Annotated in this window: 45 protein-coding genes and 1 pseudogene; 30 read left to right on the forward strand and 16 right to left on the reverse strand. The window is 72.2% G+C overall.

The annotated features are described in order from the left end of the window. The coding region (locus VMR86_08185; GenBank protein ID HTO07025.1) for an enoyl-CoA hydratase at nt 1-788 on the reverse strand (788 nt) is incomplete at its 3' end. A gap of 55 nt (nt 789-843) precedes the next feature. Here VMR86_08185 and VMR86_08190 point away from each other — a divergent pair. The 3 genes from VMR86_08190 (at nt 844) to VMR86_08200 (ending at nt 3,481) form a co-directional block, all read left to right on the forward strand. Next, nucleotides 844-1,623 (forward strand): DUF4239 domain-containing protein, encoded by a 780-nt coding sequence (locus VMR86_08190; GenBank protein HTO07026.1) that lies wholly within the window; start codon nt 844-846, stop codon nt 1,621-1,623. Between the two features lie 93 nt (nt 1,624-1,716). After that, on the forward strand, nt 1,717-2,745 hold the full coding sequence (locus VMR86_08195) for a hypothetical protein (protein HTO07027.1): 1,029 nt from the start codon (nt 1,717-1,719) through the stop codon (nt 2,743-2,745). A gap of 4 nt (nt 2,746-2,749) precedes the next feature. Next, nucleotides 2,750-3,481, forward strand: coding sequence for a methyltransferase domain-containing protein (locus tag VMR86_08200; GenBank protein HTO07028.1), 732 nt, complete (start codon nt 2,750-2,752; stop codon nt 3,479-3,481). On the opposite strand, the gene VMR86_08205 is transcribed toward VMR86_08200, so the two are convergent. Genes VMR86_08205 through VMR86_08225 form a run of 5 tightly spaced genes read right to left on the reverse strand, consistent with a single transcriptional unit; the run spans nt 3,424 to nt 10,644 of the window. Next, entirely contained in the window at nt 3,424-4,833 is a 1,410-nt protein-coding gene (locus VMR86_08205) for a 4-hydroxyphenylacetate 3-hydroxylase N-terminal domain-containing protein (GenBank protein HTO07029.1), read from the reverse strand. The genes VMR86_08200 and VMR86_08205 overlap by 58 nt on opposite strands. 25 nt (nt 4,834-4,858) lie before the next feature. Beyond that, a complete protein-coding gene (locus tag VMR86_08210; protein HTO07030.1) occupies nt 4,859-5,362 on the reverse strand; it encodes an N-acetyltransferase in 504 nt (167 codons plus the stop codon). Continuing rightward, on the reverse strand, nt 5,359-5,934 hold the full coding sequence (locus tag VMR86_08215; GenBank protein HTO07031.1) for a hypothetical protein: 576 nt from the start codon (nt 5,932-5,934) through the stop codon (nt 5,359-5,361). Before VMR86_08215 ends, VMR86_08210 begins: the two co-directional genes overlap by 4 nt. A gap of 10 nt (nt 5,935-5,944) precedes the next feature. After that, nucleotides 5,945-7,921, reverse strand: a complete 1,977-nt coding sequence (locus VMR86_08220; protein HTO07032.1) for a pyrroloquinoline quinone-dependent dehydrogenase — start codon at nt 7,919-7,921, stop codon at nt 5,945-5,947. 23 nt (nt 7,922-7,944) lie between these two features. Further along, complete coding sequence (locus tag VMR86_08225) at nt 7,945-10,644, reverse strand: PQQ-dependent sugar dehydrogenase (protein HTO07033.1); 2,700 nt, start codon at nt 10,642-10,644, stop codon at nt 7,945-7,947. A gap of 149 nt (nt 10,645-10,793) precedes the next feature. Here VMR86_08225 and VMR86_08230 point away from each other — a divergent pair, with 149 nt between their 5' ends. The 7 genes from VMR86_08230 (at nt 10,794) to VMR86_08260 (ending at nt 19,972) form a co-directional block, all read left to right on the forward strand. Then, nucleotides 10,794-12,335: a carboxylesterase/lipase family protein gene (locus VMR86_08230; GenBank protein HTO07034.1), complete on the forward strand. Its 1,542-nt coding sequence runs from the start codon at nt 10,794-10,796 to the stop codon at nt 12,333-12,335. Nucleotides 12,336-12,362: 27 nt separating this feature from the next. Then, on the forward strand, nt 12,363-13,862 hold the full coding sequence (locus tag VMR86_08235) for a carboxylesterase/lipase family protein (GenBank protein ID HTO07035.1): 1,500 nt from the start codon (nt 12,363-12,365) through the stop codon (nt 13,860-13,862). A gap of 191 nt (nt 13,863-14,053) precedes the next feature. Further along, a complete protein-coding gene (locus VMR86_08240; GenBank protein ID HTO07036.1) occupies nt 14,054-14,641 on the forward strand; it encodes a sigma-70 family RNA polymerase sigma factor in 588 nt (195 codons plus the stop codon). After that, on the forward strand, nt 14,638-15,396 hold the full coding sequence (locus tag VMR86_08245; protein ID HTO07037.1) for an anti-sigma factor: 759 nt from the start codon (nt 14,638-14,640) through the stop codon (nt 15,394-15,396). The genes VMR86_08240 and VMR86_08245 overlap by 4 nt, the downstream gene beginning before the upstream one ends. 93 nt (nt 15,397-15,489) lie before the next feature. After that, nucleotides 15,490-16,566: an SDR family oxidoreductase gene (locus tag VMR86_08250; protein HTO07038.1), complete on the forward strand. Its 1,077-nt coding sequence runs from the start codon at nt 15,490-15,492 to the stop codon at nt 16,564-16,566. Further along, nucleotides 16,566-19,004, forward strand: coding sequence for an MMPL family transporter (locus tag VMR86_08255; GenBank protein HTO07039.1), 2,439 nt, complete (start codon nt 16,566-16,568; stop codon nt 19,002-19,004). Before VMR86_08250 ends, VMR86_08255 begins: the two co-directional genes overlap by 1 nt. Continuing rightward, nucleotides 19,001-19,972: an aldo/keto reductase gene (locus VMR86_08260; GenBank protein ID HTO07040.1), complete on the forward strand. Its 972-nt coding sequence runs from the start codon at nt 19,001-19,003 to the stop codon at nt 19,970-19,972. Before VMR86_08255 ends, VMR86_08260 begins: the two co-directional genes overlap by 4 nt. A 7-nt stretch (nt 19,973-19,979) precedes the next feature. Here the strand turns inward: VMR86_08260 and VMR86_08265 are convergent, their stop codons facing one another. After that, the gene (locus VMR86_08265) at nt 19,980-20,201 is read right to left on the reverse strand and encodes a hypothetical protein (protein HTO07041.1); all 222 of its coding nucleotides are present in this window, start codon (nt 20,199-20,201) and stop codon (nt 19,980-19,982) included. Between the two features lie 23 nt (nt 20,202-20,224). Here VMR86_08265 and VMR86_08270 point away from each other — a divergent pair, with 23 nt between their 5' ends. The 12 genes from VMR86_08270 (at nt 20,225) to pdxT (ending at nt 30,784) form a co-directional block, all read left to right on the forward strand. Continuing rightward, nucleotides 20,225-21,124, forward strand: a complete 900-nt coding sequence (locus tag VMR86_08270) for a methyltransferase domain-containing protein (protein HTO07042.1) — start codon at nt 20,225-20,227, stop codon at nt 21,122-21,124. Continuing rightward, nucleotides 21,081-21,779 carry an START domain-containing protein gene (locus VMR86_08275; GenBank protein ID HTO07043.1) on the forward strand — a complete coding sequence of 233 codons (699 nt, stop codon included), beginning with the start codon at nt 21,081-21,083 and terminating at the stop codon, nt 21,777-21,779. The genes VMR86_08270 and VMR86_08275 overlap by 44 nt, the downstream gene beginning before the upstream one ends. Before the next feature lie 9 nt (nt 21,780-21,788). Further along, complete coding sequence (locus VMR86_08280) at nt 21,789-22,682, forward strand: PPK2 family polyphosphate kinase (GenBank protein HTO07044.1); 894 nt, start codon at nt 21,789-21,791, stop codon at nt 22,680-22,682. A 32-nt stretch (nt 22,683-22,714) separates the two neighbouring features. After that, complete coding sequence (gene mscL / locus VMR86_08285) at nt 22,715-23,104, forward strand: large-conductance mechanosensitive channel protein MscL (protein HTO07045.1); 390 nt, start codon at nt 22,715-22,717, stop codon at nt 23,102-23,104. A 99-nt stretch (nt 23,105-23,203) separates the two neighbouring features. After that, complete coding sequence (locus VMR86_08290; GenBank protein ID HTO07046.1) at nt 23,204-25,150, forward strand: choice-of-anchor Q domain-containing protein; 1,947 nt, start codon at nt 23,204-23,206, stop codon at nt 25,148-25,150. 15 nt (nt 25,151-25,165) lie between these two features. Continuing rightward, on the forward strand, nt 25,166-25,630 hold the full coding sequence (locus VMR86_08295; GenBank protein ID HTO07047.1) for a DUF3332 family protein: 465 nt from the start codon (nt 25,166-25,168) through the stop codon (nt 25,628-25,630). Next, nucleotides 25,627-26,430, forward strand: coding sequence for an alpha-ketoglutarate-dependent dioxygenase AlkB (locus VMR86_08300; GenBank protein HTO07048.1), 804 nt, complete (start codon nt 25,627-25,629; stop codon nt 26,428-26,430). The genes VMR86_08295 and VMR86_08300 overlap by 4 nt, the downstream gene beginning before the upstream one ends. 81 nt (nt 26,431-26,511) lie before the next feature. Then, a complete protein-coding gene (locus VMR86_08305) occupies nt 26,512-28,026 on the forward strand; it encodes a PLP-dependent aminotransferase family protein (protein HTO07049.1) in 1,515 nt (504 codons plus the stop codon). After that, nucleotides 28,019-28,891, forward strand: coding sequence for a PhzF family phenazine biosynthesis protein (locus tag VMR86_08310; GenBank protein HTO07050.1), 873 nt, complete (start codon nt 28,019-28,021; stop codon nt 28,889-28,891). Before VMR86_08305 ends, VMR86_08310 begins: the two co-directional genes overlap by 8 nt. After that, nucleotides 28,888-29,328 carry a GNAT family N-acetyltransferase gene (locus VMR86_08315; protein HTO07051.1) on the forward strand — a complete coding sequence of 147 codons (441 nt, stop codon included), beginning with the start codon at nt 28,888-28,890 and terminating at the stop codon, nt 29,326-29,328. The genes VMR86_08310 and VMR86_08315 overlap by 4 nt, the downstream gene beginning before the upstream one ends. Continuing rightward, the gene (gene pdxS, locus VMR86_08320; GenBank protein ID HTO07052.1) at nt 29,325-30,206 is read left to right on the forward strand and encodes a pyridoxal 5'-phosphate synthase lyase subunit PdxS; all 882 of its coding nucleotides are present in this window, start codon (nt 29,325-29,327) and stop codon (nt 30,204-30,206) included. Before VMR86_08315 ends, pdxS begins: the two co-directional genes overlap by 4 nt. Further along, nucleotides 30,203-30,784, forward strand: coding sequence for a pyridoxal 5'-phosphate synthase glutaminase subunit PdxT (pdxT, locus tag VMR86_08325; protein ID HTO07053.1), 582 nt, complete (start codon nt 30,203-30,205; stop codon nt 30,782-30,784). Before pdxS ends, pdxT begins: the two co-directional genes overlap by 4 nt. Here the strand turns inward: pdxT and VMR86_08330 are convergent. Together VMR86_08330 and aroB are read right to left on the reverse strand one after the other, a co-directional pair. After that, complete coding sequence (locus tag VMR86_08330) at nt 30,759-32,372, reverse strand: hypothetical protein (GenBank protein HTO07054.1); 1,614 nt, start codon at nt 32,370-32,372, stop codon at nt 30,759-30,761. The genes pdxT and VMR86_08330 overlap by 26 nt on opposite strands. 23 nt (nt 32,373-32,395) lie before the next feature. Further along, on the reverse strand, nt 32,396-33,496 hold the full coding sequence (aroB, locus tag VMR86_08335; GenBank protein HTO07055.1) for a 3-dehydroquinate synthase: 1,101 nt from the start codon (nt 33,494-33,496) through the stop codon (nt 32,396-32,398). 56 nt (nt 33,497-33,552) lie between these two features. On the opposite strand from aroB, the gene VMR86_08340 reads away from it, so the two are divergent. Continuing rightward, a complete protein-coding gene (locus tag VMR86_08340; GenBank protein ID HTO07056.1) occupies nt 33,553-34,470 on the forward strand; it encodes a hypothetical protein in 918 nt (305 codons plus the stop codon). A gap of 20 nt (nt 34,471-34,490) precedes the next feature. Continuing rightward, on the forward strand, nt 34,491-35,273 hold the full coding sequence (locus VMR86_08345; protein HTO07057.1) for a methyltransferase domain-containing protein: 783 nt from the start codon (nt 34,491-34,493) through the stop codon (nt 35,271-35,273). Here the strand turns inward: VMR86_08345 and VMR86_08350 are convergent. Next, entirely contained in the window at nt 35,245-36,642 is a 1,398-nt protein-coding gene (locus VMR86_08350; GenBank protein HTO07058.1) for a M20/M25/M40 family metallo-hydrolase, read from the reverse strand. The two genes, VMR86_08345 and VMR86_08350, sit on opposite strands and share 29 nt — an antisense overlap. A gap of 10 nt (nt 36,643-36,652) precedes the next feature. Continuing rightward, entirely contained in the window at nt 36,653-37,687 is a 1,035-nt protein-coding gene (locus VMR86_08355; GenBank protein ID HTO07059.1) for a metallophosphoesterase, read from the reverse strand. Nucleotides 37,688-37,829: 142 nt separating this feature from the next. Here VMR86_08355 and VMR86_08360 point away from each other — a divergent pair. Next, a pseudogene (locus VMR86_08360) lies at nt 37,830-38,624 on the forward strand (VacJ family lipoprotein). Nucleotides 38,625-38,665: 41 nt separating this feature from the next. On the opposite strand, the gene VMR86_08365 reads toward VMR86_08360, so the two are convergent. Continuing rightward, nucleotides 38,666-39,289 carry an ABC transporter substrate-binding protein gene (locus tag VMR86_08365; GenBank protein HTO07060.1) on the reverse strand — a complete coding sequence of 208 codons (624 nt, stop codon included), beginning with the start codon at nt 39,287-39,289 and terminating at the stop codon, nt 38,666-38,668. Between the two features lie 95 nt (nt 39,290-39,384). Here VMR86_08365 and VMR86_08370 point away from each other — a divergent pair, with 95 nt between their 5' ends. Together VMR86_08370 and VMR86_08375 are read left to right on the forward strand one after the other, a co-directional pair. Then, the gene (locus tag VMR86_08370) at nt 39,385-42,027 is read left to right on the forward strand and encodes an MMPL family transporter (GenBank protein HTO07061.1); all 2,643 of its coding nucleotides are present in this window, start codon (nt 39,385-39,387) and stop codon (nt 42,025-42,027) included. After that, entirely contained in the window at nt 42,024-42,563 is a 540-nt protein-coding gene (locus VMR86_08375; GenBank protein ID HTO07062.1) for a nucleoside 2-deoxyribosyltransferase, read from the forward strand. Before VMR86_08370 ends, VMR86_08375 begins: the two co-directional genes overlap by 4 nt. Here the strand turns inward: VMR86_08375 and VMR86_08380 are convergent. The 4 genes from VMR86_08380 to VMR86_08395 form a co-directional block, all read right to left on the reverse strand. Further along, nucleotides 42,541-43,812 (reverse strand): sigma 54-interacting transcriptional regulator, encoded by a 1,272-nt coding sequence (locus tag VMR86_08380; protein HTO07063.1) that lies wholly within the window; start codon nt 43,810-43,812, stop codon nt 42,541-42,543. The genes VMR86_08375 and VMR86_08380 overlap by 23 nt on opposite strands. A gap of 125 nt (nt 43,813-43,937) precedes the next feature. Then, complete coding sequence (locus VMR86_08385) at nt 43,938-44,456, reverse strand: hypothetical protein (GenBank protein ID HTO07064.1); 519 nt, start codon at nt 44,454-44,456, stop codon at nt 43,938-43,940. A 65-nt stretch (nt 44,457-44,521) separates the two neighbouring features. Further along, nucleotides 44,522-45,142: an alpha/beta fold hydrolase gene (locus VMR86_08390; protein HTO07065.1), complete on the reverse strand. Its 621-nt coding sequence runs from the start codon at nt 45,140-45,142 to the stop codon at nt 44,522-44,524. A gap of 32 nt (nt 45,143-45,174) precedes the next feature. Next, a complete protein-coding gene (locus VMR86_08395; protein ID HTO07066.1) occupies nt 45,175-46,395 on the reverse strand; it encodes a hypothetical protein in 1,221 nt (406 codons plus the stop codon). 33 nt (nt 46,396-46,428) lie between these two features. Here VMR86_08395 and VMR86_08400 point away from each other — a divergent pair, with 33 nt between their 5' ends. From VMR86_08400 to VMR86_08410, 3 genes are read left to right on the forward strand one after another with little or no spacing between them, the layout of a single operon-like run. Beyond that, nucleotides 46,429-46,977 carry an NUDIX hydrolase gene (locus tag VMR86_08400; GenBank protein HTO07067.1) on the forward strand — a complete coding sequence of 183 codons (549 nt, stop codon included), beginning with the start codon at nt 46,429-46,431 and terminating at the stop codon, nt 46,975-46,977. Next, complete coding sequence (locus tag VMR86_08405) at nt 46,974-47,804, forward strand: LLM class flavin-dependent oxidoreductase (GenBank protein HTO07068.1); 831 nt, start codon at nt 46,974-46,976, stop codon at nt 47,802-47,804. Before VMR86_08400 ends, VMR86_08405 begins: the two co-directional genes overlap by 4 nt. Nucleotides 47,805-47,814: 10 nt before the next feature. Beyond that, a complete protein-coding gene (locus VMR86_08410) occupies nt 47,815-48,567 on the forward strand; it encodes a rhomboid family intramembrane serine protease (protein ID HTO07069.1) in 753 nt (250 codons plus the stop codon). Nucleotides 48,568-48,686: the final 119 nt, after the last annotated feature.

The following is a 48,686-nucleotide window of genomic DNA, read 5'->3' on the forward strand; positions in this document are numbered from 1 at the left end:
GCCTTGTCCTTGCGCAGGAACGCCTCGACCCCGGCCCGGAAGTCCTCGCTGCGGCCGGTGTACATCATGGCCTCGGCCTCGAGGTCGAGCACGTCGCGCAGGTGGCCGTGCAGCGCCAGGTTGAGATGGCGCTTCATGTAGCGGTACGAGAGCGGCGGGCCGTCCGCGATCTTGCGCGCGAGCGCGTCGACCTCGGCGCGGAACGACTGCGGCGGATACACGCGGTACAAGAGACCGATGCGCAGCGCCTCGGCGGCGTCGATGCGCTCGTTCAGGAGATACATCTCGCGCGCCTTGGCCGAGCCGACGAGCTTGGTCAGGAAGTACGAGCCTCCGAAGTCGCCCGAGAAGCCGATGCGCGCGAACGCGGTGGCGAAGATCGCCGAGTCACTCGCCACGCGGATGTCGCAGGCCAGCGCCATCGAGAGCGACGCGCCCGCGGCCGCGCCGTTCACGGCGGCGAGCGTGGGCTTGGGCATGGTGTGCAACAGCCACGACGCCTCCTGGAGCCGCTTGAGTGAGTCGAACGACTCCTCGAGGGTGACCCGGCGGTTGCGCTCGGCCGGGCTGGCGCCGTCGCCGGGCGCGAGGTCGGCCCCGGCCGAGAAGGCGCGCTCGCCCGCGCCGGTGAGCACCACCACGCGCACGTCCGGGTCTTCGGCGACCGAGCGCAGCGTGGGGCCGAGCGCCTCGAGCAGCTCGGTCGTGAGCGCGTTCATCTTGTCGGGGCGGTTCATGGTGACGGTGGCGATGCCGTCCTTGGTCTCGAGCAGCAGGGTGTTCGACATGGCGCGAGTATACGTGGTCGCCTTTCGCGATTTTTTCTGAGATCGTTCTCGCGCCATGGGAACGATCCTGGGTCCGCTGCCGATGTTTGGTGCCCTGGCGCTGTTCGCCGGGGTGCTGGTCTCTCTCGAGCTCGGTCGCGCCATCGGGCGCTGGCGCCACAGCACGGACCTCGTGTCGAACGAGGGCGCAGGCGCGGTCGAGGGCGCCGTGTTCGGGCTCCTGGGGCTCCTGGTCGCATTCACGTTCTCGGGGGCGCTGCAGCGCTGGGACTCACGCCGCGCGCTCGTGGTCGAGGAGGCGAACGACATCGGCACCGCCTGGCTGCGTCTCGACCTCCTGCCCGAGGGATCGCAGCCGCCACTGCGGCAGCTCTTTCGCGACTATCTCGATGCCCGCCTCGCCACGTACGAGGTGCTCCAGGATCTGCCGGCGGCACAGCGCGAGCGGGCGCACTCGCTCGATCTGCAAGGTCAGATCTGGAGCCGGGCGGTGAGCGAGTGTCTGAAGCCCGAGGGCGAGAAGGCCCGGCTGCTGCTCCTGCCCGCGCTGAACGCGATGATCGACATCACGAACACGCGCACGGTGGCGACTCAGATGCATCCGCCGGTCGTGATCTATGCGCTCCTGGTCGCGCTCTTGCTCGCCAGCTCGCTCATGGCCGGGCTCGCCATGTCGCCCTCGCCGCGCCGCCACGTCATGCGCATGCTGTGCTTCGCCGCCGCCATGTCGGTGGGCGTGTACGTGATCCTCGACCTGGAGTTCCCGCGCCTGGGACTGATTCGCATCGACGCCATCGATCAGGTGCTGCGCGAGCTGCGCGCCAGCATGAACTAGCGCGAGAGACTCGAAGCGAGAAACTCGTATCCGCGTCTCACTTCGGGGTTCATACTCGCGGGGCGAGAGGTTGGACGGGGGAGTCCGACCGGCATGTCGCGCGCAGCCGCGCTCGTGATCGCAGCGATCGCCTTCGGTTTTCCGCTCGAGGCGCGAGCGCTGGCGGTGAGCGGGTTCGAGCCGCACGACGTCACGATCGGCACGCGACTCACGATCCGCGGCGACTTCGCGGAGCTCTTGGCCGCCAAGGCGCGGCCCATGGTGCAGGGCCGCCGGATCGATTCGCCCAAGACGGTCCAGTTCCAGGTGCTCGCCTGGTCGCGCCGCACGATCATCGCGCGCGTGAAGAGCGTGCCCTCGACCCGGTCCGACCCGGCCGCGGGCAAGATCTGGTCACTGGTGGTGCGCTGCGACCCGCTCGGCCTGGACGCCGAGGCCGACGGCCCGCTCACGACCTCGGGCCCGCTGCTCGCCTCGCTCGACGAAGGCGAAGCGGCCGCCGGGTCGCTCGTCACTCTTTACGCCATCGACCCGGGCAGCAAGGCGCCGACGGTCCTGCTCGGGCGCAACAAGGCCAAGGTGCTGCTCGACCTTCCCGCAGGCGCCAACCCCGACGACGATCCGTGGAGCGTGACCATCCGCGTGCCGCGGCTGCGCAACGGCTTCTACACCGTGCGGCTCGAGAACTCGCTCGGGCGCGCGCCCGAACGAGCGACCCTGCTCCTGTACGGCAGCGACGGCGCCGGGCTCGATCCCTACGCCAACGTGGCCGTGCAGGGACGACCGGCGCTGGTCGCGCCGGTGTGCACCTGGAGCGCGGCGGGCGACGCCATCCAGGTGTCTGCCTGCGCGGGCGACCCGTGCGCGCGCAGTCTCTCGCTCGAGCTCGTGCCCGATGGCCGCGGGAGCTGGGCGCCGGCCCGGGCCGTGCTCACGACCGCCGACCCCTGGGGCGGCGCGCCCGAGGTGCTCGAATCGGTGACTGGCGAAGCGAAGCTCTTGCCGTCGCCGGCGTCGAACCTGCTGGCCGGCGCGTTCGTCGCCGCGCTGCGGCCCGTCGCGGAGCCCGGAGCCACGCCGCTGCGGATCCGCGGCTACTTCCAGGCGGCTCCCGGGGAGTGAGGGAGTGAGCCAGACGCCCGAGTCGATCGCACGCGACTTCGACCGCATCGCGGGCCTGCCCCACGACCCCTGGGACCACAACCGGCTCTACCACGCCGTGCTGCTGCGGGAGCTCCCGGCGCGGACCGGCGAGATACTCGAGATCGGCTGCGGCACGGGCGAGCTCACGACGAAGCTCGCGCAGCGTTCGCAGCGCGTGCTGGCGCTCGACCTGTCGCCGGCCATGCTGGCGGCGGCACGGACGCGCTGCGCGGCGCAGCCGCACGTGGAGCTGCGCCTGGCCGACGCACTCACGTGCGAGCTTCCGCGCGCGGGCTTCGACGTGGTGGCCACGATCGCGACCCTGCACCACCTGCCGCTCGAGCCCATGTTCGCGCGCGTGCGCGACGCGCTGCGGCCGGGCGGCGTGTTCCTCGCGCTCGACGTGACTCTCGAGCGCTCCGCGGCCGGTGCGCTCGGGTCCGCCGTCGCTGTTCCGCTGAACCTGCTCGGCAGGCTGCGGGCGACCGGACGCCTGCGTCCGCCGCCCGAGGTGCGCGCGGCCTGGCAGGCGCACGTCGCCAGCGACCGGTTTCCGCCGCTGGCCGAGGTGCGCCGCGCCGCAGCGGCGCTCCTGCCGGGCGCGCGCCTGCGCCGGCACCTCTACTGGCGCTACTCGCTGGTCTGGCGCAAGCCGGGTCAGTCGGAGATGCCGGCCGCGCGCCGCGCCTTCGCCTTGGCGCGCTCCAGGTCGTAGGTCCGGTTCATCATCACGCGCTGCGCGGGCAGCCCGCCGCCGGCCTGCAGCGTGGTCACGAGCTGCCAGCCGCCGTAGGCGTCGGCGGTGAGATCGCGGATCAGGTTGTAGATGCGCATGCGCGCCTCGACGTCGACGTCGGGCGTGGTGTGGAGATACTTGCGCAGATACTTGCCCGCCTCGGGATGCCGCAGGTCGGCCTCCTTGGGCAGCGTGAGCACGAGCCCGCCCCCCAGGTCGTGCAGGCGCTGCACGATCGAGTGGTAGTTCGCCGCGAAGTAGTACTTGCCCACGTTCACGCCCAGCACGTTCGGGTGCACCATGCCCGAGGGCGTGGTCTCGTAGTTGCGGCACGCCCAGTCGAGTGACATGCGGATGAGCTGGGCGTAGCAGACCATCTCGGCCACCGCGGCTTGCACCTCGTCCTTGCCGCCCTTGCCCTGCTGCTCGGACACGAGCAGCGCCAGACCGACGAGCGTCTCGGCGCGCTCGGCCGCCTCGACCATGCCCAGGGTGCGCTCCCACAGGCCGAGCGAGCGCGCGAACACGCCCGCGAGCCGGAACTCACCCGCGAGAAACACGCGCTCCCAGGGCACGAACACGTCGTCGAAGATCACGAAGCCTTCGGGCATGCTGTGGTGCGCGCTCGCGGGATAGTCGAACTCGGACAGCTCGGGCGGCGCGAAGCTGCGGTTGATGATGCGCACGCCCGGCGCGTTGGCCGGGATCGAGAACGAGACCGCGTAGTCGGCCTCTTCGTGTCTCATCGACTTGGTCGGCATGACCACGAGCTCGTGCACGAGCGACGCGCCGGTGATGTGCAGCTTCGCGCCGCGCACCGTGATGCCCTTCTCGCTGCGGTCGACGATGCGCAGGTACAGGTCGGGATCGTCCTGCTGGTGCGCGCGGCGGCTGCGGTCGCCTTTGGCGTCGGTGATGACCTCGGCCGCTCGCAGGTCGTTGTCGCGCGCGTAGCGCCACAGGTTCTCGATGTTCTCGGCGTAGCGCGGATTCACCGCCGCCACCTCGTCCTTCACGGACTGGAGCGCCATGTACACGCCGGTGACTCCGCCCACGATCGACATCTGACCGGCGAGCTTCACGCGCTGCAGCAAGTCCTGCTCGCTGCGCGGGATCTGGAACACGCGGTGCGCGCGCGTGCCCTCCTCGGTCTGGTAGGTGGTGAGCTCGCGGCGCGCGGGGTCGTCGTACTCGTAGTCGCGCGCGGCCACGGCCAGCGGCACGCGGAAGCGCGGGTCCTTCGCGACGTCGTCGATGCGGTCGCCGTCCCAGTACAGGACGCGCCCGTCGCGCAAGCTCTCGACGTACTCGGCCGGTGTCTTCAGCGCCATGCGAACCTCCGGGAGGGAATTCTACTCATCCGAACTCGGGCGCGTAGCGCACGCGGCCGCGCACGCGCGCGAGCGCGCCCGGCACGAGCTCGAGCGCCATGAAGGCGTCGCGCGGCGGCGCGTCGCCGAAGGTGAGCCCGAAGCGCATGGCCGGCACGAAGCCGAAGCGCGGGTAGTAGGGCGGGTGACCCAGCACCACCAGGAACGGCGCGCCGAGCTTGCGGCAGGCCTCGATGCCCGCGCGCGCGAGGGCCGAGCCCGCGCCGTCGCGCTGGTGCGCCGGCAGCACGGCCAGCGGCGCGAGCCCGTACGGCGGCGGCGCGAGCGCGTGGTCCTCGACGCGCACGGGGCTGAACAGCACGTGGCCGACCAGCTCGTCGTCGCGCTCGGCCACGAGCGAGACGCACGCGGGCTCGCGCGCGAGCAGGCGCAGCACGATCTCCGCCTCGTCGCTCCGGCCGAAGGCGGCCGTGTGCACGGCGCGGATCGCCTCGCGGTCGCTCGCCTGCCCCGGCCGGATGGCAGTCACGCGAGCGTCGCGGTCACCACGCGCGTCGCGCGGGTCAGCTTGTGTCGGCGCGCGAACTCGGGCCGGCCGACGTCGGCGCGCGAGGCCTCCCAGGTGGCCAGGCTCGCGTAGCGGGTCAAGAGGTGGAAGCGCGCTTCGGGCGGGCGCACGTCGAGGCTCTTCCACAGCCCGATGATCTGCGCGTCGAAGCCGGCTTCGAACTCGGGCCAGGCGCGCTCGGAGAGACTCACGAACTCCTCGGAGTCGGAGTCCGCGATCTCGAAGCTGCGGAACGCGTAGACCCCCGCGATCGTCACGGGCGAGACACGCACGGGGCGCACGGTGGCGATCATGCGCTCGGCGCACAGGCCGCGCAGGCCCTCCGCGGCGGCGCGCAGCGCGCCGCTCGCCGCCGCCAGCCGGGCTTCGTCGGAGTAGGCGGTGAGCAGCACGCCCTCGTTGGCTTCGAGCCCGATCTGGCCGCGGAACATGCCGAAGAACGAGCCGCCGGCCGCCACGTGCAGCGTCGCGGCGCGCGCCTCCCACTCACCCGGGCCGACGCAGAAGCGCAGTGACTCGTAGGTCTCGTGCATGGCCGCCTCGTCAGGGCAGCGCGAACGCCAGCAACGCGTCGCCGGGCTGCGACCAGCCGTGCCCGCCCGACGCGATCACGACGTACTGCTTGCCGTCGGGACGCAGTCTATACGTCATGGGGGTCGCGTTGGCGGTGTACGGCAGGCGCTGGGTCCAGATCTCGCGCCCGGTCTTCGCGTCGAAGGCGCGGAAGAACTTGTCGGTGGTGGCGCCGATGAACACCACGCCGCCGGCGGTCGCGAGCGCGCCGCCCAGGTTGGGGGCGCCCAGATGCAGCCACATCGGCCAGGGCGCCTGGTCGCGCGTGGTGCCCAGCGTCGACTCCCAGAGTGTCTCGCCGCTGGCCAGGTCGATCTTCGAGATCACGCCCCAAGGCGGCCGGTTGCAGGGCGCGCCGAGCGGCGAGAGCAGCGGGCTGCGGCGCACGGCGTAGGGCGTGCCCTTCTGCGGATAGAGCTCGTTGGGGTAGGCCCACTTGCCCGAGTCCTTGATGCGCTCGTACTCGTCGCGCGGGATCAGCTGGATCACCGAGGGCACGCGCATCTGGTTCACGTACATGACCTGCGCCTCGGGATCGACCACCGCGCCGCCCCAGTTCGGCCCGCCGGCCGGACCGGGAAACTCGATCGAGCCGCGCAGGCTGGGCGGCGTGAAGATGCCGTCGGAGCGCAGCTGCGCGATCTGGTCGGCGCAGGCGCGCCGATCCCAGCGCGTGAAGCCCCAGGCGTCCTGGGGAGTGAGTCTCTCCGGGTGGATCGGCCGCGGGTGCGTCGGGAAGGGCTGCGTGGGCGAGAGCGACTCACCGGGCACGTCGGTCGCGGGCACGGGCCGCTCCTCGACCGGGAAGAGTGAGTCGCCGGTGCGCCGGTCGAGCAGGAACACGTGGCCCATCTTGGTGACCTGGGCGAGCGCCGGCACCACGCCGCGCGGCGTGCGCATGTCGAACAGGATCGGCTGCGCGGGCACGTCGTAGTCCCAGACGTCGTGGTGCACGGTCTGGAAGCTCCACGCGACCTCGCCGGTCTCGGCGCGCAGCGCGATCACCGAGCTGGAGTACGCGTCGAGCCCGTTGCGGTTCGCCGCCCAGTAATCGGGCGCGGCGTTGCCCGTGGGCACGAAGATCAGGCCGAGCGACGGGTCGGCCGACAGGATCGACCACACGTTCGCGGTGCCGGGCCGGTACTTCGGCGCGCCCGGCGCCGAGGCCGCCGCGAGCGCGCCGGGCGGCACCGGGTCGAAGGCCCACACGAGCTTGCCGGTCACCGCATCGAAGGCGCGCACCACGCCGCTCGGCGCGTCGCTGCGCAGGTCGTCGGCCACCAGCGCCCCCACCACGACCAGGTCGCCGATCACGAGCGGCGGCGAGGTCATGTAGTACTCCCAGGGGGCGGCCTCGCCGATGCCCTCGCGCAGCGCCACGCGTCCGCCGCTGCCGAAGTCGGCGCAGGCCTCGCCGCTGCGCGCGTCGAGCGCGATCAGCTCCGAGTCGATCGTGCCCGTGAACACGCGCGAGTGACACGGCCGGGTGTTGCCCGTGCGGTCGCCCGGCCAGTACGCCACGCCGCGACACGTTCGCGTGTAGGGCCCTTCGATCTTCCGGAGCTTGGTCTTCGGGTCGAAGGTCCACAGCTCGCGGCCGGTCTCGGGATCGAGCGCGATCACGCGGTTCTTGCCGGTGCAGAAGTACAGCGAGCCGTCGGCGACGATCGGCGTGGCGTTGAACGAGGTGCGCGTGGTGCCGTCGGAGCCGTCCGACACGTCGCCGTGGTGGTAGGTCCACGCCACGTGCAGGTCGCGCACGTTCGCGGCCGTGACCTGGGTGAGCGGCGAGAAGCGCAGGCCCCCCTTGGTGCGGCCGTAGTCGGGCCAATCGTCGGTGGGACCGGAGTAGTCGACCGGCTTCGGCCGCTCGCACGCGGAAGCCAGCGCCAGCGCGAGCGCACACAGGAGACTCGCTGCGGCGCGCGACGCTCCCCTCCCCGGCATCGCGCGAGTCTATCAGAGCGGAGTCACTGCGCGGCGCAGGCGGGTCCTTCGCAGGCCAGCGGGCAGGCGGCGCAGGTCGGGCCCGGCGGCCGAGCCGACAGGATCTTGAACACGTCGAGGTCGCCCTCGTCGATCGTCCCGGTCCCCGACTCGTCGAGGTCGTAGATCGCGCAGCTCATGTCGGCGTGCAGCCCGCAGGTCGAGCCGTCGACGGGCTTTCCGAGCGAGACGCGCAGCGACGCGGTGTCCTTGGCCGAGACGTTCGTCGAGAGGCTCTCGAACTGGCCGTCGCAGCGGTTGCCGAAGCCGTCGCCGTCGTCGTCGCGCTGGCCGCCGGTCAGCGTGGCCCACGGGTGGGTCGCGCGGAAGTCCGCGTCCACACGTGGGTTCGGGATCATCGGGCAGTTGTCGCAGGCGTCGCCCACGCCGTCCTGGTCCCAGTCTTCCTGGCCGGGGTTGGCCACGGTCGGGCAGTTGTCCTCGAGCACGTCGACGCGGTCGCCGTCGGGGTCGCGTTCGGGCGGAAGCCCGTAGTCGATCCAGGTGGAGACGAGCGACGCGCCCCCGATGTCGGGCATGAGCGCGAGCCGCGGCATCCACACGTCGGGCTCGCCCGACAGCATGCGCGCCACGAGCACGCTCCGGCTCGACTGGAACGGGTGGATGCGCACGCCGCCGGGCACGCCGAGGTCACCCTGAGTCGCGGCCACGAACAGCGTGTGGGTGGCGGCGAGCGGCGTGTCGAAGCGCAGGTCCATCCCGCCTGGCGCGGGCGCGCCCGGCGCGTGACAGCTCGCGCAGTTCACGTCGAGGTAGGTGCGCGCGCGGCGATCGATCGTGACTCCGCGTTCGCCCGGCGGGTTGAAGTGGTCGTAGCTCTCGCCGGGGCCGATCGGCTGGTCGAACAAGCCCAGGCACGCGAAGCGGTCGAGCTGGTTGGCCCCCGAGCCGTCGCTGCCCTCGCGGTTGAGCTGGCGCGTGCGCACGCCCAGCGCGCGCCCGCCGGCCTGTGTGTGACACGACGCGCACTCGGACTGCAGCGGGTAGTACCAGTCGATGGTGACCGGCCCGTAGCCCACGTCGATCTCGTAGGTGTAGGTGAGTGACCCGGTGATCAGGTAGGCCGCGGTCTGGTCCGGGATCCACCAGTAGGTGTAGCCGCGCCAGCCCGTGGTCTGGCGCACCGAGATGCGCGTCTCGACGTGGCGTGAGCCGGTCGAGGTGGGCAGGTCGAATTGCTGCACCAACGCCGTGCCGACCGGGAGGTCCCAGTCACCGGTGGGCGTGAAGCCGATCTGCGAGGTCCCCGGCAGCGCGAGCCAGCGGCGCGTGCTGGCGAAGCTGTTCCAGCCGGGCGCGTTCACCTCGTAGGCCAGCACGCCAGGCGCGGCCGAGAGCGAGGCGAAGTCGCTGAACAGCCCCGTGTCGGCCAAGGTCTGGGGCACGTTGGGGTCGAGCTCGCCGCCCGCGGAAGTGACTCGCAGGAGCTTGCCCGCGCTGCGGTCCACCAGCAGGAGCTCGCCCGCCCGGTCCTCGGCGAAGGCGGCGACGCCCGCGTGACTGGCGATCTGCTTCGGCGTGCCGCTGGCGACGTCGAGCGCCCAGACGCGGCCGTTCGCGAAGTCGGCGTACAGGTAGTGCCCGTAGAGCTCCGGCATCTGCGCGCCGCGGTAGACCGCGCCGCCCGTGACGCTCATGCCGCCGCCCGCGCCGTGCGGATAGGCGAGCACGGGCGCAGTGAGTCCCGGCGCCCCGCAGCCCGCGCCGCTGGCGTTGCTGGTGCCTTCGCACAGCTTCCAGCCGAAGTTCTGCCCGCCCGGCGAGCCGACCGAGATGCGGTCGATCTCCTCCGCGCGCGAGCTGCCCACGTCGCCCAGCCAGAGGTCGCCGGTGAGGCGGTCGAACGAGAAGCGGCGCGGGTTCTGCAGCCCGTAGGCGAAGATCTCGCCGCGCACCGGGACCATCGAGGCGAACGGGTTGTCGCCCGGCACCTGGTAGGGCAGCGGGCCGTGCACGTCGATGCGCAACAGCTTGCCCAAGAGGTTGGTCAGCGTCTGGGCGTTGTTCTGCGGGTCACTCGTGCCCCCGCCGTCGCCGCTCGCGATCCACAGCATGCCGTCGGGGCCGAAGGCGATCTGCCCGGCGCGGTGGTTGGCGAACGGCTGCTCGATCTGCAGCACGGTCTGGCCGCTGTCGGGGTCGACCGCCAGCGTGTCTCCGTCGAGCGCGCGGAAGCGCACCACGCGCGTGCAGGCGTGCGCGGTGCCGCACGACTCACTCGGCAGCGAGTAATTCACGTACAGGTAGCCGTTGCTCGCGAAGTCGGGATCGAACGCGAGCCCGAGCACGCCGTCCTCGCCGCCGACCTGCGCGGCGTCCCAGCTCGGCCCGGCCGCGGACAAGTCGACCAGCACGTCGCTGCCCATCGCGAACGAGTCGTCGTCGAACACCAGGATCCGGCCGCCCTGCTCGGCGACCGCGATGCGGTCGAGCTCGCCGGGCACCGGCACCGCCAGCACGGGCATGTCGAACTCGAGGAAGGGGAACGCGTCGACCAGCACGGGCGCGGAGCCATCGATCGGGAACGCGTGCCCGGCGAAGGGGACGCGCGTCTCGGGACCGCAGGCCGTCTGCGCGTGCGCGCGCGCGGCGGCAAGCGACGCGCAGGAGAGCGCCAGGCAGAGTGCAGCCCGGCGCGGGCTGAACGGGATCGAGCGGGTCATGGGTTGGCTCCCCCAGCCTCCGCATGCCGTTTCGGAGCAACAGCCATGCGCATGAGTGACCCGGCGCACACAGTGCAACTCCACGCGTGCTTTGCATCACGCAGCGGCGGCGGGTCAGAATCCCGCCCGCAGGGAGGAGGCATCCCACGATGACGATCGCCAGCACGAGGCAGGGCCGGGTCCAGGGCGAAGCGCGCGACGGTCTCTCGATCTTCCGCGGCATTCCCTTTGCCGCGCCGCCGGTGGGCGCGCTGCGCTGGCGCGCGCCGGAGCCCGCGGCGCCGTGGTCGGGCGTGCGCGACTGCACGGCGTTCGGCGCGTGCGCCCCGCAGAACGTGGTTGCGCTCGACATGCTCGAGGCGTTCAAGATCCTCGAGCCGCAGAGCGAGGACTGCCTGTTCCTGAACGTGTGGACGCCCGGCGTCGACGCGCGCCGGCGGCCCGTGATGGTGTGGATCCACGGTGGCGCGTTCACGATCGGCTCGGGCGCGCAGTCGATCTACGACGGCGCGCCGCTGGCCAAACGCGGCGACGTGGTGGTCGTGACCGTGAACTACCGGCTCGGGCCGCTGGGCTTCCTGCGACTCACCGAGCTCACCGGCGGGCGCATTCCCGCGACCGGCAACGAGGGCATGCTCGATCAGCTGGCCGCGCTCGAGTGGGTGCGCGACAACATCGCGGCGTTCGGCGGCGATCCCGAGAACGTGACCATCTTCGGCGAGTCTGCCGGCGGCATGAGCGTGGGCACGCTGCTCGGCCTGCCGCGCGCGCGCGGCCTGTTCCACAAGGCGATCCCGCAGAGCGGCGCGTGCAGCACCGCGGCCACGCGCGACGCCGCGAACTTCGTGGCGGAGCGCTACCTGTCGCATCTCGGTGTCGGCAGCGATCCCGAGTCACTCCGCAAGGTGACTGCTGCGCAGCTGCTCGCGGCCAGCGCGGCGCTAGCGGGCCCGCCCGGCACGCCCAACGAGGAGGTCGGCGGCCTGCCGTTCCAGCCCGTGGTCGACGGCGAGATCCAGCCGCGGCGCGCGATCGACTCGGTCGCAGGCGGCTCGGCGGCCGGCGTACCGCTCCTGGTGGGCACCACGCTCGAAGAGTGGAAGCTCTTCCTGCCCGCCGACCCCACGAACTTCGGGCTGAGCGACGCGCAGCTCGCGCGCCGTTGTGACCGCCGGCTCGGCGCGGCCGGGCGCGGCGTGGTCGAGACCTACCAGAAGGCGCGCAGCGAGCGCGGCCAGCCCGCGACGCCGCAGGAGCTGTGGGGCGCGATCGAGACCGACCGCATCTTCCGCATGCCCGCGCTGAAGCTCGCCGAGTCCCAGGCGCGGCACGAGCCGCGCGTCTTCAACTACCTGTTCACCTGGTCCTCGCCGATGCTGGGCGGAATGCTCGGCTCCTGCCACGCGCTCGAGCTCGGCTTCGTGTTCGGTACGCACCGCAACCCCGGCGTGTCGGACTTCTCGGGCACGGGCCCGCAGGCAGACGCCCTCTCCGAGCACATGATGGACGCGTGGCTCGCCTTCGCGCGCACCGGCGACCCGTCGACCGCGTCGGCGGGCGCGTTCCCGCGCTACGGAGCCGAGCGGCACACGCGCATCTTCGGCGCCGAAACCAAGAACGCCGCCGCACCGTACGACGAGGAGCGCCGCGCCTGGGAGCGCGTCGCCGATGCGGCGATCGGGGCGCCCTGAGCGCGGAGTGACTGGCGGAGGTTGGCCATGGGCGTAGTCGTCGACACGGTCTCGGGAAAGCTAAAGGGCGAGCGGCGGGGCGGGCACGAGCGCTTCCTCGGCATTCCGTTCGCCGCGGCGCCGGTGGGCGAGCGGCGCTGGCGCGCGCCGCAGCCCGCGCCGCTGTGGTCGCGCACGCGGCCGGCGCTCGCGTTCGGCGCGTCGGCGCCCCAGCCGCCCAGCGCGCTCCCGGGTATGGCCGTCGGCCCGCAGGACGAAGACTGCCTGTATCTCAACGTGTTCACGCCGCGCGCGGACGGCGCGCGCCGGCCCGTGCTGTTCTGGATCCACGGCGGCGGCTTCACCACCGGCGGGGCTGCGCAGGCCATGTACGACGGCGGCCGGCTCGCCGAGCGCGGCGACGTGGTGGTCGTGACCATCAACTACCGGCTCGGGTCGTTGGGCTATCTGCACCTGCCGGGCTGCGACGCCAACCTGGGCCAGCTCGACCAGATCGCGGCGCTGGAATGGACGCGCGACAACATCCGCGCGTTCGGCGGCGACCCCGACCAGGTCACGATCTTCGGCGAGAGCGCCGGCGGCATGGCCGTCGCGACCCTGCTCGGCATGCCGGGCGCACGCGGCTTGTTCCGGGGCGCGATCGCGCAGAGCGGCGCCGCGCAGAACGTGCACACGCGCGCGAGCGCGGCCGAAGTCACTGCCGCGGTGCTGGCCGAGCTCGGCCAGTCGGTGCCGGAGCTCGCCAAGCTGCGCGAGCTGCCCGTGAGCGCGCTGATCGAGGCGCAGAAGAAGGTGACTGCGGCGCGGCGCGCCGAGCTCGAGCTCGCGTTCTGCCCCACGGTCGACCCGGCCACGCTGCCCAAGCCACCGCTCGACGCCGTGCGCGAGGGCGCCGCGTCCGGAGTGGCGCTCCTGGTCGGCAGCAACCGCGACGAGATCAAGCTGTTCCGATTGGGCGTCGCCGAGTCGGCCAGCCTGTCGCCCGAGTCACTCTTGAAGCGGGTGCGCGGCACGCTGGGCGCGGTGCGCGCCGACCCGGCGCGGGCCGAAGCGCTGGTCGACACCTACCGCGCGGCGCGCGCAGGCCGCGCCTCCGTGGAGCCGGGCGAGCTCCTCGACGCGATCCAGTCCGACCGCACCTTCCGCATTCCGGCGATCCGGCTGGCCGAGGCGCAGCGGCGCAACGAGGCGCGCACCTACATGTACTTCTTCACCTGGGAGTCACCGGCGCGGCGGGGCACGCTCGGCGCGTGTCACGCTCTCGAGCTGCCCTTCGTGTTCGGCACGCTCGACGCCCCGACCATGGACCGCTTCGCGGGCAAAGGCCCGGAGGCCGACGCGCTGTCGGCGCAGATGATGGACGCCTGGATCGCCTTCGCCCGCGCCGGCGAGCCGACACACGGTGGTGTCTCCCACTGGCCGGCCTACGATACGCGCACACGGGCGACGCTCGTGTTCGATCGCGAATGTCAGCTGGTCCACGCGCCGCTCGACGCAGAGCGCGCCGCGTGGGAAGGGATTCTCTAGAGGCGCGAGGCGCAGGCGCGCACTCGCCGGCCACGACCGCCGCCCAAATCTGACCGAGCGGTGTAAGCTCTCGGCTCGAAATCCGTGCCCTCGGCCCGCGACGTAGGGAGTCACGGAGGTCGGGGTCGGAGCCGGACTCGTGGGCTGGCGTGGCTGGCAGGGCGTCTGTACTGCGGGCGGAGCGAGATCGGGTGGCGGAAACCCGCGACGACCTGACCCTGATGGAGCTCGTGGCGCGGCGCGACGCCGGCGCGCTGGACGGGCTCTACCTCCGGCACGCATCCCTGATCTTCGCGTTGTGTCTGCGGATCCTGCGCAATCACGCAGAGGCCGAGGAAGTCTTGCAAGAGGTCTTCTGGGAGCTCTGGCGCTCGAGTAGCCGCTACGCCGCCGAACGCGGCAGCGCCCGGGTGTATCTCGTGCAGCTGGCGCGCAGCCGCTCGCTCGACCGCGTGCGCCTGCGCCGGCGCCGCGAGGCGCTGCTGGCCGAGGCCGGCGGCCCGTCGGTCGTGGCCTCGGCGCTGGGCGGCGACGGCCGCGAAGTGAGCGCGCTGGCGTCGGCGCTCTCCGGCGAGCAGCACCGCCAGGTGCGCGCGGCCATGTGCGAGCTCTCGGAGCCGGAGCGCCATGCGCTCACGCTCTCGTTCTTCGACGGACTGTCTCATGCGGAGATCGCTGCTCAGCTGGGCGAGCCGCTCGGCACGGTGAAGACCCGCATCCGGCGCGCGCTCCTGCGCCTGCGCCACGCGCTCGTGACTCCCGGCGGAGGTGTGCCGTGACTTGCGAAGAGCGGCGCGAGCTCGTGTTCCTCTACGCGGCCGGCGAGCTCGAAGGCGCCGAGCGCGACGAGCTGCGCGCTCACCTGGCGGACGGCTGCCCGCGCTGCCTGGGCGCGCTCGCCGAGTCCGAGGCCGCGATCACGCGGCTCGCGGCCTCGGAGCTCGCGCCCGTGACTCCGCCCGAGAGCGTGCGGCGCGCGCTGTCGGCGCGCATTGCGCTCGAGAGCCGCATGCTGGAGCCGCAGCAGTCAGTCGCCGCGCCGCCGCCGCGCCGGCGCATGCGCACGGCGCTCGCGGCAGGTCTCGCGGCCGCGGCCGCGGCGGCCGTGGTGCTGGCCGCAACGGAGCTCCGCCTGCGCGGCGCCGAGCGCGACGCCGACACCCGGCACGCGGCGCTCGAGCTGATCGGCTCGCCGTACATGCGCGCGATCGAGCTCTCCGGGCCCGCGCTCGGCTTCCAGGGCCACGGCCACCTGTACTGGGACTATCACAGCGGCGGCTGCTACCTGCGCGCCACGCAGGTGCGCGCGCCCGAGCCCGGCAAGGTCTACGTGCTGTGGTTCACCGATGCCGACGGCGCGCCGCTGCGCGGCGGCGTGCTCCAGCTGGCGCGCGACGGCGAAGCCACGCTCCTCACCGAGATGCCGCGCCAGATCGACGTGACCGGCGAAGTCATGGTCACGGCCGAGAAGGACCCGCGCGTCGAGCAGCCCAGCGCCGACGCCGTGCTGCACGGCGAGCTCCAGCACTTCTAATTCAGCGGGTCGTTGCGCCTTGGATCCGCCCCGGCCGGCGTGGTCTACTCTCGGCGCGGTCGGGCGTCCGTTCGCCAGAGCGCTGGGGAACCGATGAATGGTTGGACGGACGGATCGATCCTGCTGACGGGCGCCACGGGCCTGCTCGGCGCCGAGCTCCTGCCTCGTCTGCTCACGGCCGCGCCCGAGGCGCGCGTGCACTGCCTGGTGCGCGCGCGCGACCGCGCACAGCTCGCGCTGCGCGCGTCGGAGCTCGTGGCGGGTGCGGGGCTGTCGGCGGAGCTGGCCGAGCGCGTGCGCGTGCATGCCGGCGACATGCGCGCGGACGGCCTGGGCCTCGAGGCGCCCGCGCGCGCGGCGCTGGCACGCGAGGTGCGCGCCGTGGTGCACGCCGCCGCCAGCACGCGCTTCGACCTCGACCTGGCCGACGCGCGCGCGATCAACGTGACCGGCACGCGCCACGTGCTGGCGTTCGCGCGCGAGGCCGGCGCTCGGCTCCACCACGTCTCGACGGCCTACGTGGTCGGCGACCGCCAGGGCGGCTTCCACAACGCCTACGAACAGAGCAAGCTCGAGTCCGAAGAGCTCGTGCGCGCCGCCGCGCGCGACCTACACACCACGGTGTACAGGCCCAGCATCATCGTGGGCGACTCGCAGAGCGGCCGCACGCCGCACTTCCGCGTGCTCTACGACCCCTTCAAGTGGGTGATCTACGGCAAGACGAGTCTCTTGCCCTGCCGGCCCGAGGTGCGGATCGACGTGGTGCCGGTCGACTGGGTGTGCGACGCGCTGCTGGCGCTGGGCGAGCGCTCGACCGGGTCGGGCGCGACTTACCTGCTCGCGGCCGGCGCGGCGCGCTCGCTGTCGATCGGCGAGATCCTCGCGCGCTCCGAGCCGATCGTGAACGGCTGGCTGGCCGCGCACGGGCAGCCGACCGTGCCCGTGCCGCGCATCGTGTCGCCCGACGCCGCGACCCCGGAGCTGGCCCAGCTGTTCGCAGCCGGCGCGGCGGTCATGCGCACGCACCTGCCCTACATGCTCGACGAGCTCCTGTTCGACGATGCGGCGACCGAGGCGGCGCTGGCTGACTCGCCCCGCTGCCCGCCGCTCGCGGAGTATCTGGCGGCGATCCTCGGCTACGCGCTCGAGCGGCGCTTCGGGTTGCCGTAGTGCTCACGCCGATCCAGTTCGGCGTCGCGGCCGGCATCCCGCTGCTCGTGGCCGCCGCGGTCTCGGTGCTCCGCCCGCGCTGGATCGTCGACCACCCGATCTGGGTGCTCGTGCTGCACGGCGTGATCACGGTGATCTTCGCCGCGGCGTTCTTCCGCTGGGAGCCGTTCGGCGTGCGCATCGGCATCGACGCCTCGAGCGAGCCGCTCCTGCCCGAGAACGACCCGGGCGAGCCCTTGTACCAGCGCGCGATCCTGTCGTTCGGCGACGACGACGTGTTCGTGATCTCGATGGAGACCGACGGCGTCTTCACGCAGCCGAACCTCGCGACCCTGAAGTCGGTCGGCGCCGAGATCCAGAAGCTGCCCGGCGTGCGCGGCATTGAGAGCCTGGCCAAGGTCTACGCCTACCGCTGGAACGCGAAGACCGAGATCGTCGAGATGGGCCAGTTCATCGACGAGGTCCCGTCCGATCCCGCCGCGCTGGCCGACCTGCGCACGCGCGCGCTGTCCGACCCGCTCTACCCCAAGACGATCGTGTCTCGCGACGGCAAGACCGCGGCCATCAACGTGACCTTCAGCGCGATGAGCGACGACGAGTTCGTCAAGCAAGATCTCGACGGGCGCATCGCCGCGATCCTGAAGCAGGCCACGCGGCCGGGAGTCACCTTCCACGTGACCGGCCGCCCGCACGTGCGCGCGCAGGCGCACGAGCTCCTGGTGCACGACCTGGCGCGGCTGGTCCCGATCGCGGTGGCGGTGTCGGTGATCGCGCTCTGGCTCATGACCGGGTCGCTGCGCGGCACGCTCGTGCCGCTGCTGTTCAACGTGATGGCCTGCTTCTGGTCCTACGGCGCGATGGCGGCCATGGGCGGGAACCTGAACCTGATCACGCTGTGCATGGGGCCTGCGCTGATCACGATCGGCGGAGTCACCGCCGTGCACAGCTTCGAGTGCTACGAGCAGATCGCCAAGACCTCGCGCGACGCGCGCGAGGCGGCGCTGCGCACGCTCGAATACACCGCGGACGTGGTGCTGATCGCGGGGCTCACCACGATCGTCGGCTTCGCGGCCCTGCTCATCAACGAGATTCCGGCCACCAACGAGCTGGGCGGCTATTGCATCTTCGGCGTGGCCTCGATCACGGTCATCTCGCTCACCGGCCTGCCCGCGATGCTCTCGCTGTTGCCGCTGCACCACGAGGAGACCGGGCGCGCGCTCTACACCGCGCAGACGCGGCTGGCCGAGTGGTTCCAGCACAACGTCGAGCGGCGGCTCGAAAAGCTGGGCCAGTGGCAGATCGAGCACCGCAACGGCGTGCTCCTGGCCTGGGTCTTGTCCGGCGTGGTCGCCTGTCTCTTGATGCCGCGCATCGTGACCGACACCGACTTCATCACCTTTTTCCGCAAGAGCTCCGCCGTGCGCCAGGACTTCACGGCGGTGAACGAGAAGCTCACCGGCGCGGTGCCGCTCTACGTGGTGCTCGAGAGCGGGAAGGAGGGCACGTTCCGCGATCCCGAGGCGCTGCGCGCGGTCGAGCGGCTGGAGGCGCGCATCGACAAGCTCCCGGGAGTCACCGCCGTCGTGTCTGCGGCCGACCTGGTGAAGATCGCGCACCAGGCCATGGAGCAAGGCAAGCCCGAGGCGTTCACGATTCCCGACACGCGGCCCGAGCTCGCCGAACTGATGTTCCTGATTCCGAAGGAGAAGCTGCGCACGTTCGCGACCTCGAATCACTCCAGCGCGAACCTGCTCGTGCGTTCCGATCGGCTCGGCTCGGCCGCGCTGCGCGAGCTGGAGGATGCCATCCACGCGGCGATCGCCGCGGAGTCACTCCCGGCCGGTATCCAAGCCGACGTCACCGGCAACTCGATCCGCATCAACCGCGGCGCCGACGGCATCGCCGGCAACCAGGTCGCCCAGCTCACGTTCACGATCGTCTGCGCGCTCTTCATCGTGATGGTCGTGTTCCGCAGCGTCGGCCTGGGCCTGCTCGCCATGCCGACCAACGTGCTGCCGGTGTTCCTGTTCTACGGGGCGCTGGGGGCCGGCGTCGCGCCGCTCTCGATCCCGATCAGCCTGATCGGATCGGTGGCGCTCGGCATCACGGTCGACGACACGAGTCACTTCCTGAACGCCTTCCGGCACCGCCGCGCCGACGGCCAGAGCGCCGAGCGCGCGGCGCTCGAGTGCACGATGGAAGTGTGCCGTGCGATGGTCGTGACCTCGACCATGGAGATCACGGGCTTCCTGGTCATGACGTTCTCGAGCTTCGCCACGCTGCAGGAGTTCGGCTATCTCACCGCGATCACGATGACGATGTGTCTCGCAACCGACGTGCTGATGCTGCCCGCCATGGTCGTGAAGCTGCAGAAGCTCGCCGTGCCGGCCAGCGACCGGCTGCGGGCGAGCCCGGCGCGCGGCGAGTCACCGGCGTGAACCACGCGACGCTCGGCCGCTTCGGGCGCGTGAGTCGCCTGACGCTCGGGGGCGGCGGCATCGGCCAGATCTGGGGCGAGACGAGCAAGGACGAGGCGCTGCGCACGGTCGAAGCGGCCGTGGCGGCGGGCATCGACCTGCTCGACACCGCGCCCATGTACCGCAACTGCGAGCAGTTCATCGGGGAGGCCTTCGGCGGCCGCCTGCCGCCCGGGCTGCGCGTCACCTCGAAGTGCGCGCTCGGCTCGCCGCCCGCCGGCGAAGCTCCGGCGCGCATCCGCGCGTCGCTCGAGCGGAGCCTCGCCGCGATGAAGCTCGAGCGCATCGACCTGTACTTCCTGCACACGAACATCTGCCCCGACGACTACGTGTACGCGCACGGCAACGACCGGCGCGCGCAGCTGGCCACGACCTGGTCGCTGTACGTGGACCAGGTGGTGCCGACCTTCGAGTCACTTGCGCGCGAAGGCAGGATCGGCGCCTGGGGCATCACGGCCGTGGGTGTCCCCGACACGGTCGTGCGCGCCCTCGAGCACGCGCCGCGCCCGCGCGCGGCGCAGGTGGTCGCGAACCTGCTCGACAGCGCAGGCAGCCTGCGCCGCTTCGAAGAGCCCGCGCGGCCGCGCGAGATCGCCCGCGCCGCCCGGGCCGCGGGCGTGGGCGTGCTCGGCATCCGCGCCGTGCAGGCCGGCGCGCTCACGCGCGAGCTCGACCGCGCCCTGTCTCCGAACCACCCGGACGCGCGCGACTACGCGCGCGCCGCGCCGTTTCGCGCGCTGTGCGAGCGCTGGGGCGAAGACCCGGCCGTGGTCGCGCACCGCTACGCCCTGTCGCTGCCGAACGTCGACACGGTCGTGCTCGGCGTGAAGAACCGGATCGAGCTCGCGCAGTGTCTCGCCGCGGAGGCCGCGGGGCCGCTCGCCGCCGACCAGATCGCAGAGATCGACTCGTCCGCAGCCCGACCTTAGAACCGACTCACTTTCCCTCGACCGCTTCCTTCCCCTTTTCGTACTGCTCGTCCAGCTTGCGGCCAGCCTTCTCCATCGCGCCTTCATTGGGGTGAGTCAGCTTGTCGACGGTCTCGTCGATCTTCTCGCCGGCCTTCTGGGCGGCGCCCTTCTGGGGACAGCCGGTGGTGGCGAGCGACGCCACGGCGAGCGCGGCGAGCAGGAGACGGGAAGCGTGCGTGGTTCTCATGGGGCTCATTGTATTCTGGCGAGGTGAGCGACGAGGGCACGATTCGCGGCGCGTACGACGGCTCGAGCGTCGCGTTTCGCGCGCTCGAGGCCTGGGGCTGGGGCGAGTTCGTGAACCTCGGCTTCTACCCGCTTCTGGCGCTGCCCGGGCTGCTGTTCGGCATGGCGCCGTTCCAGCGGCGCCTCGCCGCGCGCGCCGTCGATCTGCTGGCGCCCGGCCCGGGCGAGCGCGTGCTCGACGCGGGCTGCGGGCGCGGCGGCGCGTCGGCGCTCGTCGCGGCGCGCGGCGCCGAGGTGCTCGGCGTCGATCTCCTGCCCGAGAGCATCGCGGCGGCGCAGGCGCGCTTCGGCGCCGACCCGCGGCTGCGCTTCGCGGTCGCCGACGTGACTCGCCTCCCGGCTCGCGCCGCGGGCGTCGACCTGTCCGCGGGCTGCTTCGACGCCGTGCTGTGTCTCGAGGCCGGCTTCCACCTGGGCGCGAAGGGGCGCCGCGCGTTCCTGGAGGAGGCCGCGCGCGTGCTGCGGCCCGGCGGGCGGCTCGTGCTGGTCGACTTCGCCTGGCGTGACTCGCGCCCGGAGCGCATCGCCGAGCTCGACCGCGACCGGCTGGTGCGAGACACCTGGCGCTTCGCCGAGTTCGAGCCGCTCGAGCGCTACCGCGCGTCGCTGCGCGAGCTCGGCTTCGTGGAGCGTGCGTTCCGCGACTGGACCGGACCCGTGACCGACCGCTTCCAGCACATCGCGACCTTCCTGGCGCGCACCGGAAACACGCGCGCCGGCCGCGCGTTCTGGTGCGCGCTGCGGCCGCGCCTGGCCCGGATCCCGCCGCACGAGTGGGCAACGCTGGTCCCGCTCATGCGCGCTCACGACGAGGTTCGGCGTGCCTCGCGCTACGTCGCGTTCCTGCTCGAGAAGCCGGCTTAGCGCGCTGGCCGCGTGCGCCGCGCTCGCCCTCGCGGGCCCGGCGCGCGCCGACGACTGGCAGACGCTCTTCCGCTCCGACGGAGTCACGGTGGCCGAGCGGCCCGAGCCGGAGCGCGCGCTGCCCGATTTCCGCGGCGAGATCGAGCTCGAAGCCGACGCCTACGAGGTGCTCGCGGTGATCCTCGACGTGCCGCAACAGACCGAGTGGATGTGGCAGTGCCGGGTGAGTCGCGTGCTGCGGCGCGAGGCCGACGACGGCGTGCTCGTGTACCAGGTGCTCGACGCGCACTGGCCCGCCACCGACCGCGACGTGGTGTTCGAGAGCGTGCCGCACGTGGTCGAGCCCGGCAGGCGGCTCGAGGTGCGCTTCGAGAGCCGGGACGACCCGGCCGCGCCACCGATGGCCGAGCTCGTGCGCATGCCGCGGCTCGCGGGCGACTTCGCGCTGGAGGCGCTCGGCCCCGGCCACACGCGAGTCACCTACACGGTCTCGGCCGACCCGGGCGGCGCGCTGCCCGCCGCCTTCCTGCGCCAGACCGTGCGCGAGTCACCGTTCGACACGCTGGTCGGCCTGCGCCGGCGCGTGGCGGAGACTCGGGGCCGCTACGCCGGGGTGGCCGATTCCTGGCGCTCGCGCGGCGCTTCCACGCGGTAACATCGAGTCATGCCGAAGGGGAAGAAGTCGAAGAAGGACCTGGCGGCCCGCTATCGCGTCGACGACGGCCACGGCTTCCGCCTGGCGGACGTGGACCCGGAGGACACCGCGCGCCTGGAGTCGGCCGACGAGGCGAGTCCAGAGATGGCCAAGTCTCTCGAGACACTGCGCGACCTGCAGCAGAAGCTCTACGCCGACGACCGCTGGGCGCTCCTGATCCTCTTGCAGGGCATCGACGCCGCGGGCAAGGACGGCACGATCGCGCACGTGATGTCGGGCGTGGATCCGCAGGGCTGCCAGGTCTGGTCGTTCAAGCGGCCGTCCGAGGAGGACCTCGACCACGACTTCCTGTGGCGCAGCGCGTTCCGCCGCCCCGAGCGCGGCCGGATCGGCATCTGGAACCGCTCGTACTACGAAGAGGTGCTGGTGGTGCGCGTGCACCCCGAGCTGCTCCAGCACGAACATCTGCCCGCGCGCCTGGTCACGAAACAGATCTGGAAGGAGCGCTGCGAGGACATCGTGGCGCACGAGCGCTATCTCGCGCGCAACGGCGTGGTCGTGGTGAAGCTGCTCCTGCACGTCTCGAAGGAAGAGCAGCTCCGGCGGCTCCTCGCGCGCATCGAGGAGCGGGACAAGAACTGGAAGTTCGAGACCGGCGACATCGCGGAGCGCGCGCACTGGCACGACTACCAGGACGCATTCGAGGACATGGTGCGGCGCACCGCCACGCCACACGCCCCGTGGTACGTGGTGCCCGCGGACCACAAGTGGTTCGCGCGGCTGGTCGTCTCACAAGTGCTCGTGGCCACCTTGCGCGAGCTCGACCCGCAGTATCCCGAGGTCGACGCCCCACGCCGCCGCCAGCTCGCGAGGATCCGCACCGCGCTCGAGCGCCAGAAGTGAGATGATGTGCGCCGTCGTCTGAGGAGGGTGGCATGAGTCTCCTGTCCGATTTCCGCGACTTCGTGAACCGGGGCAACGTGATGGACCTGGCCGTGGGCGTGATCATCGGCGGGGCGTTCGGAAAGATCGTCTCGTCCCTGGTCGGCGACGTACTGATGCCGGCGATCGGCATCGTGATGGGCGGCATCAACTTCGCGGGCCTGGCGGTGCAGATCGGCGGCACGGCCGAGGCGCCGGTGCTGCTCAAGTACGGCTCGTTCATCCAGGCGATCGTCGACTTCCTGATCATCGCGTTCTGCGTGTTCCTCTTGGTCCGCGCCGTCACCGCGGTCCAGAAGCCCAAAGCCGCGGCACCCGCGCCACCGACCGCGCAGGAGAAGCTACTCATGGAGATCCGCGACCTCCTGCGCGCGCGCGGCTGAAGCCCGCCGGGGCGGCAGCCCGCAGGCAAGTCTCTCGCAGAACACGGCGCGCCCGGAAGGCGTTAGGATCTCGTCCGCCCAGAAGGAGCCCCCCACGCCATGCGCCGGAGCCTGTGCGCGCTGCTGCTGCTGCTGTTCTGTCCCGCCGCCGCGGCCTTCGGCGCGCCCCAGATCGACATCACCGCGCCCACCGACAACCTGGTGACCAAAGTCGCGACGATCGACGTGGTCGCGACGGTGACCAACGCCAACGGCGCGCTCACCGTGAGCGTCGGGAACATCACGGCCACGAACGTGGGCGACGTGTACACGGCCTCGAACGTGCCGCTGGCCAACGGCCCGAACACGCTCACCGTCACCGCGACCGACGACGACGGACCCGTGACTGCCGACGTGCACGTGAAGCGGCTTCCGTTCGCGGTGATCGACGCTCCCGACGACCCGAATGTCGCAGGGCTGCAGTTCACCACGCCGCTCAGCTCGGTCGACGTGTCGGGTCACGTCGAGGACAACGAGCCCAACGGCACGATCGAGCTCAGCGCCGGCTTCTTCGCCTTCCCGGCCACGCTGACCGCCGACCCCAACGATCCGACGCGCTTCAACTTCACCGGCACCGTGCCGAATCTCTCCGAGGGCGACACGGCGATCCGGGCCTTCTACACCGACGCACACAACAACACCGACGCGAGTGACCCGCTCACGGTGACCCGCACGCGCGTATGTACCACCAAGACCGACTTCACGGTGCCGGGCGATCCCAACGACCCGAACGCGTCGCAGAACTACTTCGTCGACCGCAGCGACGACCTGCCCGACGCGGACCCGAACGACGCGAAGTGCGACATCCGCAAGGAAGTCCGCACCATCCCGAGTGACCCGAACGACCCCAACGCGCCGTTCGAGCCGCCCGCGGTCTTCGGTCACTGCACGCTGCGCGCGGCCATCGAGCAGGCCAATGCCCACCCGGGTCCCGACACGATCTCGATCCTCTCCGCGCGCAAGATCGTGCTCACCCGCACCGGCGGTCACGAGGACGCTGCGGACCGCGGCGACCTCGACATCCAGGACGACACCCGGATCGTCGGTATCTCGCGCGATGCCATCGTGATCGACGGGCGCAAGCTCGGCGATCGCGTGTTCGACGTGCGGTCCGGCAAGCGCCTCGAGCTCGTGAACGTGACCGTCCAGTTCGGTCAGACGCCCAAGCCCGACAAGAACGACCCGAACACGATCGAGCGCGGCGGCTGCATCCGCAGCCAGGGCCGCCTCGACGTGCGCAACGTGGCGCTCTTGAACTGCACCTCGGGCGACGCGGGCGGGGCCGTCTCGCTCGAGGACGGGAACAGCGCCATGGCGTGCGTGATCGTGGCGCGCAGCAAGGCCAAGACCGACGGCGGCGCGATCGCCTCCGACGGGGTGCCGCTCACGATCCAGAACTCGACTCTGGCCATCAACTCGGCGAGCGGAAGCGGCGGCGCCATCTCGATGGGCGGCGGTGAGTCCGCGCTGGCGCTCGAGCTGCGCAACGACACACTGAGTCAGAACAAGGCCAAGGTGGCAGGCGGCGCGCTCGACCTGGGCGGCCTGGTCGAGGCCACGATCAACAACCTCACGTTCGCGAACAACAGCGCGAAGACGGGCACGTCGATCTCGACCACCGACGGGGCCACGGTCACGATCTCGAACTCGATCCTGGGCGACAAGTCGAAGAAGGCCTGCGATCCGGGCTCGCCGGTCGTGTCCACGGGCGGGAACGTGGAGCTCGGCGACACGTGCAACCTGCAGGCGCCGCCCACGGACCTGCCGGGCACCGATCCCCAGCTCGAATCACTCGCCACGAACAACGGCACCACGCCCGCGCACCGGCTGAAGGACACGAGCCCCGCGATCGACCACGCCGGCGTGCAGACGCCGTGCGAACCGCTCGATCAGCGCGAAGTCTCGCGCGGCGACTGGCCGGGGAACGACCCGAACCTCGGTGTGAACGCCAACCCGAAGTGGTGCGACTGCGGATCGCTCGAGCTGCGGACGGCGCAGCCGCAGTAGGCTAGGCTGCGGCGCATGAAAAACCGCCGTGTCACTTTCATTCGCCGTGTGATCGCCGTCACCATACTGTGCTCGACGAGCTTGCTCGTGACCACGGGCTGCTTCGGCAGCTTCACCACGCTGCACCGGCTGTACCACTGGAACGAGACCGTCGACGCCAACAAGTGGGCCAAGTGGGGTGTGTTCGTCGCCACCGTGGTCGTGCCCATCTATCCCAGCGCGACGCTGTTCGACATGGTCTTCACCAACTCGGTCGAGTTCTGGAGCGGGCGCAATCCGATGGAGACCGCGGAGGTAAAGACCGAGACCGGTGAGCAGGTCAGCATGCGCGTGCGCGACGACGGCGCCGTCGACGTCGCGATCCACTCGGACTCGCAGCCGGTGACTCGTCTTTTGGTCCGGCCCGAGCGCGACTCGATCGCGGCCTACGACGAGGACGGAAAGCTCGTCGCACGCGCCGTCGAGGTTGCGCCGAAATAGACTCCGGCCTCTACTACCACCCGGAGTTCGTCACGCCCGAGGACCGCGCGGAGATCCGCGCGTGGCTGGCGTCGATCCACCCGCTCTGGGAGAACCGCTTCACCGAGGCGCGGGCCGCTGCGGCCGGCGGACAGCGGCGGCTGCTGCGCCCGGTGTATTGGCTGGGTGGGTGGCAGTTCGCGTGTCTGGACTACTACCGCCCGCCCTCCGGGCTGCACGACCGCTGCGTCGCGGCCGAGCCGTATCCGCCCGTGCTCGCGCGGCTCGTGGCCGAGATCGAGCAGCGCGCGCACAAGCGCTACCGCGGACCGGACCTGCCGCAGGGCTGGGAGCTCAACACCTGCCTCGTGAACCTGTACGGCAGCCGGCGCGAGGACGGAAAGTGGGTCGACAGCGCGCGGCTCGGCGAGCACCGTGACTTCGAGCCGGGCCCGGTCGCCTCGCTCTCGCTGGGTGAGCGCGCGCTGTTCCAGTTCGTGCGCCGCGGCGCGAAGCACGAGCCCACGCGCGTGGTCGCGCAAGAGTGGCTCGCCGACGGCTCGCTCCAGCTCTTCGGCGGCGACGCGTGGAAGAAGCGCGCGCTGCACCGCGTGCTGCGCGTGGAGAAGAAGGGCGGCTTGCGCTTCGACGTGCGCGTGGCCGACTTCGAGACCCGGCGCGTGAACTTCACCTTCCGCTGGGTGCCACGCGCGCACATCGTGCCGTTCGCGAAGCTCGCGGAGCCCGCGCGCTCGGACGTGCGCGGCTACGTCGCGGAGCTGGCGCGCGGCTCGCAGTTCTGGGCAGGCCAATTGACCTGATTGGCCTGGCCTAATTGGCCTGATATTGACCTGAATGAATGGGATTTGACCCGGCCAATCCCGCGATCCATCCTGTGCGCCATGCTGATCCCCATCGAGCGCCGGGCGCGGGAGCCGATTTCGGACCAGATCGTGGCCTACCTGCGGCGCGCGATCGAAGCGGGCCGGCTCGCGCCGGCCACGAAGCTGGAGCCGATCCGGGTGCTGGCCAAGGACCTGGGCGTGAACCGCGAGACGGTCGCGATCGCCTACCGCGAGCTCGAGCGCCTGGGGCTCACGGAATCGACGGTCGGGCGCGGCACCTTCGTGCAGGGCCGCGGTCCGACACCGAACGGTGTCGCGGCGCCGGTGGCGCCGGCCGAGCGCCCCTTCGAGCCGACCTTCGCGCGCGCCGCCGAGGCCGCGCGCGCCACGCTCGCGGCGCGGGTCGACTACGACGCGCCCGAGGGCGCGGTGCGTTTCGAACGCCTGATTCCCGACGAGTCACTCTACCCGCACGAGGAGTTCCGCAAGACGCTGCAGCGCGCGCTGGCCAAGGGCGGCGCGGCGCTCTACGAGTACGGCGACCCGCGCGGCGATCTCGGCCTGCGGCGCGCGCTGGTCGAGCGCATGGCGCGCGCGGGCATCGAGGCCGAGCCGGACGACGTGCTGATCACCGCCGGCGCAACGCAGGGCTTCGCGATCGCCACGCGCCTGTTCTGCGACGCGGGCGACGCGGCCGTGGTCGAGTCACCCACCTATCCGTGGGCGTTCGGCGCGCTCACCGCCATGGGCGTGCGGCCGCTCGCGGTGCCTCTCGGTCCGGAGGGCCTCGACCTCGAGCGGCTCGACTCCGTGCTGGGCCGCGACCGCGCGCGGCTGATCTACACCATGCCGAGCTTCCACAATCCCACGGGCATCTCGACCTCGCTCGCGCACCGGCGCCGTCTGCTCGAGCTGGCCGGCAAGCACGGCGTGCCCGTGCTCGAGGACGACTTCGAGAAGGACCTGCGTGTGCGCGGTCGCGGCGCGCCCCCGCTGCGCGCGCTCGACCGGCGCGGCCTCGTGCTCTACATGGGCACGTTCTCGAAGTCACTCTTCCCGGCCGCGCGCGTGGGCTGGCTGTTCCTGCCGCCGGGCGTGATGCCGGCGGCGCTGGTCGCCAAGCGCGCGCTCGACCTGACCACGAGCCCGCTGATCCAGGCCGGGCTGGCGCTGTTCCTGAAGGAAGGCCGCTACGACCGCCACCTGCGGCGCGTGGTGAAGGAGCTCGGCCGGCGGCTCGAGGCCGCCGAGCGGGCGCTGGCTCGCGCGCTGCCCGAGGGCGCCTGCGTCGCGCCGGCGGAGGGCGGGTTCCTGTTGTGGGTGACTCTGCCGGCGCCGCTCGACGCGGCGGCGCTCCTGCCCGAGGCCAAGCGCGCCGGCGTGGTCTACGCCCCGGGCGAGCTGTTCCACCCCGACGGGCGCGGCGCGGCCAGCCTGCGCATCTCGCTCGCGCACACGCCCGTGCCCGAGCTCGAGCGCGGCATCCGGGCGCTTTGCGAAGTGATTCGCGCGGCCCAGCCGCGCGGCAGAAAGGCGCGCGCAGCGCGCGCGCCGGAGGCGGTCCATGTCTAGCGTGAAGGGGCTTCCCTACGCCGTGCTCGACGTCTTCGCCGAGGCGCCGCTCGCGGGCAACCCCGTGGCGGTGGTATTCGGCGCTGGAGGTCTCGCGACCGCCGACATGCAGGCGATCGCGCGCGAGACGAACCTCTCGGAGACCACGTTCGTGCTCGCCGACTCCGCGCGCGAGGGCGCGTTCGACGTGCGCATCTTCACGCCGGGTCACGAGCTGCCGTACGCGGGTCACCCCACGCTCGGCACCGCCACGGCGATCCGCGAGCGGCTGCTGGGCGGCGCGGCGCAGTCGCTCGTGCTGCGCCTGGGCGTGGGCCCGGTGCCGGTGCGCTTCGCCGCCGATGGCGTGGCCTGGCTCGAGTCACCGCCCGCGCGCTTCGCTGCGCTGCCCGGCCCCGAGCGGGCCACCGCGGCAGTGGGCCTGCCCGCGAGCGCGCTCGACCCCGCGCTGCCGGTCGAGGTGCAGGGCACGGGCGCGAAGCAGCTCTTCATTCCGCTGTGCGACGTGGCGGCGGTCGAACGCGCGCGCGTCGAGACCAGTCACTACGAGAAGCTCATGGCCGACGGCGCGCCCGGATCGCTCTACGTGTTCGCGCGCGGCGCCCGCGACCCGCGCAATCACTTCACCGTGCGCCTGTTCGCGCCCGCCTACGGCATCCTCGAGGACCCGGCGACGGGCAGCGCGGCGGGCTTTCTGGGCGGCTACCTGGTGCGCCACCGCGCGCACGGCCCGGGCGCGCTCGACGTGCGGCTCGAGCAGGGTCACCAGATCGCGCGGCCCTCGCTCCTGCGCGTGCGCCAGGGCGCGAACGCGATCGAGGTCGGCGGGCGGGTGATTCCGGTCGCCCGTGGAGAGTGGCTGTGATCGAGATCCGCGAAGGCGCCGGGCGCCAGGACCTGGACGCGATCCACGGCTATCTCGTGCGTTCGTACTGGGCCGAGGGCATCTCGCGCGAGCGCGTGGCGCGCTCGCTCGCGCAGTCACTCTGCTTCGGCCTGTTCGCGGGTGCGCGGCAGATCGGCTTCGCGCGCGTGGTCACCGACCGCGCCACCTTCGCCTATCTCGCCGACGTGTTCGTGCTCGAGGACTGGCGCGGTCAGGGGCTCGCGCAGCGGCTGATCGCCGCGGTGTGCGCGCACCCCGACCTCTCCGACCTGCGCCGCTTCGTGCTCTGGACGCGCGACGCGCACGGGCTCTACGCGCGCTTCGGCTTCGAACGGCTGGGCGATCAGCCCGGATTGATGGGGCGCCTGGCGCCGTTCGGTTACGCGCAATCCCCAGCCACAGGAGACTCCCCATGAACCAAGAGCTCACACGACTGAAGGTCGGACTCGCCGAAATGCTGAAGGGCGGCGTGATCCTCGACGTGACCAACGCCGAGCAGGCGCGCATCGCCGAGGACGCGGGCGCGGCCGCCGTGATGGCGCTCGAGCGCGTGCCGGCAGACATCCGCAAGGAAGGCGGCGTGGCCCGCATGGCCGCGGTCGAGGTGATCGAGGCCGTGCGCGCCGCGGTGTCGATCCCCGTGATGGCGAAGTGCCGCATCGGGCACACAATCGAGGCGCGCCTGCTCGAGTCACTCGGCGTGGACTTCATCGACGAGAGCGAGGTGCTGACGCCGGCCGACGAGGAGCACCACGTGGACAAGTCCGCCTTCCGGGCGCCGTTCGTGTGCGGCGCGCGCGACCTGGGCGAGGCGCTGCGGCGCATCGGCGAGGGCGCGGCCATGATCCGCACCAAGGGCGAGGCGGGCAGCGGGAACATCGTGGAGGCGGTGCGGCACCTGCGGCGCATCGGGCGCGAGATCCGGGCGCTGGTGCAGGCGCCGCGCGACGAGTGGATGGCGCAGGCCAAGGAGTACGGCGCGCCCTACGAGCTCGTGACTCGCGTGGCCGAGCTCGGCAAGCTGCCCGTGCCGAACTTCGCCGCGGGCGGCATCGCCACCCCGGCCGACGCCGCGCTGTGCATGTCGCTCGGCGCCGAAGCCGTGTTCGTGGGCTCGGGCATCTTCAAGTCGCAGGACCCCGCAGCCCGGGCACGCGCGATCGTGCGCGCCACGACTCACTGGCAGGAGCCCAAGGAGGTGCTCGAGGCGTCGCGCGGCCTGGGCGCGGCGATGCCGGGGCTGGCGCTCGAGGCGATCCCCGAGAGCGAGAGACTCGCGAGGCGCGGCTGGTGAACGTCGGCGTGCTGGCGCTGCAGGGCGACTTCGACGCCCACGCCCGCGCGCTCGAACGCGCCGGGGTGACTCCCGTGCTCGTGCGAGCCGCGGGCGAGCTCGCGCGCGTGGACGCGCTGGTGCTGCCGGGAGGTGAGTCGACCGCCATGCTGAAGGGCCTGGCGCGCGACGGCCTGGAGGCGCCGCTGCGCGCCTTCCTGGCCTCCGGCGCGCCCGTGCTCGGCACCTGCGCGGGGGCGATCCTGCTGGCGCGCGAAGTCAGCCATCCGGCGCAGCGTTCCTTCGGCGCGCTCGACATCGACGTGCGGCGCAACGCCTACGGCACGCAGCTCGACTCGTTCGTGGCCACGGCCGAGGTCGACGACCCCGGCTCGCCGCTCGCGGGGCTCGAGTGTGTGCTGATCCGCGCGCCGCGCATCACGCGCGTCGCTGAGTCGCTGCTCGTGCACGCGCGGGTGAAGGGCGACCCCGCGCTCGTGTCGCGGGGCCCCGTCTTCGCCGCGACCTTCCACCCCGAGCTGGGCCGCGACCCGCGCGTCTACGCGCTCTGGCTCAGAAGCGCGAGCTCGCGAGCTTGACGTCGGCGCCGGACCAGGCCTCCTGGAAGCGGCGGTCGACGTCGTCGGCGGACTTCTGCTGCGCGCGCATGCTCGCGCCAAGGCCGTAGAGCGACCAGCCGTTCTCGGGATACTCGACCAGGTCGGCGCGATAGACCGCCTCCGCGTCGGCCGGCCGGCCCGCGGCGAGCAGCGCGGCGCCCTGGTACTGGCGCACGGGCAGCGGCCAGCCCGGCGGCTCGGTGTAGGCGAGCGCGTCCTCGGCGGCGTTGGCCGACTCGAGTGACTCGACCGCATGGTCGGTGTCTCCTTGCTTGGCGGCGATCTCGGCCGTGAGCAGGTGACCCGCGATCTGCAGCAGCTGCGACGCGGCACCCTCGAGGAAGGCCAGGTTCTTCACGGCGTCTTCCGACGCGACGGCGTCGAGCGCCTCGCGCTCCTTCACCGCCTGGTCGAGCTTGTCGGTGTTCGCCAGCGCCATGCCGCGCGCCCAGTGGTACATGCCGGTCGCGTAGCGCAAGTCTTCGGGCGGCGCGGGCTCGGCCAGGATCTGCTCCCACTTGCCGAAGCGCACCGGCGCGAAGTAGCGGATGGCGTAGATCTCGTGGGCGGGCGGCGCGGCGCGCGCCGCGTCGGCAGTCACGACCTCGGCGAGCCGCTTCGAGGTGGCGAGCGAGGCTTCGGCCTTGCCTTCCATGGTCTCCGACGCCCACAGGAAGTGCAGGTTGTGCGGGTAGTACGCCTGCTGGTAGAAGCCGCCCGACTTGCACCAGGCCATGTAGGCCTCGTCGGCTTGCGCGCCCTTGGCGTTGGCCGCCGAGGCGTCGCGATACAGCCCCACGCGCATGTAGGTGTGCGCGGGCATGTGCACCAGGTGACCCGCCATGGGCGCGAGGCTCTCGAGCCGCTTCGCGCTGGCCAGTGCCTTGCCGGGCTGGCCCGAGGCCTCGGTCGCGTGGATGTAGTAGTGATTCGCGCCCGGGTGCTCCGGGTTCGCGGCGAGCACGCGCTCGAGCTGCACGATGATCTCGCCCGTGTACTCGGTCTGGTCGCCGTTCTTGCGCCAATACGCCCAGGGAGTCAGGTCCATGAGTGACTCGGCGAAGAGCGTGGCGGCGTCGAGATCGTCCGGGTAGGCCTTGGCGAGCTCGCGCATGGCGTCGGCGTAGGCCTTGTCGAGCGCGGCGCGCTCGGCGCCGGGCTGGTCGGAGTAGCGCGTGGCGATGGCCGACACGTAGGCCTGCTCGCGCTGGCTCGCCTTGGGCGCGCGCTTCTGCGCCTCGGCCACGGCCTCGAGCGCGGGCTTCACGGCGTCGGCCTCCATCGGCGCATTGATGTTGGGCCCGAGCGCGAGCGCCTTGCCCCACCAGCACATGGCGCAGTCGGGGTCGAGCTTCTGCGCGGCCTCGAAGGCGCGGATCGCCTCGAGGTGATTGAAGGCGTAGACCAGGCGGATGCCCTGGTCGAAATACTTCTGGGCCAGCGGCGTCGCGCTGATCGGCATGTGGTGCGTCGAGAGTCCGTCGATGAAGCGGCGGAAGCCCGGCGGCGCGTCGAGGCTCTCCTTGTGCGAGCAGGACAACGTGGCGAGCAGGAGCGCGGCTGCCACACCGAGCCCCCTTCCCATCTGACTCACGCATCTCTCCTTCCGTTGCGGATCGAGGCCCACGCGCGACTCACTGCCTCGGGGGCGACGCCGTCGCGGATCACGACTGAGCCCACGCGCTCGGGCAGCACGAAGCGGATGCGGCCCGACGCGACCTTCTTGTCGAGCGCCATCGCCTCGGCCAGGCGCGCGTCGGCGGGCAGCTCGGTGCGGCGCGGCAATCCGGCGCGCGCGACCACGTCTTCGACCTCGGCGCGCAGGCCGGGCGCGGCGAGGCCGACGTCGGCCGCGAGCGTCGCCGCGGCGAGCAGCCCCAGCCCCACGGCCTCGCCGTGCAGCACGCGCCCGTAGCCGACCGTCGCCTCGATCGCATGGGCGAAGGTGTGACCCAGGTTCAGGTGCGCGCGCACGCCCGTCTCCTTCTCGTCCTCGATCACCACCGCGGCCTTGATCGCCACGTTGCGCGCGACCAGCTGGACGAGTGAGTCGGGCTCGAGCGCGAGCAGGCGCGGCATCTGCGCCCGCGTCCACTCGAACAGCGCCGGATCGCGAATCAGCGCGTGCTTGATGCACTCGGCCAGCCCGCAGCGCAGCTCGCGCGCGGGCAGCGTGCGCAGAGCTCGCGGATCGGCCACGACCAGCACAGGCTGGTGGAAAGCGCCGATCAGGTTCTTGCCCTGAGGCACGTTCACGCCGACCTTCCCGCCCACCGAGGAGTCGACCATGGCGAGCAGGGTGGTGGGACACTGCACGAACGGCACGCCGCGCAGGTAGGTCGCCGCCGCGAAACCGACCGTGTCTCCCAGGACGCCGCCGCCGAGCGCGATCACGGGCGCGCGCCGTTCGAATCTCCGCTCGAGCAAGACGTCGTACAGCCCATGCACCGTGGCGAGCGTCTTGTTCTCCTCGCCGCCAGCGAACGGGACACAGGTGGTCTCGAAGCCCGCGCTCTCGAGCGAGGCGCGCACGCCGGGCAAGTGACTGGCCTCGAGCGCGCGATCGAACACCAGGAACGCCGCGGGCGCCGGGGCCACGGCGCGCACGCGGGCGCCCAGCCCCTCGAGCCCACCCGGCTCGATCACGACGTCGTAGCGGTGGTGCGGCAGCGTGACGGGGACGGCCGGCATGCGGCCCCGGAGCTTAACGCGTGCGGCCCGTTGTGCACGAGCCGTAGGATGCGGGGGTGACCCGTCTTCTGCTCCTGCTCGCGGCGCTCCTGGCCGCCTCGCCGGCGCGTGCCGATGCCGAGCGCGTGCGCGCAGCCCTGGCCTCCGTGCGCTTCGTGGCCTACACGCCGCGCGGCTTCGACCCGGGCGCGGATCGCCCGCCCGAGCCGGCCGCCCTGCGCGCCGACCTGGCGCTCCTGCGCGGGCGCTTCGACGGACTGGTCACTTACTCGTGCGCGAACGGCCTCGACCGGCTCGCCGGCCTGGCGCGCGAGGCGGGCTTCCGCGCGGTGGTGCTCGGCGTCTGGTCGCCCAGTGACTCGCGCGAGCTCGCGCGGGCCCTGGCCGCGGCCGACGCCGAGCGCGGCGTGGTGATCGCGCTGGCGCTGGGCAACGAGGGGCTGTTCTTCGGGCGCTACGACGCGGGCGCGCTGGCCGGCGCGTTCGCGCGGGCGCGCGCCGCACGGCCGGACCTGGCGCTCGCCACGAGCGAGCCGTTCGCGGTGTATCTCGAGCCCGCACGCGCCCGCGCCCTGCCCCGGCAGGACTTCCTCTTGCCCAACATCCACCCGACCGGCGAGCCGTGGTTCGCTGCGGCCCCGCCCGACGCTTCGGTCGAGCTCGTCGCGAACGTGGTGGCGGAGCTCGAGCGGCGCTTCGCGCTGCCCGTGCTGGTGAAGGAGACGGGGCTGCCGAGCGGGCCCGCCGCCGACGGCTTCAGCCCCGCGGCGCAAACGCGCTTCTGGGAGTCACTCGCCCGGCGCCTGCCGCCCACGCGCGCGCACGCGTTCGCCTGGTTCGAGGCCTTCGACGCGCCCTGGAAGCCCGCGCGCGCGCTCGACGCCGCGCCGGAGAAACGCGCGCGCGAGGCCTTCTGGGGCTTCTGGGACGCCGATGGCCAGCCCAAGCCGGCGCTCGCGGCGGTGCCGCGCTGAGAATCGACGATCCCGCGCACGTGGCCGCGCAGTACGCGAGCTCGGCGAACCTCGACGCGCGCGTGCGCATCTACGAGCTCTTCGACACGAACCCCGAGCCGTGGCACCGCTTCGTGTTCGCGTGTCTGCGGCTCGCTCCGGGCGAGCGCGTGCTCGAGGTGGGCTGCGGCACGGGCAGCGTGTGGAGCGCGAACGCCGAGCGCCTGCCGGCGGGCCTCTCGCTCGTGCTCAGCGACCTGTCGCCCGGCATGCTCGAGGCAGCGCGCCGCCGCCTCGCGCAGCTCTCGCCCGCGCCCGAGCTGCGCACCGCCGACGCCCAGTCACTGCCCTTCCCCGACGCGAGCTTCGACGTCGCGATCGCGAACCACATGCTCTACCACGTGCCGGACCGCGCGCGGGCGCTGGCCGAGCTGGCGCGCGTGCTGCGCCCCGGCGGGCGGCTGGTCGCCTCGACCTACCCCTGGACGCACCTGCTCGAGCTGCGCGAGCTCACGGCGCGCCTGGGCCTGCCCCACGCCATGCTGCCCGTCGGGCGCAGTGACTCCGAGTTCGACCTCGAGACCGCGCTGCTCGAGCTCGCCCGGGTGCTGCGCGTCGAGCGCGTCGAGCGGCGCGACAGCGCGCTCGCGGTCACCGACCCGGACGCGCTGGTCGCCTACCTGCGCTCCACGGCCCGCGCCGACGACCACGACTCGCTCGCGCGCATCCGCGCCCACGTCGCGCGCCAGATCGAGCTGTGCGGCGCGTTCCGCATCCAGATCGCCGGCGCGGCGCTCACGGCTTCGAGGCCGCCAGCGCCGTGACCAGGCGGCTCAGGAACTCCTGGCCCTCGTAGAACTGCTTCACGCCCACGCGCTCGTCGCGGCCGTGCGCGCGCACGTCGTCGATGTCGACGAAGATCCCCGACAGCCCGTAGGCGGGGATCCCGGCCAGGCGGAAGTACTTCGAGTCGGTGGCGCCCGAGCTCATGGTCGGCACCACCGGCACGCCGGGAAACACTTGGGCCGCAACGCCCTCGACGGTCTTCAACAGCTCGGGGTCGACGCTGGCGCGCGGCCCAGCGATCTCCTGCTCGTCGAGCGCCACGTCGATCTTCGGGTCGGCGAGCGCGCTCACGAGCTGCTTGCGGACCTCTTCTGCCGAGTGACCCGGCAGGATGCGGCAGTTCACGTTCGCCAGCGCGCTCTGCGGCAGCGCGTTGCGCGCGTGACCGGCCTCGACCTGTGTGGCGACGCAGGTGGTGCGGATCAGCGCGTTGTAGCGCGGCTCGCGCGACAGGCGCTTGGCCGCCTGCGGGTCCTGGGCGTTCGCGGCCAGCGCGCGCATGGCGGCGCCGATCTCCTTGGGCTCGGTCGGCGCGGCGCGCTTCAGGAACTCGCGAGTCACTTCGTTCAGCTCGACCGGGAAGACCAGCTTCTGCAGCCGGCCGAGCCCCGCCGCCAGGCGGTAGATCGCGTTCTCCGGCGTGGGCAGCGAGCTGTGACCGCCCTTGTCGGTCACCTTGAGCGCGTAGTCCATGTAGGTCTTCTCGGACGACTGCATGGCCAGCACGAGATACTTGCCCTGGCGCAGCCAGCCGCCGCCGCCCTCGTTCAGCACGAGTGACCCGTCGACCAGCTCGCGGTGCTCGCGCAAGAGCCACTCGGCGCCGTTCTCGTTCCCGGCCTCCTCGTCGGCCGTGAGCGCGAGGATCACGTCGCGCCGCAGCGGCGTGTGGTCGGTCGCCAGCCGCAGGACGAGCGTGGTGAAGATCGCCGCCATGGCCTTGTCGTCGAGCGTGCCGCGGCCGTAGAAGTAGCCGTCCTGCTCGAGCAGCACGAACGGATCGACCGACCAGTCCTCGCGCTTGGCCTCCACCACGTCGAGGTGCGCGAGCAGGACCAGCGGCTTCTCGGCCCCGCTGCCGTGCAGGCGCGCGACCAGGTTGCCCTTGGTCGGCGAGGGTCCGAGCCGGGCGATGTCGGACTCGGGGATGCCCGCAGCGCGCAGCCGGGCCGCCACGCGCTCGGCGGCGGCAGTCGTGCTGCCGGTCGAGTGCGTGGTGTTGGTCTCGACCAGCTCCTGGTAGACCTGCCGCACCAGCGCGCGGTCGGCTTCGGAGACGGCGGTCTGGGCGCGCGCGCCGCTGGCCAGCGCGAGCACCACGAGCACGAGAGCGAGTGGCTGGTTCACGGCCGCGAGTCTACTCGGCCGCCGAGCCGAGTGTCTCGGAGGTGACCGCCCCCGACTCGGAGACCGTCCAGGCGGCCACCACCCGCGGCACGTCCACGGCCGAGACCGCGAACAGGCGCAGCCGCAGGTGCGCGCTCGCGCCGGCGCCCACCAGGTCGACGCGCGCGAAGCCGGTCGAGGCGAGCTGGTAGAGCTCGCCGGGCAGTGTCTGGTGACTCGACTCGCTGCCGCCGCCGCCGCCCGACACGAGCTGGAAGGCCGGCTGCGGCGCCTCGCCGGCAGCGCCGCGCAGGTCGTGGATGTGACCCGCGAGCAGGAGCTGCGCGCGCACGCCCGCGGCCGCGAGCGCGCGCTGGATCGGCACGTCGACCTCGCGCCCGTCGAGCGGGTGGTGCGCCACGAGCACGCGCCAGGGCCCGCGTGACTGCGCGAGCGCGCGCGTGAGCAGCGGCAGCGACGCGGCGTTCGCGGTCCGGTGCAGGGCGGTGGAGTCGTAGAACACCAGGCTCACGCCTTGCGGCAGCTCGACCGTCTCGACCGGCAGCCCGAGCAGCTTCCAGTTCGACACGTACAGCGGCACGCGCTCGCGCTCGAGCGCGATCGACTCCGCGCTGGTGTCGTGATTGCCGAGCACCGCCCACAGCGGCAGCGGGTGGCGCCGCGCTTCCGGCTCGAGACACGCTTCGCCCAGCGTGGCGGCGCCACGCGCGGTCAGGGCCACGAAGTGACAATACGGGCCGACCAGGTTCGCGCGCAGCCGCATCTCGACCTCGCTCGCTTCCAGGCCGTGCGGGTAGAAGTTGTCGCCCACGAAGATCAGCGCGTCCGCGGGCGCGCGGCGGTCCTCGGCGGCGAGCGCCTCGGCGACACGCAATTGTTTCGCGGGTGTCTGGCCTTCCTTCGGCCGGCGGCCCCAATCGCCGAGCGCGAGCAGCGAGAGCCGCACCTCCGCGCCGCGGGCCTCGTAGCGCGGCTCCGGCGGGCGCGCGCAGCCGATTGCCAGCGCGAGAAGCGTCGCTACCAGGACGATTTGCCTGTGCATCATGGGCAAGTGCGCACCGTAACAAGCGGGCGCGCCCGCCACACCCCCGGAAGCGAGGTTTCCGATAAGTCAGGGCGCGTTTCCCCGGTCGTGAGCAACGCCTAATACGAAACGTCCCGCCGGAACGGGGGTTTCTCAAGACGACATGAAAAATGCGGCTACAATCCCGCGCGCTGCTCTGGAGGGGTTTCGCGAGGTGGCAGTGGAGACACGCGTGAGCGTCGCTCGAAAGCTCGTGGCCCTGTCGGCGCTCGGTCTCGCGGCGTTCGGCGCCGCCCCGCGCCCTGCGTCCGCCGAAACGACCGATCCCGTGACTCCCGCGGCGCATGCGCCCGCCCCTTCGGCCGAGCCCGCGCCGCCCGCGCCCGCGGGCGACGACGCGCTCTTCGACGCGCTCGACGCCGCCGAGACCAGCTCCTACTGGGACCCGCTCGAGCCCGGCAACCGCGTGGTGTTCGACTTCAACGAGCTCGCGGACAAGTACGCGATCAAGCCCGTGTCCGACGCCTACTCCCTCGTCATGCCCGACCCCGCCGAGCGCGCGGTGCGGCGCATGTTCCGCAACCTGTCCGAGCCGATCTCGTTCGCGAATCACTTCCTGCAGTTCCATCCGCAGGAGGCGGGACAGACCTTCGTGCGCTTCTGTCTCAACTCGAGCGTCGGCCTGGCGGGCGCCTTCGACGTGGCGAACTCACTCGGCATCCCCCCGCACCCGACCGACTTCGGCGCCACGCTGCACCGCTTCGGCTCGCCCGCGGGGCCGTACATCGTGGTGCCGCTGTTCGGCCCCACGACCGCGCGCGACGGCTTCGGCGGGATCGTCGACTCGAGCGTGATGCCGCAGAACTACCTGCTGTCGACCACGCTCCAGCTCTTCCTGCAGACCGGCAACGGAATCACTGCGCGCGCCGAGGCCGGCCAGGCGCTCGACGCGTTGCGCGACGGCTCCGTGGACTTCTACGCTGCGCTGCGCTCGGCCTACTACTTCAACCGTGAGTCCGAGTTGCGCGGCGGCGCGCCCGGGCCCTCGGACACTTTGCGCTCGAGCGCCGCGACCAGCGCATCGAACCCGTCGCGCTCCAGCACCGAGGTGTACTCGGCCCTGCGGAGCGCCAACTCCGACACCGTGCCGCTCAAGTAGACGTCGATCACGCGGAAGCCCGCGGGCGTCGAGCGCAACCGGTAGTCCAGGTGGACGTCCTCGTCCGAAGCATGCAGCACGCTGCGAACGATCACGGTTCCCGCGACCGAGGGCTCCTCGCCCAGGGTCTCGAAGCGTTCGTTGTCGTAGCCGTCGAAGCGCGTGGCGTAGGTGCGCAGCGTCATCGCGCGAAATACGGCGATGAAGCGCTCGTGCTGGGCGTCGTCCAACTTGGCCCAGCCGGTCGCGAGCGAGCGCTGGGCCATCGCAGGGAAGTCATAGGTGGCATCCAACGCGGGCGCGAGCTTCACCTTGCGCCCCTCGAGCCCGAGCGTCTTCGCGTTCTTCATCACGTCCAGGAGGACGGCGTGGAAGTGATCGATCACGGGCGCGGCGTCCGCCGGCGCAAGGGCCGTGGCATCCTGCTGTGCGGACGCGCGGAGCGCGCCGAGCCCCCCGACCACGAGTGCGACCAACGCTGCAGCGAGCGCCGTGCGGCACCCGACCCGGGAATGATGCATGGTTCGGCGGAGGATAACCGATCGCGCGCGGGGGCAGCATGGACGAGTTGATCGGCCGCGCGGTCGCGAAGTGGGTCGACTGGATCCGGCGTCACCCGATCGGCACGCTGGTCGCGACGGCGCTCGTGACCGCGCTGCTCGGGCTCTACACGTACCGCAATCTCGGCATCAACATGGATGTCGCGGCGATGCTCTCGCCCGACCTCCCGCACCAGAAGACCTGGCGCGACATCACCAAGGCCTTCCCCGAGTCCAACGATCCCCTCCTGGTCGTGGTCGACGCCGCGACCCCCGAGCGCGCGCGCGAGGCGGCGCTCGCGCTGCGTGACCGGCTGGCGAAGGAGACCAAGCTCTTCGGCTCGGTCGACGTGCCCGGCGAGGGCCCGTTCTTCGAGAAGAACGGCCTGCTGTATCTCAGCACCGACGAGCTCGCGAAGCTCTCCGATCACCTGGCCGAGGTGCAGCCGTATCTCGCCGAGCTGCGCCGTGACTCGAGCCTGCGCGGGCTGTTCGCGCTCTTGCAGCGCGCGGCCGACTCGCTGCGCACCGGCGACGCCACGGTGGTGGAGCTCGCGCCGGTGTTCGACCGGCTGTCGCGCGCGGTCGACGCCGAGCGCACGGGCCGCTCCGAGCCGGTGTCGTGGCGCGAGGTGCTGCTCGGCCAGTCACTGCCCGAGACGCCGCGCCGCGTGCTGGTGGTGCAGCCGATCGTCGACTTCGGCGCGCTGATCCCCGCCGAGGAGTCGATCGCGCGCATCCACGAGCTCGCCCAGGAGGTCGGGCTCGACGGCGATAGCGGCGTGCGCGTGCGAGTCACCGGCGAGCTCGCGCTGTCGTCCGAGGAGCTGGAGACGGTCACCACCGGCACCGCGCTCTCGGGCATCCTGTCGTTCATCGCGGTCACGGGCATCCTGTTCTTCGGGCTGCGCAGCTGGAAGCTCATGGCCGCGACCTCGCTCACGCTGACGATCGGCCTGGTGTGGACCTTCGCCTTCGCCACGCTCGCCGTCGGCTCGCTCAACATGGTGTCGGTGGCGTTCGCGGTGCTGTTCATCGGCCTGGGCGACGACTTCGGCGTGCACTTCTGCCTGCGCTGGCAGGACCTCTACTCGAAGGGCCGTGACTCCGCGGCCGCGCTGCGCGAGACCGCGCAGGACGTCGGTCTGTCGCTCCTGCTCGCGGCCATCACCGTGGCGATCGGCTTTCTCGCCTTCGCGCCCACCGACTACGTGGGCGTGGCCGAGCTGGGCGTGATCTCGGCGGGCGGCATCATCATCTCGGTGATCGCGAGCCTCACCGTCCTGCCTGCGCTGATCACGCTGACCAAGCCCCCGCTGCCCAAGCCGCGCGTGCCGCGGCCGCCCAGCGCCTGGATGTCGCGGCTCGTCTCGTTCCCGGTGCGGCGCGCGGGCTGGGTGCGCATGGGCGCGCTCGGGCTCGCGATCGCCTGCGTGCCGTTCCTGATGCACGTGCGCTTCGACTACAACCCGCTGCGGCTGCGCGTGCAGACGGCGGACTCGGTGACTGCCTTCAACGACCTGCTGTCGACCGACGGTCTCTCGCCCTGGAGCGTTACCGTGCTCGCCAAGGACCGCGCCGCGGCCGATGCCGTGGCCGAGCGGCTGAAGAACCTGGACACGGTCGACCACACGCTGACTCTCTCGGACTACATCCCGGCCGACCAGGAGCAGAAGCTCGCGATCCTGGAGGACGTGGCGCTGATGATGGCGCCGCCGCCGCCCGCGGAACGCGTGCCGCGCCCGCCCACGAGCGACGACGAGATCGCCGCGCTCGAGAGCTTCCTGGCGAAGACCGACGCCATGCCCGAGTCACTCGATCCCAAGACGCGCACGGCGCTGGACAAGCTGCGCGCGGCGGTGAGTGGCTTGGTGGCGAAGCTCGCGGGCGAAGACGAGGCGGCGCGCGCGGCTTCGCTCGCCCGGCTCGAGAAGAGCGTGGTCGGCAGCCTGCCCGACCAGATGAAGCGCATCGACACCGCGCTCCAAGCGCAGCCGATCGGCGCGAGTGACCTGCCGCACGACCTGGTGCGCGACACGGTCGCGCCCGACGGACGCGTGCGCGTCGACGCGTACCCCAAGCACGACCTCGGCCGCGACGACCGCGAGCTGCAGCGCTTCGCCGACAGCGCCACGGCGGCACTGCCCGAGGCGACGGGCATCGCCGTCACGACCGTCGAGTCGGCGCGGGTGGTCGTGAAGTCGTTCCGCGAGGCGCTGTTCGGCGCCGCGCTCGCGATCACGGTGCTCCTGCTCGCGCTGTGGCGCCGGGTGGGCGACACGCTGATCGCGCTGGCGCCCTTGCTCTTGTCGGCGTGCGTGCTCGCGGCGATCGGAGTCATCTTCGACCTGCCGTTCAACTTCGCGAACGTGCTGGTGCTGCCGGCCCTGCTCGGCATCGGCATCGACAGCGGCATCCACCTGGTCCACCGCTGGCGTCACATGGCCGGTGAGTCGGACCCGCTGCTCGAGACCAGCACCGCGCGCGGCGTGGTGCAGAGCACGCTGACCACGATCGCGAGCTTCGGCACGCTCGCGATCTCGCCGCACCCCGGCATGGCGAGCCTCGGCATCCTGCTCACCCTGGGCCTCAGCCTGATCCTGGTCGCCAACCTGATCCTGATCCCGGCGCTGGTCGCGAACCGCAAGCTCGACGCGAAGTGACTCGCCCGCGGGTCTACCTGGCGGGCCCCGAAGTCTTCCTGCCCGATCCGCAGCGCGCCGCGGCGGCGAAGAAGGCGCTGTGCGAGCGGCACGGCTTCACGGGCGTGTTCCCGCTCGACGCGGGCCTCGAGCTTGGCGGCCTCGCTCCGCGCGACGCCGCGCTCGCGATCGGCCGCGCCAACGAGGACCTGATCCGCAGCTGCCAGCACCTGGTCGCGAACCTGACCCCGTTCCGCGGCCCCAGCGCCGACGCCGGCACCGTGTGGGAGCTCGGCTTCGCGCGCGGGCTCGGGCTCCGGGTGCACGGCTACTCGAACGTGGCCCGCGACTTCGCGGCCCGCACGCGCGCCTTCCTGCGCGACCACCCCGACCCGCTCGCGGTCGAGTCGTTCGGCCTCGCCGACAACCTCATGCTCGCGCACGCGATCGAGGCCTCGGGCGGCGCGTTCGTAGCCCGCAGCGCGCCGCGCGCGAAGCGCTATACGGACCTGTCCGCCTTCGAAGAGTGTCTCGTCACTGCATCCCGTAGCGCCTGAGCTTCTTGTAGAGACACTCGCGGGTGATGCCGAGCTCGCGGGCGGTGGCGATGCGGCGCTGCTGGTTCCGTTCGAGCGCGTGCTTCAGGTACCAGGACTCGAAGCGGGCCACGGCCTGGCGCAGGGTCTCGGTCGAGGCGTCGCCACGCGGCAGCTCGGGCGCGCCGCCGCGCAGGCGCGGCGAGAGCATGCGCGCGGTGATCTCGGCGCCCGCCTCGGCGTGGGTCACGATGCGCGCGACCTCGTTCTCGAGCTCGCGCACGTTGCCGGGCCAGGGGTAGGTCTCGAGCAGGCGGCGCGCGTCGGAGGCCACGCCGCGCAGGCTGGTGAGCTCGCGGCTGCGCTCCAGGAAGTGCAGCACGAGCGGCACCACGTCGTCGCTGCGCGCGCGCAGCGGCGGCAGTGAGATCGGGAAGACGTTGAGCCGGAAGAACAGGTCGCGCCGGAAGCGGCCGGATTCGACTTCGCGCTCGAGCTCGCGGTTGGTCGCGGCCACGATGCGCACGTCGACCGGCTGCTCCTTGCCCGCGCCGAGCGGACGCACCCGGCCCTCCTGCAGCGCGCGCAGCAGCTTCACCTGGAAGCCGAGCGTGGTCTCGCCGATCTCGTCGAGAAACAGCGTGCCGCCGTTCGCCTGCACGAAGTGACCCGGACGCGCGCGCGCGGCGCCGGTGAATGCGCCCCGGTCGTGCCCGAACAGCTCGCTCTCGAGCAGTGTCTCGGGGAACGCCGCGCAGTTCAGCGCCACGAACGGCCCGCGCGCGCGCCGGCCGCCCTCGTGGATGGTGCGCGCGAGCACCTCCTTGCCGGTGCCGGTCTCGCCGAGCAGCAGCACCGTGGCGTCGGCGCGCTGCGCCTTGCGCACCAGCTCGAGACACGCGCGCATCGCCGCGCTGCGCGCCACGATGCCCTCGGACGCCGCGGCGGGCCTCGGCGCCACGCGCGGCGCGACCAGCCCCGCCACGCGCGAGCGCAGGCTGGAGTCGGTCGAGGCGTCGCGCACCACGATCTCGTGCACGCCGCACGCGAACAGCTCGCTCGCGCGCTCCACCTCGGCCGTATCGACCAGCGCGATCACCGGCAGCCGGTTGCGCCGCCGCCGCAGCCAGCGCGCGTCGGCCAGCGCGGCGTCGACGCCGCCGCGGTCGAGACAGATCGCGGCATAGTCGTGACTCTCGAGCGCCACTGCCAGCTCGTCGCGCTCGGCGACCACGGAACCATCGGACAGGAACAGGATCGACTCGTCCACGCTTCACCCTCCCAAGCGAACGGGCCCGGGAGAGCAAGCCACGTGCCGCGGTCGTGCGCCGTCGCAGCGTGCGGCGGCCACTGACTCGGCTTCGAGCGCGACCGTCTGGCCGCCAGACGCGGCCCTCAGAGTTTGTCGGACTCCTGTGCGAGCCTGACCTGGTAGTTCAGATTGAGCGTGGCCGGGCTGTTGCCCACGGCCATCAGATACAGCGTCAGGTTGGTCCGCCCCGAGACCCAGGTCGAGTCCGCAACGCTCAGGAACCCGCGGTTTAGCTTGCGAGAGACCTCGCTGCCGTACTTCGCGCGGAGCGCGTCGGTGAGCGATTCGAAGACGAGCAGCGCGGACGAGAAGTCGGAGCTCTCGGCCAGGGTGAGGGTCACCTGCGAGAGCCTCTCGCCCTTGAAGTAGAAGAGCGCGGTGAACGTGTGACCGACCAGCGCGATTCCGGGTTTCTCCAAGAGGCCCAGCGCGCCGTCGCCCAGCTTCGAGGGGCTGGCCGACTTCAGCACGCCCGGCACGCTTTCCCGGACCTGCGCGACAGACATGCCGTACTGGGTCGGGCCCCACAGAGACTGCGCGCGAGCGACCTGGGCGCTGGCGAGCGTGGCGAGAGAGAGCACCAGAGCCGCGAGCCGAGCCATTTGCCTTCCCCCTGGGAGGATTCTCACCGGCTCATTCGGCGGAACGGCCCGCCGGGTTGATCGGGTCAGGCGACCGAGCTGCGCACCAGCTCGGCGACCTCGGCCAGGCCCTGGCCGCCGAAGAAGTGATCGGCTTTGGGAATCACGTCGAGGTTCGCGTTGGGCAGGCCCTCGAGCAGGGGCGAGAGCTCGTCGAGCGGTGAGAACTCGTCGCGGCCGCCGACGATCACGTGGATCGGCCCGCGGAACTCGGCCAGCGCGAGCGACTCGACCATGCCGACCGGCGGCGCCACGAGGATCAGCTCCGAGACACGCGGGTCGCGCAGCCCGATGCGCAGCGCGGTGGCCGCGCCGAACGAGTAACCGGCGGCGACGATCGGCGGGGGAAGCGTCGCGACGACCTGCTCGACCGCTGCCATGTAGTCCTCCTCGGCCGCCTTCCAGTCGCCAGTCACTCGGCCCTGGCTCGCGCCCACGCCCCGCCAGTTGAAGCGCAGCGAGGCGACGCCAGCCTTGTAGAGCCCGTAGGCCAGCTCGCTCACCACGGGGTGCTCGAGGCTGCCGCCGTACTCCGGGTGCGGCGGCGCGATCACCGCGCCGCGGCCGGCCCCTTTCTGCCACACGCCCTCGAGCATGAGGCCGCACGAGGGCACCGCGATCGGCACCATCTGTTCCTTCCAGGACATCGCGGGAGAGAGTACACGACCCGCCGCGAGACTCAGGGCGTGCGGTCGTCCTCGAGCAGCGCGTCGGCGCCGAGCGCCCCGAGGCGGAGCTCGCGGGCGAGCTCCTCGAGGCCGTAGGTCGTGCCCGTGTTCCACAGCTCGAGCAAGAGCGTCCCGGCGCCGCGTGTCTTCCAGTACTCTCGCCCGAACCGGCCGCGCAGCAGGCGCGCAGCCCCCATGCCGAAGGCCGCGGCGCGCAGGCTGTCCACCGAGGTGAGCGCGGGCCCGGCTCGCGCGAGATAGCCGGGCTCCTGCCACGCGCCGGGCGCCGACCCCGGGTCGAGCTCGGCCAGCCAGAGCTCGGTCGCGACGCGCCCGGCGGCGCTCTGCAGCCGCTCGATGCGCGCGCGGCGCGCGGCCGCGGCGAAGTGCTCGGGAGTGACTCGCGCGAGCTCGGCCCCGAGCGGGATCTCCGAGGCCAGCGCGCGCCAGAGCTCGCCGAAGCCAGCCGCCAGGGCCGGATCGCCCAGCACGCGCTTCTCGAGCGGGAGCTCGGGCGAGGTGATCGCGGCCTGCGCCGCCTGACCGGCCGCGCTGAACAGCTCACCGCACGCGCCGAGCCCGCCCGCGCCGGTGAGCTCGAGCCACACGTCCCCTGGAACTCGTGGCGCGATCGAGAACGCCGGGCCCGCCAGCCCGGGCCGCGGGCCGTCGATCGTGAGGCCGGGAAGCCGTCCGAGATCGAGCCCCATCCCCGCCAGCGCGTGGTCGAGCGCGGCGCGCAGGCGCGACCCGGGCAGCTCGGAGCCGAAGCTCGAGCCCGAGCCGGGGCCGCGCTCGGCGTCGCGCAGCAGCGAGTCACTCTGCGCGAGATAGCGCGCGGACTCGCTGCGCCAGGCGTCGTAGTCGACTCCAGGCCGCAGCGCCTCGGCGAAGCTGCGCGCGCGCGCAAAGCCCAGGCGCGCCAGCGCACGGCTGCGCTCGGCGACCCGCTCGGCCCGGAGCTCGTCGAGCTCCTCCGGCTCGGCCTCGGCGCGTGCACGCGCGGCGATGCGGGCGTCGAGCGCACGCAGCTCACTCGCCAGCGCCGCTTGGACGAGCCCCAGCCGGAAGCGCCCCTCGGCGCGCTCGACCGCCGCGCCGCCGGTCACGTCGCCGAACTCGCCGTCGATGCGCTCGGCATCGCCATCCGGCTCTGCGCCCAGCGCGCGCTCGAGCCGCAGGCGTTCGCGGGCCTCCCGCCAGGATTCGTAGCGCGCGCGCAGGTCCGCCATCGCGCGCGGATTCTAGGCTACCTTGCGCGCGCCATGGTCGACGACGAGACACCGGCGCGGCTGCTCGAGCGGCGAGTCATCTGGGAGGGCAACGTCGGCTCGTTCGGCCTGGACACCGTGGTGCTGCCCTCGGGCGAGCAGGCGACGCTGGCGCTGTTCAAGCACCCGGGCGCCTCGGCGGTGGTGCCGTTCCTCGACGCCGAGCGCATCGTGATGCTGCGCCAGTTCCGGCACGCAGCGGGTGGAGTCATCTGGGAGGTGCCGGCCGGCAAGCTCGACCGCGGCGAGGACCCGGCCGTGTGCGCGGCGCGCGAGCTCGAAGAGGAGACCGGCTACCGCGCCGGCCGGATCGAGAAGACCGGCGCGCTCCTCACCACGCCGGGCTTCACCGACGAGCGCATCCACCTGTTCTGCGCCTACGAGCTCGTGCCCGGGCCGGCGCGGCCCGAGGCCCATGAGGTGCTGCGCACCGAGGTGATCACGCTGGCGTCGGCTCTCGCGATGATCGAGACGGGCGAGATCTGCGACGGAAAGACGATCGCGGCGCTGTTCCTGGCCGCGCGCCGGAGCCGGAAGGCGTGAGTGACTCGCGCGCGCCGCTGGGCGTCGCGCTCACCGGCCACCGGCTGCCGCTCGAGGCGCGCGTGCGCCTGGCCGCCCGCGCCGAGGCGCTGGGCTTCGAGCTGCTCATGCTCGACGGCGACGCGCCGGCGTCGCTCGCGGCCGAGCATCTGCGCGTGTACGACCCGACCGCCGTCATGACCGCGGCTGCGCTCGCGACGCGTCGCATCCGCCTGGCCTCGATCCACCTCGCGCACCTGTGGCAGCCGGCGCTCCTGGCGCGCCAGCTGGCCACGCTGCACGAGCTCTCGGGCGGCCGGCTGGTGAGTCACTTCGGCGTCGGCACGAAGCGCGCCGGGGCCGCCGAGCGGATCGCGCGGCTCGACCAGACCCTGGGCGAGCTGCGCCCGCTGCTCGCGCGGGCTCGGGCCGAGACGCCGATCGCGGTCTCGGCCGCGGGTCCGCGCGCGCTCGAAGTCGTGCGCCGCCACGCAGACGTGTGGGACGCCAACGTGCCGCCGCTGCCCGAGCGGCTCGCGCCGCTGCGCGCGCAGCTCGGCCGCGCGTTGCCGACGTGGATCTGGGTGTTCGCACGGCCCGGCGCGCCGCTCGAGAGCGCGCTCGCCGACTACCGGCGCCACGCGCCGTGGTTCAGAGAGCTCGCGCCCGACGCGCAGGCCCGGGCGGTGCTCCACGGCGATCCGGCGCGCTGCCGCGCGCGCCTCGCAGAGCTGCGCCGCGAGCTCGACGTGGCGCTGCCGATCGTCGACCTGGCCGGGCTCGACGAGCCGGCCGCAGCGCGCGCGCTCGAAGCGCTCGCGAAGGCATCCGACCCCGGGATTTCGTAGCCTCGCAAGCGTGTACGGACGAAACCGCGGCTACATGCCGAGCAGCACCGGCATCCCCGGCATGACGCCGATGGTGCAGCGCATCATCATCGCCAACTTCGCGATCTGGATCTGCCAGCTGTTCGCGAACAGGCTCGGCATCCCGCTCACCGAGCTGTGCGCGGTGCGCCTCGACGGCTTCTTCGGCCAGCTCTACCTCTGGCAGCCCTTCACGTACATGTGGCTGCACGCCACGGACACCCCGTTCCACATCCTGTTCAACATGTGGTTCTTGTATCTGGTCGCGCCGGTGCTCGAGGCGACCTGGGGATCGCGCCGCTTCCTGCGCTTCTACGTCACGTGCGGCGTCGGCGCAGGCTTCGTGATCCTGGCTTGGAACGCGCTCATGGGCCAGTGGGGCGCCGCCACGCTCGGCGCGTCGGGCGCCATCTACGGCGTGGTCACGGCGTTCTCGCTCATCTGGCCGGATCGCATGATCATGATGCTGATCCCGCCCATGCCCATCCGCGCGATCTGGATCGTGCCGTTCCTGTTCCTCATGCAGTTCCTGCTCGGCGGCGACGGCCGCGTGAGTTACATGGGTCACTTGGGCGGCGTGCTGGTCGCCGCGGCGCTCCTGCGCGGCGAGCTGCGGCGCGCGATCGGCTGGCGCTCGCTCAGTCATCGCTGGCACCGCATGCGCATGCGCAACCGCTTGCGTGCCGTGCGCCGCGAAGAGCTCGAGCGGCGCCAGAACACCGACGACGATCGCAACTATCGCTGACACTGACTGACCGGGAGATCAGAGGCTCGGTCAGTCAGGCGCGTCGGTCAGGTGCCGAAAGAGCGACGGGTCCTGCGACCGTCGTCGCAGGACCCGTTGCAATACTCGCCAGGATTTTC

It is taken from the genome of Myxococcota bacterium (assembly GCA_035498015.1).
Classification (GTDB): Bacteria; Myxococcota_A; UBA9160; order SZUA-336; family SZUA-336; genus VGRW01.

Coding starts and splice junctions, on each gene's coding strand:
- VMR86_08215 (HTO07031.1), bottom strand. CDS start 5,934: ATGCACGAGACCTACGAGTCACTGCGCTTCTGCGTCGGCCCGGGTGAG.
- pdxS (HTO07052.1), top strand. CDS start 29,325: ATGAACCAAGAGCTCACACGACTGAAGGTCGGACTCGCCGAAATGCTG.
- VMR86_08355 (HTO07059.1), bottom strand. CDS start 37,687: ATGATGCACAGGCAAATCGTCCTGGTAGCGACGCTTCTCGCGCTGGCA.
- VMR86_08235 (HTO07035.1), top strand. CDS start 12,363: ATGGGCGTAGTCGTCGACACGGTCTCGGGAAAGCTAAAGGGCGAGCGG.
- VMR86_08205 (HTO07029.1), bottom strand. CDS start 4,833: ATGGCGCTGAAGACACCGGCCGAGTACGTCGAGAGCTTGCGCGACGGG.
- VMR86_08290 (HTO07046.1), top strand. CDS start 23,204: ATGCGCCGGAGCCTGTGCGCGCTGCTGCTGCTGCTGTTCTGTCCCGCC.
- VMR86_08295 (HTO07047.1), top strand. CDS start 25,166: ATGAAAAACCGCCGTGTCACTTTCATTCGCCGTGTGATCGCCGTCACC.
- VMR86_08220 (HTO07032.1), bottom strand. CDS start 7,921: ATGCCGGGGAGGGGAGCGTCGCGCGCCGCAGCGAGTCTCCTGTGTGCG.
- VMR86_08250 (HTO07038.1), top strand. CDS start 15,490: ATGAATGGTTGGACGGACGGATCGATCCTGCTGACGGGCGCCACGGGC.
- VMR86_08195 (HTO07027.1), top strand. CDS start 1,717: ATGTCGCGCGCAGCCGCGCTCGTGATCGCAGCGATCGCCTTCGGTTTT.
- VMR86_08305 (HTO07049.1), top strand. CDS start 26,512: ATGCTGATCCCCATCGAGCGCCGGGCGCGGGAGCCGATTTCGGACCAG.
- mscL (HTO07045.1), top strand. CDS start 22,715: ATGAGTCTCCTGTCCGATTTCCGCGACTTCGTGAACCGGGGCAACGTG.
- VMR86_08385 (HTO07064.1), bottom strand. CDS start 44,456: ATGGCTCGGCTCGCGGCTCTGGTGCTCTCTCTCGCCACGCTCGCCAGC.
- VMR86_08390 (HTO07065.1), bottom strand. CDS start 45,142: ATGTCCTGGAAGGAACAGATGGTGCCGATCGCGGTGCCCTCGTGCGGC.
- VMR86_08310 (HTO07050.1), top strand. CDS start 28,019: ATGTCTAGCGTGAAGGGGCTTCCCTACGCCGTGCTCGACGTCTTCGCC.
- VMR86_08190 (HTO07026.1), top strand. CDS start 844: ATGGGAACGATCCTGGGTCCGCTGCCGATGTTTGGTGCCCTGGCGCTG.
- aroB (HTO07055.1), bottom strand. CDS start 33,496: ATGCCGGCCGTCCCCGTCACGCTGCCGCACCACCGCTACGACGTCGTG.
- VMR86_08370 (HTO07061.1), top strand. CDS start 39,385: ATGGACGAGTTGATCGGCCGCGCGGTCGCGAAGTGGGTCGACTGGATC.
- VMR86_08230 (HTO07034.1), top strand. CDS start 10,794: ATGACGATCGCCAGCACGAGGCAGGGCCGGGTCCAGGGCGAAGCGCGC.
- VMR86_08395 (HTO07066.1), bottom strand. CDS start 46,395: ATGGCGGACCTGCGCGCGCGCTACGAATCCTGGCGGGAGGCCCGCGAA.
- VMR86_08280 (HTO07044.1), top strand. CDS start 21,789: ATGCCGAAGGGGAAGAAGTCGAAGAAGGACCTGGCGGCCCGCTATCGC.
- VMR86_08225 (HTO07033.1), bottom strand. CDS start 10,644: ATGACCCGCTCGATCCCGTTCAGCCCGCGCCGGGCTGCACTCTGCCTG.
- VMR86_08265 (HTO07041.1), bottom strand. CDS start 20,201: ATGAGAACCACGCACGCTTCCCGTCTCCTGCTCGCCGCGCTCGCCGTG.
- VMR86_08400 (HTO07067.1), top strand. CDS start 46,429: ATGGTCGACGACGAGACACCGGCGCGGCTGCTCGAGCGGCGAGTCATC.